This is a genomic window from Nonomuraea sp. B208 (assembly GCF_057536035.1).
On the sequence record NZ_BAAJOU010000010.1, the window covers coordinates 784162 to 839458 of the forward strand.

54 protein-coding genes and 2 tRNA genes (1 of these 56 cut by a window edge) are annotated in these 55297 nt (G+C 72.0%); 38 read left to right on the forward strand and 18 right to left on the reverse strand.

The annotated features are described in order from the left end of the window. From AC27IY_RS08980 to AC27IY_RS09005, 6 genes are all read left to right on the forward strand, one after another. Positions 1–306 carry the 3' portion of a hypothetical protein gene (locus AC27IY_RS08980; RefSeq protein ID WP_344218693.1) on the forward strand. Its footprint begins 57 nt before the window's first position, so only the last 306 of its 363 coding nucleotides appear in the window; its start codon lies beyond the left edge, outside the window; the stop codon is at positions 304–306. Further along, positions 303–680 (forward strand): hypothetical protein, encoded by a 378-nt coding sequence (locus AC27IY_RS08985; RefSeq protein WP_364463621.1) that lies wholly within the window; start codon positions 303–305, stop codon positions 678–680. The genes AC27IY_RS08980 and AC27IY_RS08985 overlap by 4 nt, the downstream gene beginning before the upstream one ends. 39 nt (positions 681–719) lie before the next feature. Further along, the gene (locus AC27IY_RS08990) at positions 720–1361 is read left to right on the forward strand and encodes an SRPBCC family protein (RefSeq protein ID WP_423452934.1); all 642 of its coding nucleotides are present in this window, start codon (positions 720–722) and stop codon (positions 1359–1361) included. Positions 1362–1531: 170 nt separating this feature from the next. Continuing rightward, a complete protein-coding gene (locus AC27IY_RS08995) occupies positions 1532–2746 on the forward strand; it encodes a CynX/NimT family MFS transporter (RefSeq protein ID WP_344218699.1) in 1215 nt (404 codons plus the stop codon). A 7-nt stretch (positions 2747–2753) separates the two neighbouring features. Beyond that, on the forward strand, positions 2754–3578 hold the full coding sequence (locus AC27IY_RS09000) for an alanyl-tRNA editing protein (protein ID WP_423452938.1): 825 nt from the start codon (positions 2754–2756) through the stop codon (positions 3576–3578). A 51-nt stretch (positions 3579–3629) separates the two neighbouring features. Next, positions 3630–3702, forward strand: a tRNA-Ala gene (locus AC27IY_RS09005). A gap of 44 nt (positions 3703–3746) precedes the next feature. Here AC27IY_RS09005 and AC27IY_RS09010 read toward each other — a convergent pair. From AC27IY_RS09010 to AC27IY_RS09020, 3 genes are all read right to left on the reverse strand, one after another. Next, on the reverse strand, positions 3747–4463 hold the full coding sequence (locus AC27IY_RS09010) for an endonuclease III domain-containing protein (RefSeq protein ID WP_487177645.1): 717 nt from the start codon (positions 4461–4463) through the stop codon (positions 3747–3749). A 67-nt stretch (positions 4464–4530) separates the two neighbouring features. Continuing rightward, positions 4531–4731, reverse strand: coding sequence for a DUF4236 domain-containing protein (locus AC27IY_RS09015; RefSeq protein ID WP_329592107.1), 201 nt, complete (start codon positions 4729–4731; stop codon positions 4531–4533). 50 nt (positions 4732–4781) lie between these two features. Continuing rightward, a complete protein-coding gene (locus AC27IY_RS09020; RefSeq protein WP_329592109.1) occupies positions 4782–4985 on the reverse strand; it encodes a DUF4236 domain-containing protein in 204 nt (67 codons plus the stop codon). 83 nt (positions 4986–5068) lie between these two features. On the opposite strand from AC27IY_RS09020, the gene AC27IY_RS09025 reads away from it, so the two are divergent. Then, a complete protein-coding gene (locus AC27IY_RS09025) occupies positions 5069–5827 on the forward strand; it encodes a metallophosphoesterase (protein WP_487177646.1) in 759 nt (252 codons plus the stop codon). Here the strand turns inward: AC27IY_RS09025 and AC27IY_RS09030 are convergent. After that, complete coding sequence (locus tag AC27IY_RS09030; RefSeq protein WP_487177647.1) at positions 5814–9212, reverse strand: alpha-L-arabinofuranosidase C-terminal domain-containing protein; 3399 nt, start codon at positions 9210–9212, stop codon at positions 5814–5816. The genes AC27IY_RS09025 and AC27IY_RS09030 overlap by 14 nt on opposite strands. 232 nt (positions 9213–9444) lie before the next feature. Between AC27IY_RS09030 and AC27IY_RS09035 the strand changes: the two genes are divergently transcribed. The 12 genes from AC27IY_RS09035 (at position 9445) to araA (ending at position 24131) form a co-directional block, all read left to right on the forward strand. Next, positions 9445–10437, forward strand: coding sequence for a LacI family DNA-binding transcriptional regulator (locus tag AC27IY_RS09035; RefSeq protein ID WP_344218709.1), 993 nt, complete (start codon positions 9445–9447; stop codon positions 10435–10437). A gap of 74 nt (positions 10438–10511) precedes the next feature. After that, positions 10512–11501, forward strand: a complete 990-nt coding sequence (locus tag AC27IY_RS09040) for an ABC transporter substrate-binding protein (RefSeq protein WP_423452948.1) — start codon at positions 10512–10514, stop codon at positions 11499–11501. Between the two features lie 55 nt (positions 11502–11556). Continuing rightward, positions 11557–13068, forward strand: coding sequence for a sugar ABC transporter ATP-binding protein (locus AC27IY_RS09045; protein ID WP_364463646.1), 1512 nt, complete (start codon positions 11557–11559; stop codon positions 13066–13068). Next, entirely contained in the window at positions 13065–14090 is a 1026-nt protein-coding gene (locus tag AC27IY_RS09050) for an ABC transporter permease (protein WP_423478086.1), read from the forward strand. The genes AC27IY_RS09045 and AC27IY_RS09050 overlap by 4 nt, the downstream gene beginning before the upstream one ends. Next, positions 14087–15070 (forward strand): galactofuranose ABC transporter, permease protein YjfF, encoded by a 984-nt coding sequence (yjfF, locus tag AC27IY_RS09055; RefSeq protein WP_487177649.1) that lies wholly within the window; start codon positions 14087–14089, stop codon positions 15068–15070. The genes AC27IY_RS09050 and yjfF overlap by 4 nt, the downstream gene beginning before the upstream one ends. A gap of 207 nt (positions 15071–15277) precedes the next feature. Continuing rightward, a complete protein-coding gene (gene chvE / locus AC27IY_RS09060; RefSeq protein ID WP_329592124.1) occupies positions 15278–16393 on the forward strand; it encodes a multiple monosaccharide ABC transporter substrate-binding protein in 1116 nt (371 codons plus the stop codon). A gap of 60 nt (positions 16394–16453) precedes the next feature. After that, positions 16454–17992, forward strand: coding sequence for a multiple monosaccharide ABC transporter ATP-binding protein (gene mmsA / locus AC27IY_RS09065; RefSeq protein WP_344218718.1), 1539 nt, complete (start codon positions 16454–16456; stop codon positions 17990–17992). Continuing rightward, positions 17989–19263: a multiple monosaccharide ABC transporter permease gene (mmsB, locus tag AC27IY_RS09070; protein WP_423452955.1), complete on the forward strand. Its 1275-nt coding sequence runs from the start codon at positions 17989–17991 to the stop codon at positions 19261–19263. The genes mmsA and mmsB overlap by 4 nt, the downstream gene beginning before the upstream one ends. A 58-nt stretch (positions 19264–19321) precedes the next feature. Then, positions 19322–20356 carry a LacI family DNA-binding transcriptional regulator gene (locus AC27IY_RS09075; protein ID WP_364463660.1) on the forward strand — a complete coding sequence of 345 codons (1035 nt, stop codon included), beginning with the start codon at positions 19322–19324 and terminating at the stop codon, positions 20354–20356. A 54-nt stretch (positions 20357–20410) separates the two neighbouring features. Beyond that, complete coding sequence (gene araB / locus AC27IY_RS09080) at positions 20411–22027, forward strand: ribulokinase (RefSeq protein ID WP_371252458.1); 1617 nt, start codon at positions 20411–20413, stop codon at positions 22025–22027. Continuing rightward, positions 22024–22677: an L-ribulose-5-phosphate 4-epimerase gene (locus tag AC27IY_RS09085; protein ID WP_364463666.1), complete on the forward strand. Its 654-nt coding sequence runs from the start codon at positions 22024–22026 to the stop codon at positions 22675–22677. The genes araB and AC27IY_RS09085 overlap by 4 nt, the downstream gene beginning before the upstream one ends. Beyond that, the gene (araA, locus tag AC27IY_RS09090) at positions 22674–24131 is read left to right on the forward strand and encodes an L-arabinose isomerase (protein WP_364463669.1); all 1458 of its coding nucleotides are present in this window, start codon (positions 22674–22676) and stop codon (positions 24129–24131) included. The genes AC27IY_RS09085 and araA overlap by 4 nt, the downstream gene beginning before the upstream one ends. Here araA and AC27IY_RS09095 read toward each other — a convergent pair. Then, the gene (locus AC27IY_RS09095; RefSeq protein ID WP_344218730.1) at positions 24128–24472 is read right to left on the reverse strand and encodes a PLD nuclease N-terminal domain-containing protein; all 345 of its coding nucleotides are present in this window, start codon (positions 24470–24472) and stop codon (positions 24128–24130) included. The two genes, araA and AC27IY_RS09095, sit on opposite strands and share 4 nt — an antisense overlap. A gap of 80 nt (positions 24473–24552) precedes the next feature. Here AC27IY_RS09095 and AC27IY_RS09100 point away from each other — a divergent pair, with 80 nt between their 5' ends. The 4 genes from AC27IY_RS09100 to AC27IY_RS09115 all read left to right on the forward strand — a co-directional run bounded on the left by AC27IY_RS09100 (position 24553) and on the right by AC27IY_RS09115 (position 28684). Further along, positions 24553–25767, forward strand: coding sequence for an FAD-binding protein (locus AC27IY_RS09100; RefSeq protein WP_423478087.1), 1215 nt, complete (start codon positions 24553–24555; stop codon positions 25765–25767). A gap of 111 nt (positions 25768–25878) precedes the next feature. Further along, positions 25879–26661 (forward strand): LLM class flavin-dependent oxidoreductase, encoded by a 783-nt coding sequence (locus AC27IY_RS09105; RefSeq protein ID WP_487177650.1) that lies wholly within the window; start codon positions 25879–25881, stop codon positions 26659–26661. A gap of 36 nt (positions 26662–26697) precedes the next feature. Beyond that, on the forward strand, positions 26698–27090 hold the full coding sequence (locus AC27IY_RS09110) for a DUF3224 domain-containing protein (protein ID WP_487177651.1): 393 nt from the start codon (positions 26698–26700) through the stop codon (positions 27088–27090). A 70-nt stretch (positions 27091–27160) separates the two neighbouring features. Next, on the forward strand, positions 27161–28684 hold the full coding sequence (locus tag AC27IY_RS09115; RefSeq protein ID WP_487177652.1) for an acyl-CoA carboxylase subunit beta: 1524 nt from the start codon (positions 27161–27163) through the stop codon (positions 28682–28684). A 5-nt stretch (positions 28685–28689) separates the two neighbouring features. Here AC27IY_RS09115 and AC27IY_RS09120 read toward each other — a convergent pair whose 3' ends face one another. The 4 genes from AC27IY_RS09120 to AC27IY_RS09135 all read right to left on the reverse strand — a co-directional run bounded on the left by AC27IY_RS09120 (position 28690) and on the right by AC27IY_RS09135 (position 33072). Next, a complete protein-coding gene (locus AC27IY_RS09120) occupies positions 28690–30216 on the reverse strand; it encodes a hypothetical protein (protein ID WP_487177653.1) in 1527 nt (508 codons plus the stop codon). 342 nt (positions 30217–30558) lie between these two features. Continuing rightward, positions 30559–30631, reverse strand: a tRNA-Ala gene (locus AC27IY_RS09125). Positions 30632–30679: 48 nt separating this feature from the next. Then, positions 30680–31525, reverse strand: coding sequence for an alpha/beta fold hydrolase (locus AC27IY_RS09130; protein ID WP_487177654.1), 846 nt, complete (start codon positions 31523–31525; stop codon positions 30680–30682). Between the two features lie 77 nt (positions 31526–31602). Then, positions 31603–33072 (reverse strand): vWA domain-containing protein, encoded by a 1470-nt coding sequence (locus AC27IY_RS09135; RefSeq protein ID WP_487177655.1) that lies wholly within the window; start codon positions 33070–33072, stop codon positions 31603–31605. A gap of 135 nt (positions 33073–33207) precedes the next feature. Here AC27IY_RS09135 and AC27IY_RS09140 point away from each other — a divergent pair, with 135 nt between their 5' ends. After that, on the forward strand, positions 33208–34983 hold the full coding sequence (locus AC27IY_RS09140) for an asparagine synthase-related protein (protein WP_423478095.1): 1776 nt from the start codon (positions 33208–33210) through the stop codon (positions 34981–34983). Here the strand turns inward: AC27IY_RS09140 and AC27IY_RS09145 are convergent. From AC27IY_RS09145 to AC27IY_RS09155, 3 genes are read right to left on the reverse strand one after another with little or no spacing between them, the layout of a single operon-like run. Next, positions 34952–35500, reverse strand: a complete 549-nt coding sequence (locus AC27IY_RS09145; RefSeq protein WP_344218747.1) for a TIGR03086 family metal-binding protein — start codon at positions 35498–35500, stop codon at positions 34952–34954. The genes AC27IY_RS09140 and AC27IY_RS09145 overlap by 32 nt on opposite strands. After that, entirely contained in the window at positions 35497–36009 is a 513-nt protein-coding gene (locus tag AC27IY_RS09150; RefSeq protein WP_449957609.1) for an isoprenylcysteine carboxyl methyltransferase family protein, read from the reverse strand. The genes AC27IY_RS09145 and AC27IY_RS09150 overlap by 4 nt, the downstream gene beginning before the upstream one ends. Next, entirely contained in the window at positions 36006–37025 is a 1020-nt protein-coding gene (locus AC27IY_RS09155) for a type III polyketide synthase (protein WP_423452975.1), read from the reverse strand. Before AC27IY_RS09155 ends, AC27IY_RS09150 begins: the two co-directional genes overlap by 4 nt. 42 nt (positions 37026–37067) lie before the next feature. On the opposite strand from AC27IY_RS09155, the gene ftrA reads away from it, so the two are divergent. Next, positions 37068–38093 (forward strand): transcriptional regulator FtrA, encoded by a 1026-nt coding sequence (gene ftrA / locus AC27IY_RS09160; RefSeq protein ID WP_449957607.1) that lies wholly within the window; start codon positions 37068–37070, stop codon positions 38091–38093. Here ftrA and AC27IY_RS09165 read toward each other — a convergent pair. Beyond that, on the reverse strand, positions 38048–38695 hold the full coding sequence (locus tag AC27IY_RS09165) for a TetR/AcrR family transcriptional regulator (protein WP_371252426.1): 648 nt from the start codon (positions 38693–38695) through the stop codon (positions 38048–38050). The two genes, ftrA and AC27IY_RS09165, sit on opposite strands and share 46 nt — an antisense overlap. A 22-nt stretch (positions 38696–38717) precedes the next feature. Between AC27IY_RS09165 and AC27IY_RS09170 the strand changes: the two genes are divergently transcribed. The 4 genes from AC27IY_RS09170 (at position 38718) to AC27IY_RS09185 (ending at position 41308) form a co-directional block, all read left to right on the forward strand. Next, positions 38718–40052, forward strand: coding sequence for an MFS transporter (locus AC27IY_RS09170; RefSeq protein ID WP_449957604.1), 1335 nt, complete (start codon positions 38718–38720; stop codon positions 40050–40052). After that, positions 40049–40480: a hemerythrin domain-containing protein gene (locus AC27IY_RS09175; RefSeq protein WP_423452982.1), complete on the forward strand. Its 432-nt coding sequence runs from the start codon at positions 40049–40051 to the stop codon at positions 40478–40480. The genes AC27IY_RS09170 and AC27IY_RS09175 overlap by 4 nt, the downstream gene beginning before the upstream one ends. 39 nt (positions 40481–40519) lie before the next feature. Next, complete coding sequence (locus tag AC27IY_RS09180) at positions 40520–40780, forward strand: hypothetical protein (protein ID WP_329592168.1); 261 nt, start codon at positions 40520–40522, stop codon at positions 40778–40780. A 102-nt stretch (positions 40781–40882) separates the two neighbouring features. Beyond that, positions 40883–41308, forward strand: a complete 426-nt coding sequence (locus AC27IY_RS09185) for a VOC family protein (RefSeq protein WP_344218763.1) — start codon at positions 40883–40885, stop codon at positions 41306–41308. Between the two features lie 15 nt (positions 41309–41323). Here the strand turns inward: AC27IY_RS09185 and AC27IY_RS09190 are convergent, their stop codons facing one another. Both AC27IY_RS09190 and AC27IY_RS09195 read right to left on the reverse strand, forming a co-directional pair. Then, the gene (locus AC27IY_RS09190) at positions 41324–42151 is read right to left on the reverse strand and encodes an SAM-dependent methyltransferase (protein WP_423452985.1); all 828 of its coding nucleotides are present in this window, start codon (positions 42149–42151) and stop codon (positions 41324–41326) included. 37 nt (positions 42152–42188) lie between these two features. Beyond that, positions 42189–43142 (reverse strand): GlxA family transcriptional regulator, encoded by a 954-nt coding sequence (locus tag AC27IY_RS09195; RefSeq protein WP_487177656.1) that lies wholly within the window; start codon positions 43140–43142, stop codon positions 42189–42191. A gap of 71 nt (positions 43143–43213) precedes the next feature. On the opposite strand from AC27IY_RS09195, the gene AC27IY_RS09200 reads away from it, so the two are divergent. Together AC27IY_RS09200 and AC27IY_RS09205 are read left to right on the forward strand one after the other, a co-directional pair. Continuing rightward, on the forward strand, positions 43214–44500 hold the full coding sequence (locus tag AC27IY_RS09200) for an MFS transporter (protein WP_487177657.1): 1287 nt from the start codon (positions 43214–43216) through the stop codon (positions 44498–44500). After that, the gene (locus tag AC27IY_RS09205; protein ID WP_344218771.1) at positions 44497–45156 is read left to right on the forward strand and encodes a peptidyl-tRNA hydrolase; all 660 of its coding nucleotides are present in this window, start codon (positions 44497–44499) and stop codon (positions 45154–45156) included. The genes AC27IY_RS09200 and AC27IY_RS09205 overlap by 4 nt, the downstream gene beginning before the upstream one ends. On the opposite strand, the gene AC27IY_RS09210 is transcribed toward AC27IY_RS09205, so the two are convergent. After that, positions 45146–46129, reverse strand: a complete 984-nt coding sequence (locus tag AC27IY_RS09210) for a DUF3616 domain-containing protein (protein WP_423478101.1) — start codon at positions 46127–46129, stop codon at positions 45146–45148. The genes AC27IY_RS09205 and AC27IY_RS09210 overlap by 11 nt on opposite strands. Positions 46130–46230: 101 nt before the next feature. Here AC27IY_RS09210 and AC27IY_RS09215 point away from each other — a divergent pair, with 101 nt between their 5' ends. From AC27IY_RS09215 to AC27IY_RS09240, 6 genes are all read left to right on the forward strand, one after another. Continuing rightward, positions 46231–47118, forward strand: a complete 888-nt coding sequence (locus AC27IY_RS09215) for a hypothetical protein (protein ID WP_487177658.1) — start codon at positions 46231–46233, stop codon at positions 47116–47118. 37 nt (positions 47119–47155) lie between these two features. Beyond that, positions 47156–49078, forward strand: a complete 1923-nt coding sequence (ftsH, locus tag AC27IY_RS09220; RefSeq protein WP_344218777.1) for an ATP-dependent zinc metalloprotease FtsH — start codon at positions 47156–47158, stop codon at positions 49076–49078. Between the two features lie 97 nt (positions 49079–49175). Next, a complete protein-coding gene (locus AC27IY_RS09225; RefSeq protein WP_423452995.1) occupies positions 49176–49763 on the forward strand; it encodes a DUF937 domain-containing protein in 588 nt (195 codons plus the stop codon). 26 nt (positions 49764–49789) lie between these two features. Then, a complete protein-coding gene (locus AC27IY_RS09230) occupies positions 49790–50371 on the forward strand; it encodes a Maf family protein (protein ID WP_364463742.1) in 582 nt (193 codons plus the stop codon). Between the two features lie 10 nt (positions 50372–50381). Beyond that, positions 50382–51143 (forward strand): EI24 domain-containing protein, encoded by a 762-nt coding sequence (locus tag AC27IY_RS09235; RefSeq protein ID WP_423452998.1) that lies wholly within the window; start codon positions 50382–50384, stop codon positions 51141–51143. 149 nt (positions 51144–51292) lie between these two features. Continuing rightward, complete coding sequence (locus tag AC27IY_RS09240; RefSeq protein ID WP_487177659.1) at positions 51293–52414, forward strand: DUF4192 domain-containing protein; 1122 nt, start codon at positions 51293–51295, stop codon at positions 52412–52414. Between the two features lie 231 nt (positions 52415–52645). On the opposite strand, the gene AC27IY_RS09245 is transcribed toward AC27IY_RS09240, so the two are convergent. Next, positions 52646–52990 carry a hypothetical protein gene (locus AC27IY_RS09245; RefSeq protein WP_329592196.1) on the reverse strand — a complete coding sequence of 115 codons (345 nt, stop codon included), beginning with the start codon at positions 52988–52990 and terminating at the stop codon, positions 52646–52648. Positions 52991–53152: 162 nt separating this feature from the next. On the opposite strand from AC27IY_RS09245, the gene AC27IY_RS09250 reads away from it, so the two are divergent. Then, on the forward strand, positions 53153–53746 hold the full coding sequence (locus AC27IY_RS09250; RefSeq protein WP_487177660.1) for a magnetosome magnetite crystal formation protein family: 594 nt from the start codon (positions 53153–53155) through the stop codon (positions 53744–53746). 206 nt (positions 53747–53952) lie between these two features. Here AC27IY_RS09250 and AC27IY_RS09255 read toward each other — a convergent pair whose 3' ends face one another. Then, positions 53953–54720 carry a septal ring lytic transglycosylase RlpA family protein gene (locus AC27IY_RS09255; protein WP_487177661.1) on the reverse strand — a complete coding sequence of 256 codons (768 nt, stop codon included), beginning with the start codon at positions 54718–54720 and terminating at the stop codon, positions 53953–53955. Positions 54721–55297 lie beyond the last annotated feature (577 nt).

A 55297-nucleotide genomic window follows, 5' to 3' on the forward strand; every position in this document is an offset into this window, starting at 1 on the left:
AGCCTGATCACCGCGATCCGCGACCGGCCCATGGGCATGGTGCTGCTGATCGGCTTCGGCGTGCTGGAGGTCGCCGTGCTGGTGCAGGTCGGCTTCGTGATCGCGGCGCTGGCCGGGGGAGCGGAGACGCCTGAGCCGGCGACGCTGTGGGGCTACCTCATCGGCGAGGTCGTCATCCCGCCCGCGGGGGTGTTCCTGGCGCTGGCCGAACGGTCCCGGTGGGGGACCGCGATCCTGGTCGTGGCCGGGTTCGCGATCGCGGTCATGAACGCCCGGCTCGGGCAGATCTGGCAGGGCGTGGCATGAGCTCCATCAGCAGCGGGCCGGGGCGGGCGCTGATCGCCGTCTACGGGCTGTTCTCGCTGGCCGCCGGCGCGCGGGCGGCGGTGCAGATCGCCACCAAATTTGGGGAGGCGCCGCTCGCCTACAGCCTGTCGGCGTTCGCGGCGGCCGTCTACATCCTGCTCACGGTCGCGCTCTGGCGCGGCGCGCGGCGGCTCGCGCTGGCCGCGCTCCTGGTCGAGCTGGCCGGGGTGCTGATCATCGGCACCGCCAGCGTCCTCGACCCCGCGGCCTTCCCCGACGAGACCGTGTGGTCCGTCTACGGCAAGGGCTATCTCTTCATCCCGCTCGTGCTCCCGCTCGTCGGGCTCTACTGGCTGCGCCGGCAACGGCATTGAGGCGTTAACGTCGGGCCCGGCCGGGAAGTGGCTGAACCCATGAGTACGATCGAGCACTCCGTAGACGTCGAGGTCCCCATCCGGGTGGCCTACAACCAGTGGACGCAGTTCGAGAGCTTCCCCGAGTTCATGGAAGGGGTGGAGTCGGTCAAACAGGTGACCGACACCCGTACGCATTGGGTGGCGGAGATCGCCGGGGTCCGGCGTGAGTTCGACGCCGACATCACCGAGCAGCACCCGGACGAGCGGGTCGCCTGGCGCAGCGTCGACAAGCCGAACCAGGCGGGCGTCGTCACCTTCCACCGCATCGACGACGGCCGCACGCGCGTCACGCTCCAGATGGAGTACGACCCCGAGGGCTTCGTCGAGACCGCCGGCGACTGGCTGCAGCTGGTCCGCCTGCGGGTCAACGGCGACCTCAAGCGCTTCAAACAGTTCATCGAGTCGCGCGGCGCGGAGACGGGCGGCTGGCGCGGCGACGTGCCCGGCCCGCACCAGCACGACGGCGTCGCACCGCGTACGCACGAGCACGGCTCCACGTACGGCGGCGCGCAGCAGGTGCCGCCCGGCACGATCGGCGGCACCGACCCGTCCATGCCGGGCGGCGACACGACGCTGCCGGCCCCCGGCGCCTTCCCTCCGCGTGACGAGCCCCCGCAGGGCCCCCGGCCGGTCCTGTAGGACTCCTCGACCGGTCCTGCAGGACACCCTCGACCCGAACGGCGGCCGCCCGAGTGGCGGCCGCTGTCGTGTGTCCGGGGACCGGCGCGTGGGGCGGAATAAACGCACATTTCGGTCCTGTTAAGGTGGTGATTCGTCCCATGACTTGATGAATGGAGGACTTGTCCAGCATGAGCGTTCTGGCGTCAGAGCCCAGAGGCAGGACGACCACCCCCCTCGCCTGGCTCCTCGTGCTGGGAATCGTCCTCGCCGCACTCAACCTGCGGACCGCCGTCACCAGCGTCGGCCCGCTCCTCGACCAGCTCGCGGGCGCGCTCGGCATGACGAGCGTCGGCACCGGCCTGCTCACCACCCTCCCGGTGCTGGCCTTCGCCGGCGTCGGCGCCGTCACCCCGACGCTCGCCCGGCGGGTCGGCGAGCACCGGCTGCTCCTGCTGGCCCTGGTCACGCTGGGCGTGGGAATGCTGGTCAGGTCGCTGGTCGGCTCGGCCCCCGTGTTCCTGCTGAGCAGCGCGGTCGCGCTGTCCGGCGGCGCCGTGGGCAACGTGCTGATCCCGACGCTGATCAAGCGGCACTTCCCGGCGCGCACCGGGATCATGACCACCGTCTACACCACGGCCCTGGCGGCGGGCACGATGCTGGCCGCCGCCGCGACCGTGCCGATCGAGCGCGCGTCGGGGAACTGGCACGTCGCGCTCGGCGTGTGGGCCGCCCTGGCCGCCGTGGCCGCCATTCCGTGGCTTGCGCTGTTGCGCAGTGAGCCGGAGCGGGACACGGGAGGCAGGGACGCGGGGATCCGGCGGCTGCTGGGCAGCCGGCTGGCCTGGATGATCGCGATTTACTTCGGCACCCAGTCGATGATCGCGTACATCATGTTCGGCTGGCTCGCCACCATCCTCACCGACGGCGGCTACAGCACCTCTGAGGCCGGAGTGCTCCTCGGCGTGTTCACCGCGCTGAACATCCCGGTGTCGGTCGTCGTGCCCATGATCGCCGCGCGGTTCCGCGACCAGCGGCCGATGGTGGTCGGGCTCGTCGCCTTCTACGCGGTCGGTTTCGGGGGTCTCTGGGCGGGGCCGGCCTCGTGGGCGCCGCTCTGGGTGACGCTGATCGCCGTCGGCATGGGGTCGTTCCCGCTGGCGCTGGTGATGCTGGGGCTGCGCACCCGTACGCCGGAGGTGACCGCCGCGCTGTCGGCCTTCGGCCAGAGCGCCGGCTATCTCATCGCGGGCGGCGGGCCGCTGCTGGTCGGCGTGCTGCGGGAGGCGTCGGGGGGCTGGGCGCTGCCGTACACGCTGATCTTCGTGGTGCTGGCCGTCCAGCTCGTCGCCGGCCTGTACGCCGGCCGCGAGCGGCACCTGGAGGACGAGCGGGCGCTGGGATGATGGACGGGTGAACTCGACTCTCGTCACCTTCCCCAGCGGCCGGACCTCGGGCCGCTCCGAGCTCGTCGGGGTCGTGCCGGTGGGGGACCGGCACGGCCTCGTCGTCGCCGAGACGCCCTTCCACCCCCTCGACCACACCTGGCCCGACCAGCCCGCCGACCGCGGGACGGTCGGCGGGACGCCGGTCATCGACTGCGTGACAGGGGCCCAGTCGGCGACCGGCGAGACCTTCCTGGGGGCGGACATCCCGGTGCGGCGCGGGGACGAGGGCTGGCGGTGGCTCGTCGTCCACGTGACCGGCGAGGCGCCGCCGCCCGTGGGGACCGAGGTCGAGCTGGAGGTGGACGCCGCCCACCGCGCGGCGCTCTCGGCCGGCCACACCGCCTGCCACCTCGCCGCGCTCGCGCTCAACGCGGCCCTCGCCGGCCACTGGCGCAAGGAGGCGAGGCTCGACCGGCTCGGCCACCCCGACTTCGACCAGACCGCGATCACCTCGTCGCGCATCGTCGAGGGCGGCAGCGTCGACGTCTACCGCCTCGGCAAGTCGCTGCGGAAGAAGGGCTTCTCCGCCGAGGGGCTCGACTTCGACGCGGTCGCCGGCGAGGTGAACGACCGGCTCAAGACCTGGGTCGCCGCCGACGCCCCCGTCCGGATCGACGTCCCGGGCCCCGAGCTGACCGCCCGCCGCACCTGGCGCTGCGAGCTGCCCGAGGGCGAGGCGGCCATCCCGTGCGGCGGCACCCACGTCGCCCGCACCGGCGAGCTGGGCCGGGTCCAGGTCTCGCTCACCCTCGACGAGGCCACCCTGACCATGCACACCACCTGCGGCTAGAGCTTCCGGGGCGCGGGCGCTCCGGAAGTCCTATACACTTGGTGATCGCAAGGGGCTATAGCGCAGTTGGTAGCGCGCCTCCATGGCATGGAGGAGGTCTGGGGTTCGAATCCCCATAGCTCCACCCCTCTTGGCGAGTCACGGATGTGGCTTGCACGGCTCCACCCTTCACCCCGCCCGGCGACCACGAGGCCGTGCTGCGGTGGCGTCCGGTGGCGCACTTCTTCGATGTGCCGGGTCGCTGCCGTACGCGCACACCTCGCGCAGCACGCACTCCTCGCACCGGGGCCGGCGTGCCTGGCAGACCGTGCGCCCGTGCCTGATCAGCGCGATGTGCAGCTCGTGCCGGACCTCCGGCGGCACCATGGGCCGCAGGAGGCGGTGGGCCTCCGCGGCGGAGGTGCCCAGCGGGATCCAGCCGAGCCGGGTGGTGACGCGGTGCACGTGCGTGTCCACGGGGAACGCCGCCCGCCCCATGGAGAACATCAGCACGCAGGCCGCGGTCTTCGGGCCGACGCCCGGCAGCGAGGTCAGGTACGACTCAGCCGCCTCGTCGTCGAGCCCGTCCAGCCGGTCCAGGGTGATCGCGCCCTCCCGGTCCTCGATCGCGGCCAGGATCTCCTGGATGCGGCGGGCCTTGCGCTCGGCGATGCCGCCGCAGCGGATGGCGTCGGCGATCTCCTCCGGCGGCGCGTCCGCCACCTGCTCCCACGCGGGGAACCTGTCCTTGAGGCGGGCGAAGGCGCGGCCGGAGTTGACGTCGGAGGTCGCCTGCGACAGGACCGTCGCCACGACCTGGTCCACGAGGGGCAGTGCCGGGCCCGGCGCGAACGCCTCCCGCCCGGCCCGCAGCCGCCGCAGCACCTCCATCACCCGATCGGTCACCCTTCCCCCCTCCGTGGACATGGGAACGGACCGGAGGGGGCCCTCCGGTCCGTCCTATGGCGAACGGTCAGCGACCGTTGGTGGTCTTGCGCCAGTGAAAGCCGCCGGGCAGATTGACCGACAGCGTACGACGCCCGTCGGCTCTCCGCGTCACCCGGAACAGCCGGTTGCCCCAGCTGTGGCCGACCCCGCCGCGGGACAGGTTCAGCCGTAAGGGGCCCACCTTGATCGACTTACGGTAGCTCCAGCCCATCTCGAACTCCTCCATCGAATTCGCGAGGGCACTCCACTACCCAGGAAAAGCGCGTTGTATCGAATTCAGTAATGTCCGCGGTATTTCCGGCCGCCGAACGTCTTGCCGACGTGGAAGCCGCCGGGCAGGCGCACCGACACGTGCCGTCGGCCGTCGGGGGTCGCGGTCACGTGGAAGCGCCGGTTGCCGTAGCTGTGGCTGATGCCGTGCCGCGAGAGGTTGATCCGGAAAGGTCCTACTTTGATGGATTTCCTGTAGTGCCAGCCCAAGGCCCCTCCTTCGCTGTTCGTCCGGTTCAACGGGCGGCGGGTGAGCGGAGTTCCGCCGGCGTCCCCGGCGTACGGTGGGGGGCGTGATTGTGATCGCGCACCTGAGTGACATCCACATCGGCGCCACCCCCGAGAGCGTCGCCCGCGCGCGGGCCGTCATGCGTCACCTCGACGCGCTCCCGGCCGACCTCGACGCCGTGCTGGTGACCGGCGACATCGCCGACCACGGCACCGCTGACGAGTACGAGCAGGCCCGCAAGCTGCTCACCTCCCGCCACACCGTGCTGATCGGGCCAGGCAACCACGACGTGCGCGAGGAGTTCCGCCGCGTCCTGCTCGGCGACCCGAACCCCAACCCCGGCCCCGGCCCGGTCAACCAGGCCCTGCGCACCCCGCGCGCGATCTACGCGATGTGCGACTCCTCCATCCCCGGCCAGAACCCCGGCCACCTGGAGGAGGAGACCCTGGACTGGCTGGAGGGCGTGCTGGCCGGCAGCGACCGCCCGGTGTTCGTGGCCTTCCACCACCCGCCGGTGCAGCTGCACGCGCCGCTGCTCGACGACATCATGCTGCGCCCCAGCCCACGCCTGGAGGAACTGGTCGGCCACCCCAACGTGGCGGCCGTCCTGGTCGGCCACGCGCACACGGCCGCCGCCACCACGTTCGCCGGCCGGCCGCTCCTCGTCGCGCCCGGCGTGGTCTCCACCCTGACGCTGCCCTGGGAGGGCGGCACCACGTGGGAGACCTGTCTCGACTACGTCCTGCCCCCGTCGCTCGCCTTCCACGTGCTCGACGACGAGGGCAGGATCACCACCCACTACCGCGCGGTCATCGCTCCGTGAGCTCGATGAACGTCACCGAGTGGGCGGGGAAGTCGTAGCCGAAGGAGGCGGACAGGCCGTTCTCCCGCCACTCCTCGGCCGCGACGCGCTCGGGCTCGGCGAGGGTGTTGACGTCGGACGGCGACCCGGTGAGCGAGGTGACCACGGCGGCCGGCCGGAACCGGGCGCCGCCGAGGTCCACCGCCGTGCGGACCGCGCTGTCCTGGGCGTTGACGACCTTGAGCGTGACCCGGTCGCTGGCCCTGGACACCACCTGGTACAGCGGCTCGACCTGGGCGCTGTCCACGAAGTCGTGCACCTTGCGCCCGTCCAGCCAGGTCGTGATCCGCCTGCCGTCCACCTGCACCTTGAGGCGGTGGTCGCGGCCGGTCTCCACGGTGTCCGCCGAGGTGACGAGCGCCGACTTGCCGCCGTCGACGGCCTTCTCGATCGCGGTCTGGGTGTTGTTCCAGCCGCCGACGTTCCACCAGTAGAAGTTTCCGGTGTCCCGCACGCCGAACATCACCAGGAAGCCCTCGTCGCCGCCGGTCTTGCGGGCGGTCACCTCGACCGTGTAGTTCGACCAGCCGGCCGACCCGGCGGTGGAGCGGGCGTCCTCGACCAGGGCGCTCTGCATGTAGGCCCCGTCCTCTGCCGTCCAGGTGCCGGGGCCGGGCGTCCAGCCGGGCGCGCCCGCCGAGAAGTCCTCCGCGAGCAGGACGCTCCCGTCGGAGGCGGTCACCTTCACGTCGTCGTAGCGGACCTGGGTGCGCCAGGAGCCGAGCCCGACCGCGCCCCTGATGTCCTCGACCGGCCTGGCCTCGCCCGTGAAGGAGCTCGGCAGCACCCGGTCGCCGACGTGGCGGGAGAACAGCCGCTGCACGTGGTAGCTGGGGGAGCCGTACGCCTGGTCGTTGTCGAACCAGATGAGGTCGGGCGTCCAGTCCACGTAGTCGACGTTGGCCAGCAGCGGCGCGTACGACGCCAGCTCGATCACGTCGGAGTTGCGCTCGACGCCGGTCAGGAACGACGCCTCGGCGAGGGCGTTGGAGAAGGCGTTGCCGCGCGAGGCGTACTCGCCGACGAACACCTTGGGCCCGCTGCGGTCATAGGTGTCGTAGCGGTGGTTGTTGGCGAGGAACCAGTCGGGGTTGTTGTAGTAGTGCTCGTCCACGAGGTCGGCCTTCTGGTCGCGGGCGAACTGCCACATCCGGTCGAACCAGGCCCCCTGGGAGGTCTGCCCGGAGTTGCTGATGATTTTGATCTTCGGGTACTTCGCCCGGACGGCGTCGGCGAACTTCGGATAGTTCGTGAAGAACTCCGGATAGATCTCCTCGTTGCCGAGCCCGATGTACTCCAGCCCGAACGGCTTCGGATGCCCCATCTCGGCGCGCTTCTTCCCCCAGGTGGAGGTGACCGGGCCGTTGGCGTACTCGATGAGGTCCAGCGTGTCCTGCACCCAGCGGGCCAGCTTGGCCTCGTCGGTGAGCGGCCGGTTCTCGCCGCAGCCGTTGACGCCCACCGACAGCACCGGCAGGGCCTCGGCCCCGATGTCCTCGGCGAACTGGAAGTACTCGTGGTAGCCGATGCCGTACGACTGGTTGTAGCCCCAGAAGTTGAAGTTCGCAGGCCGCTCCTCGACCGGGCCGATCGTCTCCTTCCACTGGTAGATCCGCCGCCGGTCCTGGTTGAGTGAGTACGGGTCGTAGGTCCCGACGTTGGTCACGCAGCCGCCGGGGAAGCGCAGGAAGCGCGGCTTCAGATCGGCGATCAGCTTGGCCAGGTCGGCCCGCATGCCGTGCCCCTTGTACGTCTCCCGCGGGAACAGCGAGACCATGTCGAGGTCGGTGCGCCCTTCGGGGGCCTGGATCACCAGCCGGCCGGCGTCGGTGGTCGCCGAGGCGGTGAACGAGGCCCGGTACTTCGTCCAGCCGCCCGCCTTGACCCGCACCGAGGCCCTGCCGAGCACGGCCGTGCCGGCCTCGGCGGTCACCGTCAGCGTGGCGGCCGAGTCGCGCCGCGCCCACAGCGACAGGTCGTAGCGCTCGCCGGCCTTGAGCGCCAGGCCCCGGTTGAAGCCCGCGTTGAGGACGCCGGCGGTGCCGCCGCCGGTCACCTCCAGCCGCAGGTAGTTGCGGTTGTTCGGGTTGAGCGGCTGCTCGCCGGAGACCGTCAGGGCGGCGGTGGCGCCGCGCTCGGCCTTGCTCCAGGCGGTCAGCCCGGTGTAGGAGGGCTCGTCGGTGGAGTTGAACTCGAACGAGCGGTTCTGCACCAGCTCGGCGTAGAGCCCGCCGTCGGCCGCGTGGTTGATGTCCTCGTAGAAGACGCCGTAGAGGTTGGGGGAGACCTTCGTGCCGGCGGCCCTGGTGTCCGCGGTGAGCTTGCCGGTCGTGTAGCCCTCGACGCGGAACTTGGCCGCCTGGCTCCCCATGACCAGCCGGCCGCCGGTCACGGCCGCGGCGCGGTCGCCGGAGGTGAGCGTGACCTTGCCGCCGCCCGCGTCCTTGAGCAGGAAGACCGAGCCGGTCCCGGCCAGGCTCACCCGGTCGGCGGCCCGCAGGAACCGGCCGGTGGCGACGTCCTTGAGCAGCACCCCGTCCCCGCTCGGGACGGCGGTGAGCGCGAGGCCGGTCCGCGGCGGCCGGGCCGAGGCCGTGATCGCGCCGGAGCGGTCGGCCGCCAGGTACGGCAGTGCCGCCGCCCGCAACGTGAACGGCCCGTCCGGCACCACGGGCCCGCCCTCGGCCGCCTTGATCGCGATGTAGTCGAAGTCGACCCGCATCGAGGCGCCGTTCTGCGCGGAGAGCCCGAACAGCCCGAGCTGGCGCACCTCCAGCCTGGCCGTCATGCGGGACGCCTGCACCCAGGCCGTGCCGTCCCAGTACGAGGAGGTGAACTCGTCCCCGTGGCGCGCCAGCTTCAGCGTCTCGGCCGTCGATCCCGGCCGGGCCGCGAACGCCGAGGTGAAGGCGGCCCCCACCTCGGTCGCGGTCTCGATCACCGGTCCGCCGGCGAAGCCGACGTGGGCGAGCCCGGCCCGCACGTAGTTGTCCCAGTCCTGCCAGGCCAGCAGGCCCGCGCTCTGGTAGTCGAGGGCGACGGGCGCGCTCAGCCTGGTCACCACCTCGAAGTCGCCGTCGGGGACGTCGACGAGGAAGAGGTTGCGCGCGTTGTTGGTGCCCTGGTGGGTGTCACCGGTCAGGGTGTCGAGGTGCAGCGCCCCGCCGGACAGGCTCCAGCGGGACTCGTCCGGGGACAGGACGGTCCAGTCCTGTCCGAGGGAGTCGCCGTCGAACGGGTCGACGACCGCGCCTTCGGGCACGGGGTCCGCGAGCGCCGCCGCCGCGGGAGGCGGCGCGGCCAACAGGGCGGCCATCAGCAGGGCCGACAGGGCGATGCGCATCATGAGTCGGGGGGCCTCCTCAAGATCGTGTTAGCGCTAACAATGAGTGAGCGTTAACATCGGCGATCCGCGCCACCGTAAAGACCGGCCACCCAGCACGTCAAGAGCGAGTTTGCGTAACCCGACCGTAATCCGGGGACCTCTTGACGAGACCGGTTGTTAACGTTCACAGTCGGGGCCAAGCCAGGGAAGGAGCATGGCAGTGGGATCCCGCCTGGGGCGTCGCTTACCGGTCATGGCCGATGTGGCCAGGGAGGCCGGCGTGTCGCACCAGACCGTGTCCCGCGTGCTGAACGATCACCCGAACGTGCGCAGCGAGACCCGCGCCCGGGTGCTCCAGGCGATCGACAAGCTCGGCTACCGCCGTAACCTCGTCGCCCGCGCCCTGGTGACCAAGCGGTCGCGGACGCTCGGCGTGGTCAGCTTCGACACCACGTTGTACGGCCCGGCCAGCACGGTGTACGGCATCGAGCAGGCGGCCAGGTCGGCCGGCTACTTCGTCAGCATCGTCAGCCTCAAGTCCATCGATTCCGGAGGCGTCCGTGACGCCCTCGACTACCTGGCCGACCAGGGCGTGGACGGGGTCGTGGTGGTCGCGCCGCAGCGCTCGGCCGCCCGGGCCCTCGCCGACCTGCCGCTCGCCATCCCCACCGTCGCCGTCGAGGGCGGCCAGGCGGGGGAGGTGTCGGTGGTCAGCGTGGACCAGGTCGCGGGGGGCAGGCTCGCCACCGAGCATCTGCTCTCCCTGGGACACGAGACGGTCTGGCACGTCAGCGGACCGTCGGACTGGCTGGAGGCCGAAGGGCGCGTGGCCGGGTGGCGGGCCGCGCTGGAGCAGGCGGGCCGCGAGGCCCCGCAACCGCTCGCCGGGGACTGGAGCCCGCGCTCGGGATACGAGGCGGGCCGCAGCCTGGCGCGCATGACGGACGTGACCGCGGTCTTCGTCGCCAACGACCAGATGGCGCTCGGAGTGCTGCGGGCGTTCACCGAGCAGGGGGTGAGCGTGCCCGGCCAGGTGAGCGTCGTCGGCTTCGACGACATCCCCGAGTCGGCGTACTTCTCGCCGCCGCTCACGACCATCAGACAGGATTTCGACGCGGTCGGCAGGCACAGCATCGAGGTGCTCGTGCGGCGACTGGAGGACGGCCTCCAGGAGCGGGAGCGCCTTGTGGTGCCGCCGGCGTTCGTCCGCAGGGCCAGTACGGCCCAGCCCCCGGAAGGTCGCTAGCGGCCGTGCGCGATGACGGCGGTCCCTGGCCCCAGCAGGGGTGTTAGCGTTCACATCAGAAGGGAAACCCCCCAGTGTTCAAGAGGATCTCGGCCCTGGTCCTCGCCGGGCTCACCGTGCTGTCGGTGGCGTCCTGCGGCGGCGGCGACGGCACCACCAGCGCCGGCACCAGCGGTGGCGGCGACGACACGATCACCATGGGCTTCGCCCAGGTCGGCGCGGAGAGCGGCTGGCGGACCGCGAACACCAAGTCCGTCCAGGAGTCGGCGAAGAGCGCGGGCATCACGCTGAAGTTCTCCGACGCCCAGCAGAAGCAGGAGAACCAGATCAAGGCCATCCGCTCCTACATCCAGCAGAAGGTGGACGTCATCGCCTTCTCGCCGGTGGTGGAGTCCGGCTGGGACCCGGTGCTCAACGAGGCCAAGAACGCCAAGATCCCGGTCATCCTGACCGACCGCGCCGTGGACTCCAAGGACACCTCCCTCTACAAGACCTTCCTCGGCTCGGACTTCGTGGAGGAGGGCAAGAAGGCCGGCCAGTGGCTGGTGGAGCAGTACAAGGACAGCCAGGACACCGTGAACATCGTCGAGCTCCAGGGCACCACCGGCTCGGCCCCGGCCAACGACCGCAAGGCCGGCTTCCAGGAGGTCATCGGCGCCGAGCCCAAGTTCAAGATCATCGCCTCGCAGACCGGCGACTTCACCCGCGCCAAGGGCAAGGAGGTCATGGAGGCCTTCCTGAAGTCCAACCCCGACATCGACGTGCTCTACGCCCACAACGACGACATGGGTCTCGGCGCCATCGAGGCCATCGAGGGCGCGGGCAAGGTCCCGGGCAAGGACATCAAGATCATCACGGTCGACGCGGTCAAGGACGGCATGCAGGCGCTCGCCGACGGCAAGATCAACTTCATCGTCGAGTGCTCCCCGCTGCTCGGCCCGCAGCTCATGGACCTGGCCAAGAAGGTCGTCAAGGGCGAGCAGGTGCCGGCCCGCGTGGTGACCGAGGAGACCACGTTCACCCAGGAGCAGGCCAAGCAGGCCCTGCCCTCCCGCCAGTACTGATCGCAAGGACGCCGGGCCGGCGACCCCGCCGGCCCGGTCTTCACCTGGAGGCTCCATGGCAGTACCCGCGCCGGTCCTGACGATGAGCGGGATCGGCAAACAGTTCCCGGGGGTGAAGGCCCTCGACGACGTGGACCTGCGGCTGCTCCCCGGCGAGGTGCACGCGCTCATGGGCGAGAACGGCGCGGGCAAGTCCACTCTCATCAAGGTGCTCACGGGCGTGCACCCCGCCGACGCGGGCACCATCGTGCTGGCCGGCCGGACCGTCACCTTCGGCAGCCCGCTGGAGGCGCAGCAGGCCGGGATCAGCACGGTCTACCAGGAGGTCAACCTCTGCCCCAACCTCTCGGTGGCCGAGAACATCCTGCTCGGCCGCGAGCCGCGCCGCCGGGGGCGCATCCACTGGAAGCGCATGCGCGCCCGCGCCGCCGAGCTGCTCGCCCGGCTCGACGTCCGGCTCGACGTCTCGGCGCCGCTGTCGGTCTACTCGCTGGCCGTCCAGCAGATGGTGGCCATCGCGCGGGCCGTGGACATCGACGCCCGCGTGCTCATCCTCGACGAGCCGACCTCCAGCCTCGACGCCGACGAGGTCCAGCAACTCTTCCGGGTGATGCGGCGGCTCAAGGAGGAGGGGATCGCGATCCTCTTCGTCTCCCACTTCCTCGACCAGATCTACGAGATCTCCGACCGCATGACGATCCTGCGCAACGGCCGGCTGGTCGGCGAGTACCCGACCAGCGAGCTCAGCCAGGTCCAGCTCGTGTCCAAGATGATCGGCCAGGAACTGGCCGCGCTGGAACGCCTGCACGGCGAGGCCAAGACCTTCGACCGCCCCCTGGTCGAGGCGCGCGGGCTCGGCCGGCCCGGGGCGATCGAGCCGTTCAGCCTGACCATCCACGAGGGCGAGGTCGTCGGCCTCGCCGGGCTGCTCGGCTCGGGCCGCACCGAGGTCGCCCGGCTGCTGTTCGGGGCCGACCACGCGGGCTCCGGCGAGCTCGCGATCGGCGGCGCGACCACGTCGCTGCGCACCCCGCGCGCGGCCATGACGCACCGCATCGCGTTCTGCTCGGAGAACCGCAAGGAGGACGGGCTCGTCCCGGACCTCACCGTCCGCGAGAACATCGTGCTGGCGCTCCAGGCCACCCGCGGCTGGACCCGTCCGGTGCCCCGTGAGACGCAGGACGACCTGGTCGGCAAGTACGTCAAGGCGCTGCGCATCAGCCCGCCCAACCCCGAGATCCCGGTGCGCAACCTGAGCGGCGGCAACCAGCAGAAGGTGGTGCTGGCCCGCTGGCTCATCCTCGAACCCCGGCTGCTCATCCTCGACGAGCCCACCCGCGGCATCGACGTCGGGGCCAAGACCGAGATCCAGCGGCTGGTGGCCGAGCTGTCGGACGGCGGCATGGCGGTGCTGTTCATCTCCGCCGAGCTGGAGGAGGTGCTGCGGCTCAGCCACAAGGTCGAGGTGCTGCGCGACCGCCGCCTGGTGGCCGAGCTGCCCAACGACGAGACCTTGACCACCGACGTGCTGCTGGAGACGATCGCCAGCGGAGGGCGAGTGTCATGAGACGCCTGCTGTGGCCTGCGGTGGTCCTCGTGCTGCTGCTGGCGCTCAACATCTTCTACACGCCGAGCTTCTTCTCCGTCCAGGTCAGGGACGGTCACCTGTACGGCAGCCTGATCGACATCCTGCGCTTCGGCGCGCCGTTGATCCTGGTCTCGATCGGCATGACCCTGGTCATCGCCACCGGCGGCATCGACCTGTCGGTGGGCTCGGTGGTGGCGATCTCCGGGGCGCTCGCCTGCCTCCAGATCAGCGAGGACGCCGGGGTGACCACGGCGGTGGCCGCGGCGCTCGGGCTGTGCCTGGTGCTGGGGGCCTGGAACGGGTTCCTGGTGGCCGCGGTCGGCATCCAGCCGATCATCGCCACGCTGATCCTCATGGTGGCCGGGCGGGGCCTCGCGCAGCTCATCACCGACGGGCAGATCATCACGGTCAACGACCCGGCGTACAAGGTGATCGGCGGCGGCTACTGGCTGACCGTGCCGTTCGGCATCCTCGTGGTGATCGCCGTGCTGGCGATCACCGCGTTCCTGACCCGGCGGCTCGCGCTCGGCATGCTCATCGAGGCGGTGGGCGGGAACGCCGAGGCCAGCCGGCTGGCCGGCATCCGCTCGCGCGGGATCGTCATCATGGTCTACGCCTTCGCGGCTCTGTGCGCGGGCGTGGCCGGGCTGATGATCAGCTCGAACGTCTCCAGCGCCGACGGCAACAACGCCGGCCTGTGGATCGAGCTCGACGCGATCCTCGCCGTGGTGATCGGCGGGACCTCGCTGGCGGGCGGCCGGTTCTCGCTGTCCGGCACGGTGCTGGGCGCGCTGATCATCCAGACGCTGACCACGACGATCTACTCGATCGGCGTGCCGCCGGAGACCACGCTGCTGTTCAAGGCGCTGGTCGTGACGGCCGTCTGCCTCATCCAGTCCCCGTCCTTCCGCGCCAAGGCGTTCCGCCGCCGCGGCCGGACGGCGCCCGCGGAACCGACCCCGGAGGAGAGAGTCTTGGCAGGCCGAGGAGGCACGGCGTGACCGCGCTGACGTTCGGGCGGGCCTCCGTCCCGGTGAAGTACCTGCCGGTCCTGGTGACCGGGTGCCTGTTCGTGGCGATGTTCGTGGCGGGCGGGATCCGCTACGAGGGGTTCGCCAGCGGGCAGGTCGTGCTCAACGTCTTCATCGACAACGCCTTTCTGCTGGTCGTGGCGGTGGGGATGACGTTCGTGATCCTGACCGGCGGCATCGACCTGTCGGTGGGCTCGGTGGTGGCGCTGTCGACGATGATCGCGGCGAGCCTGATGGAGGGGCCGGGGTGGCCGCCGTACGTGGTGGTGCCGCTGGTGCTGCTCATCGGGTCGGGGCTCGGGCTGGTGATGGGCTGGATCATCCAGTCGTTCGACATCCAGCCGTTCATCGTGACGCTGGCGGGGATGTTCCTGGCCCGCGGGCTCTGCTACACGATCGGGACGGACTCGATCCCGATCAGGGACGCCACGTTCACGGCGTTCGCGCAGACCAGGATCGACCTGTTCGCCGATCTGTGGATCTCGCCGAGCGTGGTCATCGCGCTGGTCGTGGTGGTGGTGGCGGCGTACGTGCTGCACTACACGCGCTTCGGCCGGTCGGTCTACGCGACGGGCGGCAACGAGCAGTCGGCGCTGCTCATGGGGCTGCCGGTGGCCCGTACGAAGATCACGGTGTACACGGTCAGCGGGTTCTGCTCGGCGCTCGGCGGCGTGCTGCTGTCGTTCTACATGCTCTCGGGCTACGGCCTGCACGCGGTGGGCATGGAGCTCGACGCGATCGCGGCCGTGGTGATCGGCGGCACGCTGCTCACCGGCGGCACCGGGTTCCTGCTCGGCACCGTGCTCGGGGTGCTGGTGCTCGGGCTGATCCAGACGATCATCAGCTTCGAGGGCACCCTGAACTCCTGGTGGACCAAGATCTTTATCGGACTGTTGCTCTTCGTGTTCATCCTCCTGCAACGCCCGTTCTCCGGGCGGTCCAGGCGCTGAACTGGGAGAACACGCGCTTGGGTGTTACCTGAATGTTTCCGGCAGGTGATGCCCGAGCGTTGACATAGTCTTTGTTAGCGATAACAATCGGCGGAAACGAACGCGAAGTTTGTTCTGCTTCGTCACGTTCTCACGCGACGAATTGATCTTCTACACCGGCGGCCGCCGCGTCCAGCGCTGCCGCGACCCCCATCGCAAGGAGATGACATGAGGTTGGGACGGATCGGGGGCGTGGTCTCTGCCATCGCTCTCGCCGCGACCATGACGGCCTGTGGCTCCAGCCAGAAGACGGTCGACGCCGAGGCCTCCGCGTCCTCCGCCGCCGGCGGCGCCGGGGCGCTGATCGGCGTGACGATGCCGACCAAGTCGTCGGAGCGCTGGATCCACGACGGCGACAACGTCAAGTCGGCGCTGGAGAAGCTGGGCTACAAGGTCGACCTCCAGTACGCGGAGAACGACATCCCCACCCAGGCCAACCAGATCGAGAACCAGATCACCAAGGGCGCCAAGCTCCTGATCATCGCCTCGATCGACGGCACCGCGATCACCTCGCAGCTCCAGCAGGCCGCTGACAACAAGATCCCGGTCATCGCCTACGACCGGCTGATCCGCAACAGCCCCAACGTGGACTACTACGCCACCTTCGACAACTTCAAGGTCGGCGTGCAGCAGGCCACCTCGCTGCTCAAGGGCCTCGGCGTCGAGGACGGCAAGAAGGGCCCGTTCAACGTCGAGCTGTTCGGCGGCTCCCCCGACGACAACAACGCCACGTTCTTCTGGAACGGCGCCATGTCGGTGCTCCAGCCGAAGATCGACGACGGCACCATCGTCGTGAAGAGCAAGCAGACCGACTTCAAGCAGGCCGCCATCCTGCGCTGGGACCCGGCGACGGCCCAGAAGCGCATGGAGGACATCCTCACCAGCACCTACGGCAGCGCCAAGGTCGACGGCGTGCTCTCGCCGTACGACGGTCTGTCCATCGGCATCCTGTCGGCGCTCAAGAGCTCCGGCTACGGCACCAGCGGCCAGCCCTACCCGATCGTGACCGGCCAGGACGCCGAGCTCGCCTCGGTCAAGTCCATCATCGCCGACGAGCAGTACTCCACGATCTTCAAGGACACCCGCAAGCTCGCCGAGCAGACGGTGAAGATGGCCGACGCCGTGCTGAAGGGCGGCCAGCCCGAGGTCAACAACACCAAGGACTACGACAACGGCAACAAGGTCGTCCCGTCGTACCTGCTCGACCCGGTGATCGTCGACAAGTCCAACTACAAGGAGATCATCGTCGGCGGCAACTACTACACCGAGGACCAGCTCCAGTAAGGGCCCTGCCCCCGGGGACCGCGCGTCCCCGGGGGCTTCCCTGAGCTGAGCGAGGGGCATATGACCGAGCACATCTTGCGGATGGTCGGGATCACCAAGACCTTCCCCGGCGTCAAGGCGCTCCAGGACGTCAACCTGTCCGTCCGGCGGGGCGAGATCCACGCCATCTGCGGCGAGAACGGCGCCGGCAAGTCGACGCTGATGAAGGTGCTGTCCGGGGTCTACCCGCACGGCACGTACGAGGGCGAGATCGTCTTCGAGGGCGAGCGGGTCGAGTTCGGCGGCATCCGCGACAGCGAGCACGCCGGCATCGTCATCATCCACCAGGAGCTGGCACTCAGCCCGCAGCTGTCGATCGCGGAGAACATCTTCCTCGGCAACGAGCGCGCCAAGCGCGGGATCATCGACTGGAACCGCACCAACTACGAGGCCGCCGCGCTGATGAAGCGGGTCGGCCTGCGCGAGAACCCGACCACGCCGATCTACGACATCGGCGTGGGCAAGCAGCAGCTCGTGGAGATCGCCAAGGCGCTGTCGAAGGAGGTCAAGCTCCTCATCCTCGACGAGCCGACCGCGGCGCTCAACGACGACGACTCCGCGCACCTGCTGGACCTGCTGCGCGGCCTGCGGGAGGAGGGCATCACCTGTGTGATCATCTCCCACAAGCTCAACGAGGTCACCGCGATCGCCGACTCCGTCACGATCATCCGCGACGGCCGCACGATCGAGACGCTCGACATGGCGACCGACGACGTGACCGAGGACCGCATCATCTCGGGCATGGTCGGCCGCGCGCTGGACAACCGCTTCCCGCCGCACGAGCCGTCGATCGGCGAGGAGGTGCTGCGCATCGAGGACTGGACCGTCCACAGCCCGAGCCAGCCCGGCCGCAAGGTCGTCGACGGCGCCGGGCTCACCGTGCGCCGCGGCGAGATCGTGGGCCTGGCCGGGCTCATGGGCGCCGGTCGCACCGAGCTGGCGATGAGCGTCTTCGGGCGGACCTACGGGGTCAACATCTCCGGCAGGATCTTCAAGGACGGCAAGCCGGTCGTGATCCGCAACGTCCAGGACGCGATCAGGCACGGCATCGCGTACGCGACCGAGGACCGCAAGCGGTACGGCCTCAACCTCATCGACGACATCAAGCGCAACATCAGCGCGGCCGGGCTCAAGGGCCTGGCCAGGCGCGGCTGGGTCAACGAGAACGAGGAGTACAAGGTCGCCGAGGGCTTCCACAAGAGCATGAACATCAAGGCGCCCACCGTGAACAGCGTGGTCGGGAAGCTGAGCGGTGGAAACCAGCAGAAGGTCGTGCTCTCCAAGTGGATCCTCACCGAGCCGGACGTGCTGATCCTCGACGAGCCCACCCGCGGCATCGACGTCGGTGCCAAGTACGAGATCTACACGATCATCAACCGCCTCGCCGACCAGGGCAAGGCCGTGCTGGTGATCTCCAGTGAGTTGCCTGAGCTGCTCGGCCTGTGCGACCGCATCTACACGCTTTCCGAGGGTCGCATCACCGGGGAGGTGGCGCGCGAGGACGCCACCCAGGAACGGCTCATGTACCTCATGACCAAGGGACAGGAGAAGCTCTCATGAGCAGCATCACGCCCGCAGACGTGCCCGCCGGCACGGCTACCGGCGCGAAGGGCGTCGACGGGGAAGGGCCACGCCGGCCGGGCCGGGTGTCGCTCGGCGGGGTGTCGCTGAACCTGCGCTCCAGCGGCATCTACATCGCGTTCGCGCTCATCATCGTGCTGTTCTCGGTGCTCACCGACGGCGCGCTGCTGCAGCCGCAGAACATCTCGAACATCATCGTCCAGAACTCCTACGTCCTGATCCTCGCGATCGGGATGATCCTCGTCATCATCGCCGGGCACATCGACCTGTCGGTCGGCTCGGTGGTGGCCGTGACCGGAGCGCTGGCCGCCGTGCTCATGGTCAACATGGGCGTGGCATGGCCGCTGGCCCTGCTGATCACGCTGGTCGCGGGCGCGCTCATCGGCGCGTGGCAGGGCTACTGGATCGCCTACTTCGGCATCCCGGCGTTCATCGTGACGCTGGCCGGCATGCTGCTGTTCCGGGCGCTGACCCTCACGGTGCTGGGCAACCAGGGCATCGGCCCGTTCCCCGACCAGGTCCGCACCCTGGCCAACGGCTTCACCAACGGCTACCTCGGCAACATCGGCCTCGGCCCGCTCGGCGGCGCCGACCTGTTCAGCCTGCTGATCGGCCTGATCGCGATCGCCGGCATGGTGGTCTCCCAGCTCCGCACCCGCAACGCCCGCAAGGGCTACGGCCAGTCCGTCGAGCCGATGGCCCTGTTCGCGCTCAAGATGACGGCCGGCGCCGCGGTGATCCTCTTCCTGGTCGTGCAGCTCGCCAGGTTCAAGAACCTGCCGTGGGTGCTCGTGCTGCTCGCGGTGCTGGTGCTCGGCTACTCGATGCTGGCTGGCCGGACGGTCTTCGGCCGCCAGATCTACGCCATCGGCGGCAACCTCCAGGCGGCGGTCATGTCCGGCGTCAAGGTCAAGTCGGTCGTCTTCTGGATCTTCGTCAACATGGGCGTGCTGTCGGCGATCGCCGGCATCATCTTCGCCGGCCGGCTCAACCAGGCCGGTCCGACGGCGGGCAACAGCTTCGAGCTGGACGCCATCGCGGCGGCGTTCATCGGCGGCGCGGCCGTGCAGGGCGGCGTCGGCAAGGTGGCCGGCGCGATCACCGGCGGTCTGATCATGGCGGTCATCAACAACGGCATGTCGCTGATCGGCTCGCCCAGTGAGCGGGTCATGCTCGTCAAGGGCGCGGTGCTCCTGGCCGCGGTCGCGTTCGACGTCTGGACCAAGCGCCGGGCGGGCGGAACGCGCTGAGCACGACCCTGCCAGTGATCTTGACCGCGACCCCGAGCGCCAGCGAGAGGAGACGCCCGTGACGGCATCCAAGCGCCGTCTGCCGGTCATGGCCGACGTGGCCAAGGAGGCGGGCGTGTCGCACCAGACGGTGTCCCGGGTGCTCAACGACCATCCGAACGTCCGGGCCGACACCCGGGCGCGGGTGGAGGCGGCGATCACCCGGCTGGGCTACCGGCGCAACCTGGTCGCCCGCGCCCTGGTGACCAAGCGGTCGCGGACGCTCGGCGTGGTGAGCTTCGACACCACGCTGTACGGCCCGGCCAGCACGGTGTACGGCATCGAGCAGGCGGCGCGGACCGCGGGCTACTTCGTCAGCATCGTGAGCCTGAAGTCGATCGACGCGGCCAGCGTCCGCGACGCCATCGACTACCTGGCCGAGCAGGGCGTGGACGGGGTCGTGGTGGTCGCGCCGCAGCGCTCGGCCGCCCAGGCGCTGGAGAGCCTGCCGTCCGGGATGCCGGCGGTCGCGGTCGAGGGCGGCTCGCACCGGGACGACATCCCGGTGGTCTGCATCGACCAGGCCGAGGGCGCCAGGCTCGCCACCCGCCACCTGCTGGAGCTGGGCCACGAGACGGTCTGGCACGTCAGCGGCCCGTCCGACTGGCTGGAGACCGAGGGCCGGCTGGCGGGCTGGCGGACCGCTCTGGCGGAGGCGGGCCGGCCCGCGCCCGAGCCGCTGACCGGCGACTGGAGCCCGCGGGCCGGCTACGAGGCGGGGCGCAGCCTCGCCGCGATGGACGGCGTCACCGCGGTCTTCGCGGCCAACGACCAGATGGCGCTCGGGGTGCTGCGCGCCCTCAGCGAAGGGGGCGTGCGGGTGCCGGAGCAGATCAGCGTGGTGGGCTTCGACGACATCCCGGAGTCGGAGTTCTTCTCGCCGCCGTTGACCACGGTCAGGCAGGACTTCGACGTGGTGGGCCGGCACTGCATCGAGGTGCTGCTGCGGCAGGTCGAGGGCGGGCGCGGCGCGCGCGGGCGCCTGGTCGTGCCGCCCCGCCTGGTGGTGCGTTCCAGCACGGCCCCCGCACGCGGACGTTCTGCCGGTAGATGATGGGCATGCCACCGGAATTCCCCCCTGGAGAGCAATGTGAACGCTAACACTTATGTGGTAGGAGTCGACTTCGGCACGCTGTCCGGACGCGCGGTCGTCGTCCGGGTCAGCGACGGCGCGGAGCTCGGCAGCGCCGTCCACGAGTACGCCCACCGCGTCATCGAGCGGGAGCTGCCCGGCTCCGGTGTGCGGCTCGGCCCCGACTGGGCGCTGCAGGCGCCGCAGGACTGGCTGGAGGTGCTGAAGAGCGCGGTGCCCGCCGCGCTCGCCGCCGCCGGCGTGCCCGCCGAGCAGGTCGTCGGCATCGGCACCGACTTCACCGCCTGCACCGTGCTGCCGGCCACGGCCGACGGCACGCCGCTCTGCTTCGAGACCCCCGAGCTGCCGCACGCCTGGCCCAAGCTGTGGAAGCACCACGCCGCCCAGCCGCACGCCGACCGCATCAACGAGCTGGCCGCGCGCCGCGGCGAGAGCTGGCTGCCGCGCTACGGCGGCAAGATCTCCTCCGAGTGGGAGTTCGCCAAGGCGTTGCAGGTCCTGGAGGAGGCCCCCGACGTCTACGCGCGGGCCGAGCGCTGGATCGAGGCCGCCGACTGGATCATCTGGCAGCTCACCGGCGTCGAGAGCCGCAACATCTGCACCGCCGGCTACAAGGGCGTCTTCCAGGACGGCGCCTACCCGTCGAAGGAGTTCCTCGCCGAGCTCAACCCCGGCTTCGCCGGCTTCGTCGACAAGCTCGCCACCGGAAAGGTCGGCGCCGACGAGAACGGCGTCACGCTCGCCCCGCTCGGCGGCCTGGCCGGCCGGCTGAGCGCCGAGGCGGCCGGCTGGACCGGCCTGCCCGAGGGCATCGCGGTCGCCGTCGGCAACGTGGACGCGCACGTCACGGCCGCCGCCGCGGACGCCGTGCGTCCCGGCCAGATGGTCGCCATCATGGGCACCTCCACCTGTCACATCATGCCCAGCGACCGGCTCGCCGAGGTGCCCGGCATGTGCGGCGTCGTCCGCGACGGCATCGTCCCCGGCCTGTGGGGCTACGAGGCGGGACAGTCGGCGGTCGGCGACATCTTCGCCTGGTACGTCGACAGCTGCGGCCTCGGCCACGAGGAGCTGACCGCGCTCGCCGAGAAGCAGAAGGTCGGTGAGCACGGCCTGGTGGCGCTCGACTGGTTCGGCGGCAACCGCTCGGTGCTCGTGGACCACAACCTCTCCGGCGTCATCGTCGGCCAGACCCTGGCCACGCGGCCGGAGGACGTCTACCGCGCGCTCATCGAGTCCACCGCGTACGGCGCCCGCATGATCGTCGAGACGTTCGAGCGGGCCGGTGTGCCGGTCGAGGAGTTCGTCGTCGCCGGCGGGCTGCTGAAGAACCCCTTCCTCATGCAGATCTACGCCGACGTGCTGCGCCGGCCGCTGTCGGTGATCGGCTCCGACCAGGGGCCCGCGCTCGGCTCGGCCATCCACGCCGCGGTCGCCGCCGGTGCCTACCCGGGCATCGAGGAGGCGGCGGCGGCCATGGGCAAGCGGACCGAGGCGGCGTACACGCCGGACCCGGACCGCGCCGACGCCTACGACCGGCTCTACGCCGAGTACCGCAGGCTCCACGACTTCTTCGGAGACGGCCGCATGCTCCACACGCTGCGCGCCATCAGGAACGAGGCCCAGGCATGAACCCCCGCAAGATCGTCGCTGAATTGCACGCCGAGCTGGTCAGGTACGGCCTCGTCGTGTGGACGGCCGGCAACGTCTCCGGCCGTGTCCCCGGCGAGGACCTGTTCGTCATCAAGCCCTCCGGCGTCTCCTACGACGAGCTGACCCCGGAGAACATGGTGGTGTGCGACCTCGACGGCAACCTGGTCGAGGGTGAGCACGCCCCCTCCAGCGACACCGCCGCGCACGCCTACGTCTACCGCAACATGCCCGAGGTCGGCGGCGTCGTGCACACCCACTCGACGTACGCCTCGGCCTGGGCCGCCCGCGGCGAGGCGATCCCGTGCGTGCTCACCGCCATGGCCGACGAGTTCGGCGGCGAGATCCCCGTCGGCCCGTTCGCGCTGATCGGCGACGACTCGATCGGGCAGGGCATCGTCGAGACGCTCAAGGGGCACCGCTCCAAGGCGGTCCTCATGCAGAACCACGGCGTGTTCACCATCGGCAAGGACGCCAAGGCGGCGGTGAAGGCCGCCGTCATGTGCGAGGACGTGGCCCGTACCGTGCACGTGGCCCGGCAGCTCGGCGACCCCCTGCCCATCGCCCAGGACGACATCGACCGCCTGTACGACCGTTACCAGAACGTCTACGGACAGAGGAGCCCGCGTTGAAGATCTGGTTTCTGACCGGCAGCCAGGGGCTGTACGGCGAGGACACGCTCCGCCAGGTGGCCGAGCAGTCCCAGCGCATCGCCGAGCAGCTGCCCGTCCCGGTCGAGTGGAAGCCCGTGCTCACGGACGCCGCCGCGATCCGGCGCGTGATGCTGGAGGCCAACGCGGACGACTCGTGCGCCGGCGTGATCGCCTGGATGCACACCTTCTCCCCGGCCAAGATGTGGATCGCCGGGCTCGACGCGCTGCGCAAGCCGCTGCTGCACCTGCACACCCAGGCCAATGTCGAGCTCCCGTGGAGCACCATCGACATGGACTTCATGAACCTCAACCAGGCCGCGCACGGCGACCGCGAGTTCGGGTTCGTGCAGACCCGGCTCGGCGTGCCGCGCAAGACCGTGGCCGGGCACGTCAGCGACCCGGCCGTGGGCGGCCGCATCGAGGCGTGGGCGCGCGCCGCCACGGGCCTCGCCGAGGTGCGCCAGCTCAAGCTGGTGCGGTTCGGCGACAACATGCGCGACGTGGCCGTCACCGAGGGCGACAAGGTCGAGGCGCAGCTGCGCTTCGGCGTCTCGGTCAACACCTACGGCGTCAACGACCTGGTCGAGGCCGTGGACGCGGCCTCCGACGCGGACGTGGCCGCGCTGGTGAAGGAGTACGAGGAGCAGTACCGGGTGGTGCCCGAGCTGCTCGGCGACCGGAGCGAGTCGCTGCGCTACGCGGCCAGGATCGAGCTGGGCCTGCGCGGTTTCCTGGAGGCCGGCGGCTACCGGGCCTTCACCACGAACTTCGAGGACCTGGGCGGCCTGCGCCAGCTTCCCGGCCTGGCCGTGCAGCGCCTCATGGCCGACGGCTACGGCTTCGGCGGCGAGGGCGACTGGAAGACGTCGGTGCTGCTGCGGACGCTGAAGTCGATGTCCCCGTCGGGCGGCACGTCCTTCATGGAGGACTACACCTACGACCTCACGCCCGGCAACGAGCTGATCCTGGGCGCGCACATGCTGGAGGTCTGCCCGTCGATCGCCGCGGACACGCCGTCCTGCGAGATCCACCCGCTCGGCATCGGCGGCAGGGAGGACCCGGTGCGGCTGGTGTTCGACGCCGCTCCCGGCCCCGGCATCGTGGTCGGCCTGGCCGACATGGGCGACCGGTTCCGCCTGGTCGCCAACGAGATCGACGTCGTGGCGCCGCCGCAGCCGCTGCCGAAGCTGCCCGTGGCCCGCGCGGTGTGGCAGCCCCGCCCGAACCTGCGTACGTCCACCGAGTCGTGGCTCACCGCGGGCGCGCCGCACCACACGGTGCTCACCATGGCGGTCACCCGCGAGGAGCTGACGGACCTCGCCGAGATGCTGGGCGTGGAGCTGGTGTTCATCGACGCCGACACCACGACCGAGCGTTTCGCCAAGGAGCTGCGCTGGAACCAGGCGTACTACCGCCTGGCCCAGGGCTTCTAACCGTCCTCGGCGGGTCTCTTCGGGGCGTTCCTGCGCTGCTCCTCGGCGCGTTCGCGGCAGCGGCGCAGGAACTCCTCGTCGTCATCGGGGCTGGTGGCGGCGAAGCGGCCGGGGCGGTCGTACTCGGGGAAGGCGCTCGGCGGCGCCGGCGCCCGCCGCTCCGGGCGGCCGGCCAGCAGCCACACGAGCGAGCCGACGAGCGGCGCGAGGAACACGATCACCAGCCAGAGGATCTTGGGCAGGTTGCGGCAGAGCGGCTCCGGCGTGGTGATCACGTCGAACAGGCAGTAGAGCCACAACACGAGCGTGACCAGGCTTATGGCCTCGTACAGGTAAAGCACGGCGCACCTCCGTCAGCGGCCAGACGAAACTAGCGGCACCTGACCGGGCTGACAAGCGGTGGCTGTGGGAAGGTAAGGCCGTGACGCTGAGCAATTGGGCGGGAAACACCGCATTCCGGGCAAGTGACGTCCATCACCCCTCCTCGCTCGACGAACTGCGCCGGCTCGTCGCGGGCAGCGCCCGCGTAAGGGCGCTCGGGAGCGGGCACTCGTTCAACGACGTCGCCGACACCACGGGCGACCTCGTCGTCCTCGACCGGATGCCGGACGCCGTCGAGATCGACAGCGCCGCCGCCCGGGTCCGGGTGCCGGCGCGCACGACGTACGCGCGGCTCGCCCGGCAGCTCGACGCGCACGGCCTCGCGCTGGCCAACCTGGCCTCGCTGCCGCACATCTCCGTCGCCGGCTCGGTCGCGACCGGCACCCACGGCTCCGGCGACGCCATCCCGAGCCTCGCCGCCGCCGTCTCCTCGCTCGACCTCGTCACCGCCGACGGCTCGACCCTCACCCTCGCCCGCGGCGACGCCGACTTCCCCGGCGCGGTGGTGGCGCTGGGTGCGCTCGGCGTCGTCACCTCGCTCACCCTCGACGTGGTGCCCGCCTTCGAGGTACGCCAGTACGTCCGCGAGGGCCTGCCGGTCGAGGCGCTGGCCCACTTCGACGACATCATGGCCGCCGGCTACAGCGTCAGCCTCTTCACCGACTGGCGCGAGACCCGCGTCTGGCTCAAGCGCACCGGCGAGCCGGCCGACCTGCCCGCCGACTGGTACGGCACCCGCCCCGCCGACGGCCCCCGCCACCCGCTGCCCGGCATGCCCGCCGACCCCTGCACCACGCAGCTCGGCGTGCCCGGCCCCTGGCACGAGCGGCTGCCGCACTTCCGCGCCGACTTCGAGCCCAGCGGCGCGGGCGACGAGCTGCAGTCGGAGCTGATCCTGCCGCGCGAGCACGCGGTCGAGGCGCTGCGCGCGCTGTTCGCGATCGGCGAGCGCATCCGGCCGGTGCTGCACATCTCCGAGGTGCGCACCGTGGCCGCCGACGACCTCTGGCTCAGCCCCTTCCACGGGCGCGACAGCGTCGGCATCCACTTCACCTGGCTCAAGGACCCGGAGGGCGTACGGCCCGTGCTGGAGCTGGTGGAGGAGACGCTGGCGCCGTACGAGCCGCGGCCGCACTGGGGCAAGCTGTTCACCCGGTGGCCCTCCTGCCCGGAGCGGTTCCGGTCGCTGGCCGCGCGGCTGGACCCCAAGGGCAAGTTCGCCAACGACTTCACCGGCCGCCTGCTGGGGGAGTAGCCCTACCGCCCGGGGAGTAGCCCGCCGGGCGCGGGCTGCGTCCACGGGCGTAGCCGTTCACCGGTCGCGGGGACGATGTGCCGGGGCCGCCCGTAGGCGATCGTCAGAGGCATGAGCGATCACCCCTTCAGGTTCGGCGCGGTCGCCGGACGAGCCCCCGACTGGTCCGGCCTGGCCCGGCGGGCCGAGGACCTCGGCTACGCCACGCTGCTGGTGCCGGACACGCTCGGCACGTTCTCGCCGTTCAGCGCCGTCGCCGCGGCGGCCGCGGTCACCAGCCGGCTGCGGGTGGGGACGTACGTGCTGAGCGTCGCCAACCGCACGCCGCGCGCCGTCGCCTGGGAGACCGCGACGCTGCGGGAGCTGTCCGGCGGGCGCTTCGAGCTGGGCCTCGGCGCCGGCCGCCCGGACGCCGCGCACGACGCCGCCGAGCTGGGCCTGCCCTTCGGCCCGGCCGGCGCGCGGGTGCGCAGGCTCGCCGACACGATCGACGCGGTCGCCGCGGAGGCGAAGGACGTGCCGATCCTCGTCGCCGCCTCCGGCACCCGGCTGCTGCGGCTGGCCGCCGCCAGGGCGGACACGGTCGCGCTCGGCGTCCCGCCGCACGCCACGGAGGAGCAGGTGGCGGCCAAGCTCGACGAGCTGTACGAGCTGGCCGGCGACCGCTTCCACGACCTGGAGCTCGGCATGAACCTGGCCGCCGCCGGCGCCGAGCCGCCCGCCTGGCTCGGCCCCCTCGGCCCCGACGCCACCGGCGTGCTGCGCGGCACGCCTGCGCGGATGGCGGACGTGCTGCGCCGCCGCAGGGACCGGCTCGGGGTGTCGTACGTCACGGTCAACGCGGCCTGCCTGGAGGCGTTCGCCCCCGTCGTCGAACTCCTCGCCGGAACCTGACGGAACCTGACAGGTACGTCCGCCAGCATGGACGCCATGACCGCAAAGGGAACCTTCGACACCGCGAACTGGGACGCCAAGCAGCCCTACGAGGAGCGCGACGGTGTCACGCTCGGCCTCGTCACCATGACGAAGACCTTCCACGGCGACCTCACCGGCACCAGCCTCGTCACGCTGATGATCGCCACGACCCCCGTGGAGGACTCCCGCTCGTACGTGGCGCTGGAGCGCATCGAGGGCACTCTGCACGGCCGGTCGGGCAGCTTCGTCGTCCAGCACAACGCGGTCAGCGACCGGGGCGCGCACGCGCTGCGCGTGTCGGTGGTGCCGGACTCGGCGACCGGGGAGCTGACCGGCCTGCGCGGCGAGATGCAGATCGTCATCGGCCCGGACGGCGGCCACTCCTACACCTTCGACTACACCCTTTGATGGCGTTCCTGGGCGGCTCCCGGTAGTGTACCGACCGGCCGGTACGCCAACCGCCGGGAGGAGTCACGCCATGTGGGACCCCGAACTCGCCGAGCTGCGCCGGCGCAGGGAGCTGGCCGAGCGCATGGGAGGCGAGGAGCGCGTCGCCCGTCAGCACGCCACCGGCCGCCTCACCGTGCGCGAGCGGCTGGCCGCGCTGACCGACTCCTGGCAGGAGATCGGCGCGCTGACCGGCCGGACCGCCGGTGCGGACTTCACGCCGTCCAACGTCATCATCGGCCGGGCCCGCCTCGACGGCCGCAGGATCGTGGTGTCCGGCGACGACTTCACCGTACGCGGCGGGGCCGCCGACGCCGCCATCCACGACAAGCAGATCCTGGCCGAGCGCATGGCGGGCGAAATGCGCGTCCCGCTCGTCCGGCTCATCGACGGCACGGGCGGCGGCGGCAGCGTCAAGCAGTTAGAGGAGTTCGGGCGCACCTACGTCCCGTACAACCCGGGCTGGGACCAGGTGGTGGCCAACCTCGGCCGGATCCCGGTGATCTCCCTGACCCTCGGCCCGGTGGCCGGGCTCGGCGCGGCCCGCCTGGTCACCTCGCACGTCTCGATCATGGTGAAGGCGCTGTCCCAGGTCTTCATCGCCGGCCCCGCCGTGGTGGAGGCGGGGATGGGGGAGAGCGTGGGCAAGGAGGAGCTCGGCGGCTGGCGGGTCGCCGCCGCGGCCGGCACCGTGGACCTGGTCGCGGGCACCGAGGAGGAGGCGTTCGCGCTCACCCGGCGGGTGCTGTCGTACCTGCCGCAGAACGCCTGGCAGCCGCCCCCGGTCACGCCGTCCGCCGACGCGCCCGACCGGACCGCTCCCGAGCTGCGCGAGCTCGTGCCGCGCGAGCGCCGCCGCCCCTACGACACGCGCCGGGCGCTCGACCTGGTCTTCGACACCGGCAGCGTCCTGGAGCTGGGCCGCCGCTTCGCCCCCTCCGTGATCACCGCTCTGGCGCGCCTGGACGGCCGTCCCGTGGCGGTCCTCGCCTCCGATCCCCGCGTCTACGGCGGCGGCATGACCGCGCAGGGCTCCGACAAGCTGGCGCGCTTCGTCGACCTGGCCGAGACCTTCCACCTGCCGGTGGTGCACCTGGTGGACCAGCCGGGCTTCGTCATCGGCACGGCCGCCGAGCGGGCCGGCACGATCCGCCGCGGCGCCCGCGCGCTCGCCGCCGTCTACCAGGCGACGGTCCCGTGGGCCTCGGTGCTGGTCCGCCGCGTCTTCGGCGTCGCAGGGGCCGCCCACCGGCCGCACGACCGCTACACCTTCCGGGTGGCCTGGCCGTCCGGCGACTGGGGCTCGCTGCCGATCGAGGGCGGCCTGGAGGTCGCCTTCAAGCGCCTGCTCGCCGAGGCGGGCGAGGACGCGGCGGCGCTCAAGGCGGAGATCGCCGAGCGGCTGGAGGCGGTGCGCTCGCCGTTCCGTACGGCGGAGGCGTTCCTGGTCGAGGACATCATCGACCCCGCCGACACCCGCCCGCTGCTGACCGACTGGGTGAAGGACGCCTACGCCGCCCTCGAACCGGGCCCCCGCTCCACCACCCGTCCCTGAGCCGGTCAGCCGCGCGGGCGGTGCACGACCTTGTCGGTCGAGCGGCCGGGATAGACGACGAGCAGGTGCTCCTCGCGCGGCGCGTCGGGGTCGTCCTCGTCCCACGGCAGCGTGCGGGCGTGGACGCGCAGCCGGTAGTGGCCGGGACCGGCGACGGCCAGGTCGGGCAGCGGCCCGGCCGCCCCGCTGCCGCCGCCCTGAGGGTAGGCCGGCACGACCAGGCGGCCGCTGCGGCTGGTCAGGCCCACCTCGACCACCTGCTTCCAGCCGGTGAGCCGGAGCGGCGGGGCGCGGTCGAACGCCTTGACCGTCAGGCACATCGCGTTCTCCTCGGACGTCGCGATGACGGCGGTGCCGCCCACGGCGTCGATGAACCCGTCCTCGCCGGCGTCGAAGATGTCGGCGACGTCGTCGCCGTCGCCGTAGATGTTCCCGGGATCGCCCGCGCTGTCGTCGCCTTCGTCGAAGACGGCGTAGCCGCCGCCTTCCGACAGCATGTACGCGGCCGTGCCCTGCCGCCTGGCGCGCGCCCCGGGCCACGGGTCGGCGCACCGGGCGTTGGCCGCGCCCTTCCACGCGGCCTCCTGCCGGTCGAGCTCGGCCTGCCGGCGGCGGGCTTCGGCGTCCTGCCGGGCGACGATGCCGGGACACAGGTACTCCAGGGCCGTGGCCAGCTCGATGGCGTCGGCCGTGCCGCCCGTCCGCTCGTGCAGCTCCTGCCGTTCGCGGTCGCCGGTCAGCGCGCACGCCTCGAAGCCGTGGGCGAGGATGCGCTGGTCGGCCACGTCCTCGGGGAACATCGTGTCCGCCGCGAAGGTCGAGCCCCTGGCCAGGCAGAGGAACGACCGCCGCCGCTCCTCGGATCCGAGGCCGGCCGGGGGCCGGAGCCGGTCGCGGCAGCCCTCGTCCGCGGCCGTGTAGGTGAGCCGGGCGTCCCCCTCGGCGCCGACCGCGGCGATCGGCAGCCCGAGCAGGACGACGGCGGCGGCGAGCAGCCGCGGCCTCCGCCCGGTTCCTGGCGTCGGAACCTGCCGGCGGGGCGCGGCGAGCTCGTGTGCGGTGCGTGCCGCCCACACGACGATCAGCCCGTCGAGCGCGTGCGCCGCGAGCGACAGGCCGCCGAAGGCGTCCCGTCCGACCTGGAGCAGCGTGTGGACCTGCGGGACGAGGAGAGCGGTCCAGCCGATGGCGATCGTGACGGCGCTGAACCGCCCGTCGCGTCCCTGCCCGGCGAGGATCATCGCCTTGCAGCCGAGGGTCGCCATCACCACCAGGAGCGACGCCGTCAGCAGCGGGACCTCGGCGAACGGCCGCAGCGCCGCGCCCAGGACCCCGGTCAGGCCGAGCCCGAGTGCGACGATCCGGAACCGGGCCGACACCCCGCCCAGGGCCCGCACCAGCAGGACCACGGTGGCGGCCCACACGGCCCGGCTCGCGGCATACTCCGCGACGTCGGACACCTCGTCGAGGAGTTCCCAGAGCAGCAGGTCGCCGGCCACGTCCGTGTAGAGCAGGCGTCGCAGCCACACCACGTCACGCGGCGGCACCCCGGTGCGCGGCGAGGCCGGGCCGCGCAGGATCTGCCACAGCGCCCACGCGTTGAGCAGACCGATCGCCGCGGCCAGGAGCCGGACCCCGTCGTCCCGCGGCCAGATGACCGTCGTCGCGACGAAGGTGAACCACCGCCCGTCGTCGTACCAGGCGGCTACGGCGACGGCGGTCAGGTAGAGCGCGACGGCGACGGCGGCCGGGCGCCCGAAGCGGTAGCGGGCGACGGCGGCCCTGAGTAAGGCGATGACGCGGATGATCTTAACGCTCCCCGGGCGGGGGCGAACGGAACAAGGCCCGTCCGATCGGACGGGCCTTGTTTTCTGTGGAGCTATGGGGATTCGAACCCCAGACCTCCTCCATGCCATGGAGGCGCGCTACCAACTGCGCTATAGCCCCTTGCGGTGAGTACGAGTGTATCGGACTCACCGACCACCCCGGACCTGCCTACTCCAGCAGGGCCCGCAGGATCTGCTCGGCGTGCGTCCACAGCAGGGAGCCGCCCGCGCCCGGGATCAGGTGGCGGCGGGCGCCGCGGATCCGCCGGGACAGGGTGAAACCCTGGTCGGGGGAGTGGTGCAGGTCGAGGTCGCCGTACCAGAGGTCGACCGGGACGGGGACCTCCGCGAGCGGGAACGGCCAGGCGCTCATGGCGAGCACGCTGTCGCGGGCGTAGCCGGCCGGGCCCTGGGCGAAGGCCTCGGTCATGGCCTGGCGGTAGGCGCGGGCGAAGTCGGGCCGCTCGTAGATCTCCCGGTCCACGGCGGGACTGTTGGGGACGATCATGTCCCAGAGGGCGTCGGGAGTGAGGGAGGAGAAGAACTTCTCGGCGGCGGCCGGGTCGGCGGCGACCGTCTCGACCAGCTCGCGGAAGTGGCCGGGCAGCGCCTCGGTCATGGTGGCGACCTCGTCGGCGCCCGAGACGATCGCCACCCGGCGCACGCCCGGGACGAACGCGCAGGCCAGTGCGAACGGGGCGCCCTGCGAGAAGCCGACCACGCGCGGCTCGTCGAGGCCGAGGGCGGCGACGTCGGCGGCCCAGGAGGTCAGGGTGCGGCCGGGATCGGGGTCGGAGGAGCCGAGGCCGGGCCGGTCCAGGGAGATGAGGCGGACGCCGAGCTCGTCCACGACGTCCGCGCCGAAGCCGAGCCAGCGGCTCGTGCCCGCCCCCGGGCAGAGCACGACCGGCGTCCCGGTGGCCGGGCCCCATTCGGCGCGGGCCAGGCGGCGGCCGTCGGGCAGGACGCTCTCGGCGAGCCGGGCCGGTGGGGTGATCAGGTCGTGCCGTGTCATGCCTGATACCTTGCTCGGCCCGGCCGGCTCCTCGCAAATCGTTTTCCGCGCCCGGTCAGCCGACGGTCAGCCGATGGTCAGCCGACCGCACGGGCCTTGTCGATGAGGGTCGTCAGCTCGCTCACCATCGGGTCCTCCGCCAGGGAGGCGAGCCGGGTGGAGTGCTCGGCGAGGTCCGGCAGGTCCAGCCCGAACGCCTGCCGCTCCCGCAGGTACATGGCGAACGCCGCCACCAGCACGTCCACCTGGAGCCGTACCGGCGTGCCCTTGTCCCACACGCCCTTGGCCAGGTCGGCGGCCCGCAGCGACTTGCCGGCCTCCGACGCCTCGCGGGTGTCGGGGTCCTGCCAGCGGACCGTGGCCTGGGCGAGCTGCCCGCGCGCCCCCGGCTTGAGCTTGAGCGCGTAGAGGGCGGTCACCGCGTGGCCGGGGCCGATCTCGCCGCCGTCGCGGCTGTCGTCGCGGAACTCCTCGGTGGTCAGGGCTCGGTTCTCGTAGCCGATGAGCCGGTAGGTGTCGACGGCGGACGGGTTGAAGACCACCTGGGCCTTGGCGTCGCGGGCGCGCAGCTCGATGGTGGCCGTGAGCTGGGTGGTGAAGAGCTTGTCCGCGTCCTGCTGGGAGCTGACGTACACGGCCATGCCGTCGCCGTTGTCGGCGAGCTGCTCCATCAGGGTGTCGCCGTACTCGCGGCCGACGCCGACGGTGAGCAGCGTGACCTGGCGGGCCGCGTACTCCTTGGCCTGGGCGAGGATGCCCTGCCACGCGGTCTCGCCCTGGTTGGCGAGGCCGTCGGAGAGCAGGATGACCCGGTTGGTGGCGGCGGGGCGGAACGCCTTGGCCGCCTCCTGGTAGCCGGCGACCAGACCGCTCTCCAGGTTAGTGCCGCCCTCGACGTCGAGCCGGTCCACGGCGGCCGACAGCTCGGCGCGGGCGGTGAGCGGGGTCATCGAGGCCAGCACCTCGGCCTCGTCGCTGAAGGCCACGATCGACACCTGGTCGCCGGGCGCGAGCTGGTCGAGCAGCGTGCGCAGGGAGGATTTGACCAGGTCGAGGCGGCCGGGCTCGGCCATCGAGCCGGACACGTCGACCACGAAGGTGAGGTTGACCGGCCGGCGCGCGGCGGCCTCGGTGGCGCGGGTCTGCAGGCCCACCCGCAGCACGGCCTCGTCCCGGCGGCCGGGCAGCAGGGCGCCGTCCACGTGCACCGCGAACCCGTCGTCCGGCGGCTGCTCGTAGTCCTGGCGGAAGGCGTTGACCCACTCCTCGGGACGGATCCGGTCCGGCTCGGGCCAGCGGCCCTCCTGCAGGGCGCGGCGGGCGTAGCCGTACGAGGCGGTGTCCACGTCCAGCGCGAACGTGGAGATCTGAGCCGTGGCCGTCTCCTGCTCGTCCTTCGCCGACGACTCCGGCCGGGCGGGGCCCTGGGACGCGGCGGGCGCGTTGGCGCGCTCGGCGCTCCCCGTGCTGCCGCCGGAGCCGCCGCACCCGGCGAGCACGAGGACGGCGACCAGTCCGGAGCCGATCAATAACGGGCGGATTCTCATTCCTCAACCACCTCCGACCCCTTACGACGGCGGCTGACCGGTGGTTGGCCGGGGCGGTGACGTAAGCGAGCACAAACCGCGATCGATACGTGATCAGTTGTGACAATCGGTGCAAATGAGATAGACCTGGCTGGCATGCGCGTCTACCTCGGTATAGCCGCGAAGCACGGGGAGATCCCTCTTCCTGTCCTGGAGAAGGCCCGTAGCGTCATCGAGCTCGCCTTCCCCGTGCCCCCGGACGTCATCCGCGGCCGGGAATGGCACGGCAGGGGCGTCTCCCTGCTCGGCTGGACCAACGAGCCCGACGACCTCCGTCAGCCGCCGCTGCTGTCCGAGCACGGCGGCCGGGTCATCGGGCTGAACGGCCACCTGGCCGACCCCGCCGACGTCGCCCGGCTGCCCCGCGACCCCGGCGACCCGCTGGGCGGCTGCTTCTCCTCCTGGTACGCGCGCGACGGCGAGCTGGGCGCGAGCACGGCGATCAACCGGGTGTGCCCCGTCTTCCACGCCGAGACGCCCGACCTGTACCTCATCGGCAGCCGCGCCCTGCTCGTGCACCTGATGGCCCAGCCGGGCGACCGCGTCGAGCACGACGTCCTGGCGCTCCAGACGATGGTCAGGCAGGGGTTCTTCCTGTCGGACGAGACGCCGTACAAAGGGGTGTCGGCGCTGCGGCCCAGCACGCGCGTCGAGGTGCGCGACGGCCGGCGGGTGATCGTCGAGACCCCGCTGCCGCAGGCGGCGCCGCCCCCGGCGAGCCGCCGGGCCAAGCGGGCGGCCGTGGACGAGCTGGCCGACGCGCTGCTCGCCACCGTCGAGCCGCTGCGCTCCCTGGGCGAGCCGGTCAACCTGGCGCTGACCGGCGGGCGCGACACCCGCGTCCTGGCGGCGCTGCTGCACGCCGCGCGGGTGCCGTTCCGGGTGACGACGAACGGCCTCGACACCCACCCCGACGTGATCATCGCGCGGCGGATCGCCGCCGAGCTGAAGGTCGAGCACACGGTCATCGCGCCGCCGCAGACGGCCGCCAAGGACGCCGTGCTGGTGGAGCACCCGCTGGCCCGCGCCTGGGAGACGCTGCGCACGTGCGAGGGCATGACCTCGGCGTACGAGTCGATCGTGAGCTACCTGCCGTACTCCGGCAAGCCCACCATGTCCGGGCAGAGCGGCGAGACGCTGCGCGCGGGCAGCCTCAACCTCCTGCAGACCGACCTCGGCGACAAGGCCCTGCTGCGCCGGATCACCACGACCTTCTGCAAGGACGACAAGCTGTTCACGGCCGAGGCCAACGAGCACGCCCGCGAGCTGGCCCGCCCCTGGCAGGAGCGGCCCGACCGGCTGGAGGCGCTCGACCACATCTACATCTGGTACAAGGTCGGCCGATGGCAGGCCAGCGCGCGGGCCGGCGCATTGCGCCGGGGCGATCCGGTGCGGCCGTTCCTGGACAACCGGGTGGTGCGCGCGGCGCTCGCCCTCGACCAGCGCTGGCGGCTGTCGGAAGAGGTGATCTACCAGCTCGTCGTGCGCTTCGCGCCCCGCCTGCGTGACGTGCCGATCGAGGGCAAGCCGTGGCGCTTCGCGGAGGGCATGACCCGGCGCCTGCCGTGGACGCACGTCCCGCCGCCCGCCATGCCGACCGTGAAGACCGGCGGCGGCTGGAGCTGGCGGACCAGCCCCGGGCCCGCGCTCACGGACGTGCTGCGCCGGCAGGTGCTCGGCAGCCTCGACGCGCTCGCGCCCATCGTGAACCCCGACGAGGCGCGGGCCCTGTTCGCCGACCCGGTGGTCAAGAAGCCCGCGCTCGCCTGGCACCTCTACACCGTGAGCGCCCTGCTCACCGGGCTCTACCCCGGCAAGCAGCCCGAGGGGCTGGAGCCGATCACGGTCTCCAGGCCGGATCCCGGCCGATGAGGCCGAGGAACCGCTCCAGCGCGGGCGCGTCCGCCGGCACGGCGACCTCCTCGCCGAACGCGCCCCGCGCCCGGCCGATCGGCGCCATGTCCTTGGCGAAGGCGAGCAGCCTGGCCGCGGTCGCCTCCTCCACCTCGTAGCCGCGGCCGGTCGCCCGGGAGAGGTCCCAGCCGTGGGCGACCAGGTCGGTGAGCGCCATGTGGGCGAGGACGGTGCGCGGCAGCCCGCCCATGGCCTCGCTGACGCCCTCCCACGACTCCGGCTTGTCCCAGGCGATCAGCATGCGCTCGACCCGCTCGGGGAAGTCGCCGGTGTACTCCTTCGGAGGCAGGAACCCGCCGCCGCCCGCGACCGACTCGAACAGCGAGGCGCCCCACTCCAGGTGGTTGATCAGCCCCCGGACGTCGAACTCCTGGCACGGCGTGGGCCGGCCGAACTCCTCCTCGGGAATGCTGGTGACCAGGTCGGCGGTGCGCTGGGCGGCCCCGCGCAGCATCGGCAGCAACTCTTCTCTCATGAGCTACAGGATGCCAGCGCCCGGTCCTCCTCCGTGATCCGAATCGTGAGAAGAACCGCGTTGGCCGCCGTGAAGACCAGCGCGGTGAGCCAGGCGGTGTGGACGAGCGGCAGCGCCAACCCCTCCGCCACGACGGCCACGTAGTTGGGGTGCCGCACCCACCGGTACGGCCCGCCGCTCACCAGCGGCAGCCCCGGCACCACGACCACCCGCGTGTTCCACTGCCGCCCCAGCGTCCCGATGCACCACCAGCGCAGCGCCTGCGCGAGCAGCACCACGGCGAGCATCGGCCAGCCCAGCGCCGGCACGAACGGCCGCCCGAGCAGCCACACCTCGGCCGGCGCGGCCACCAGGAGCGCCACGTGCGCCGCCACGATCCAGGGGTAGTGGCGCCTGCCGTGCTCGACGCCGCCCCGCGCCCGCGCCCACGCCAGATTGCGCCGGGCCACGACCAGCTCGGCCAGCCGTTCCATGACGACCAGCCCGATCAGCACCAGGTAGGCGTTCACCAGTGCAGCAGGAGCAACTCGGCGGAGAAGCCCGGCCCCAGGGCCATCAGCACCGCGGGCGCCCCCGGCCGGCCGCGCGTCTCCTGCAGCACGTTGAGCACCGACACCGACGACAGGTTGCCGTGCCGGCGCAGCGAGCGCCAGGTCACCTCGACCGCCTTGGGCGGCAGGCCCAGCGTCTCCACGATCTTCTCGATGACCTTGGGGCCGCCGGGGTGGCAGATCCAGGTGCCCACCTGGTCGGGGGTCAGGCCGTAGTCGGCGAGGAAGGCCCGGATGTCGCCCGCCAGCACCTCCTCGACGAAGCCGGTCAGGTCGGCGTCCAGGACGAGGCGGAAGCCGTGGTCGCCGACCTCCCAGCCCATCAGGTGCTCGGTGCCGGGATACAGCCGGCTGCGGGTCGCCACGACCTCCGGCCCCCGTCCGCGCCCGGTCGCCACGACGGCTCCCGCGGCGTCGCCGAACAGGCCGCTCGCCACGAGGTTCGCGATCGAGGTGTCGTCCCGCTGGATGGTGAGCGAGCACAGCTCCAGGCACACCAGGACCGCGACGTGGTCCGGCCAGCCGCGCAGGTAGTCGTACAGGCGGGACAGGCCCGACGCCCCGGCCGCGCACCCCAGGCCGAAGACCGGCAGCCGCTTGACGTCCGGCCGCAGCCCCATGCGTTTGGCCAGCCGCGCGTCCAGCGAGGGCGTGGCCAGGCCCGTGGTCGAGCAGAACAACAGGTGGTCGACCCGCTTCGGCTCCACGCCCGCCTGGTCGAGCGCGGCCGTCAGCGCCCGCTCGGTCAGGTCGAGGCCGAGCTCCACGTACGCGTCGTTGGCCCGGCCGAAGGAGTCGAGCTTGGCGTAGTCCTCCAGCGGGAGCGCGAGACTGCGGCCCGTCACGCCGGTCGCCTCGTGGAAGCGCCGCAGGAGGTCCTCGTCGCAGTGGGTCAGACGGGCGAACGCCTCGGTGATCTCCGCCTGCTCGTAGCGGTGATCGGGGAGAACCGTCTGTACCGCCGTGATATGCATGCACTTCCTCTGCCGCTGGAGGAGCCCAGCTAACATGCGCTCATGCTCCTCCCCGACCCGGCCCGGCCGCACCGGGTCGCCGCGCTGGCCTTCGACGGGATGGCGCCGTTCGAGCTGGGCTGCGTGGTGGAGCTGTTCGGGCTGCCCCGGCCGGAGCTGGCCGAGCTCGGCGTGCCCTGGTACGACCTCAGGGTGTGCGCGGCGTCCCCGGAGCCGCTGCGGGTAGTGGGCGGCTTCACCATGAGCGCCGAGCACGGGCTCGACGTGCTGGCCGAGGCCGACACGGTGATCGTTCCCGGGGTGGCGGACGTGCGCGGGCCGGTGCCGGACCCGCTCGTGGCCGCGCTGCGCCGGGCGCACGGGCGCGGCGCGCGGATGGTGTCGATCTGCTCGGGCGCCTTCGCGCTGGCCGCCGCCGGGCTGCTCGACGGCCGCCCGGCCACCACCCACTGGAGGTACGCCGCCCTGCTCCAGGAGCGTTTCCCCGCCGTCCGGGTCAACCCGTCGGTCCTGTACGTGGACGACGGCGACGTGCTGACCAGCGCGGGCAGCGCCGCCGGGCTCGACCTGCTGATCCACCTCGTCCGCACCGACCACGGCCCGCGCGTCGCCAACACGGTCGCCCGCCGCCTGGTCGTGCCGCCGCACCGGGAGGGCGGGCAGGCCCAGTTCATCGAGGCGGCGGTCACGCCGGCCGGCGGCGACGACGCGGTGGCGCGGGCGATGGCGTGGGCGATGGAGCACCTGGCCGGGCCGATCACCGTGGCCGACCTGGCGCACGTGGCGACCATGTCGCAGCGCTCGTTCATCAGGCACTTCCACCGGCGGACCGGCACCAGCCCGCTGCGGTGGGTGATCGCGCAGCGGGTGGCGGCCAGCCTGCCGATGCTGGAGTCCACCGGGGTCCCGGTGGAGGAGATCGGGGCGGCGGTGGGGTTCGAGAGCGCGGTGACGTTCCGGCGTCACTTCACCAGGGCCATGCGGACGTCGCCGTCCGCCTACCGCAGGGCGTTCGCCGGAGGTCAGGGCAGCAGGCCCGCGACGAGCGCGCGCAGCCCCCGGTCGTAGGTGTCCCTCGCGGTGAGCTCCGCCCACCGCGGCCCCACCTCGGCCAGGCGCGGGAACGCGCCCGCGTCCAGCTCCGCGAACACCCGCTCCCGGTAGGTGCTCCCGCCCTCCGCCCGCCGCCCGGCCGCCGCCGCCCTGGCGCCGATCTCGCCGGCGGTGTAGTGCCAGATGATCCGGTACGCCGAGACCGCGTCCTCCATCGCCAGCCCCGCCGCCAGGGCCGCATCGATGATCTTCTCCGGGTACCAGAGCCCGCCGACGGACAGCAGGTCGTCGGCGCGCAGCACGTCCACGATCCACGGGCAGCCGGCCAGCGCCTCGCGCATCGCGGTGGCCACGGCGACGACGCGCTCGCGCGGCTCATCCGGCAGCTCCTCCTCGGCCGGGCGGGCGTGGCCCGTCGCGTAGTCGTCGAGGAGGAGCAGGAGGAGCTCCTCCTTGTCGCGTACGTGGTGGTAGAGGGCCATGGCCGTGCTGCCGACCTCGCGGGCGAGGCGGCGCATGGTCAGGCTCGCCACGCCGTCCTCCTCGATGACCCGGTGGGCGGCGGTCACGATGTCGGCCCTGGAGATCTTCGGCGGGCGGCCGGTGCGCGCTGGCATCCTGTCATGTTACTTTCTATACATGTATAAAAACTCCTTCGCGAGCCGGGCGGCCGTGGGGGCGCTCGCGTACGGCGTCGCCGTCGGCACGCTGCAGATGACCGTGGTCGTGCCGCTGCTGCCCCGGCTGGCGCGCGAGCTCGCCGCCTCGCCCGCCTCCGTCTCCTGGACGCTCACCGCCGGGCTCCTGTCCGGCGCGGTCGCCATCCCGGTGCTGTCCCGCCTCGGCGACCTGTACGGGCGGCGGATGATGTCCCTGGTCACCCTCGCGCTGCTGGTGGCCGGATCGGTGCTCAGCGCCGTGTCGGACACGCTCGCGCCCATGATCGCGGGACGCGTGCTGCAAGGGCTGGCCGCGCCGCTGCTCCCGCTCGCCATCGGCCTGGTCAGGCAGGCGCTGCCCGCCGAGCGGCTGCCGTCGGCCATCGGGGTGCTGAGCGCCACCATCGGCGTCGGCAGCGGCGGCGGCGTGATCGTCGCGGGACTGGTCGACGGGGACAGGCGGACCGTGTTCTGGCTGCTCGCCGGGCTGGCGGCGCTGGCATTCTTCCTGGTCGCGGCCACCGTGCGGGAGGGGCTGCGGACGCGGGGGCGGCCGGGGGAGCGGCTGGACCTCACCGGGGCGGTGCTCGTCTCGGGCTGGCTCGTCTGCCTCCTGCTCGCGCTCAGCAAGGGCGCCGAGTGGGGCTGGACGTCGCCGGTCACCCTGGCGCTGCTGGCCGCCGCCGTGGCGGTGGCGGCCTGCTGGGTGGCCGCCGCGCGCCGGGCGCCGTCCCCGCTGATCGAGATCCCGATGCTGCTGCACCGGAGCACCGTGGGGGCCACGGTGGCGTCGTTCCTGATCGGGTTCGCGCTGTTCGCCGCGATCACCACGGTGTCGGCGTACGCGCAGGGCACGCTCGGCGCGTCCGTGCTCCAGGTGGGGCTGTACCTGCTGCCGACGACGGTGCTGATGCTCGCGGTCTCCGTGCTGGCCGGCCCGCTGATGCGCCGCTTCGCCCCCGCCACGCTGGTCGCGGGCGGCTCGGCGCTGGTGACGCTCGCCGCCGCCTGGCTCGCCGTGCTGCGCGGCGGCGGACCGGGGCTGTACGCCGCCACGGCCGTGCTCGGCCTCGGCGTCGGACTCGGTTACGCGGCGCTCGGCACCATGGCCGTCCAGCACGTCGAACCCGCCAGGACCGCTGCGGCCGGAGGCGTCAACGCGCTGGTGAGGGTGCTCGGCAGCAGCCTGGCCGGAGCGGTGGGCGCGGTGGTCCTGGCCGCTGGCGGTCCCGGCTGGGCCTTCACCCTCGCCGCGGGGGCGGCGCTGGTCGCGGCTCTCTTCGCCGCCGTACACGGAAGGGTGCGCATCGCATGACCGGGGACCGGCGGCTCGTCGCCTGGGGTGACGAGCTGATCAAGCTGCACGACGGCTTCCGCCGCGATCTCGCCGCCCTGCGCGCCGGGCTGCGCGGGCCGGGCGGGGGCGAGTTGCGTACGCACTGCCTGGCGTTCTGCGACGCCCTGCACGCCCATCACGAGGGTGAGGACGCCACGTTGTTCCCGCACCTGGCCGCCGGGCATCCCGATCTGGCGGAGGTCCTGCGCCGGCTCGGCGCCGAGCACCGGGTGGTGGCCCGGCTCCTGGAGCGCGTCCGGCGGCTGCTGGACGAGGAAGGGGCGGGGGAGGGCGTCGCGGACGAGGTGGAGCGGCTGACCCGCGAGCTGGAGGCCCACCTGGACTACGAGGAGGAGCACCTGGTTCCCGTGCTCAACCGGATGACCGCGCTTCCTGACGGCGTCTGATCGCTGGCCATTTCGAACTGGCGTTCGTATAATGGAGGAATGGATCTCACGCCGAAGGACCTTCCCGAGCTCTGGCGGCCGCCGATCGTTCTTCGCGCCGGCGCGGCGCGCTATCTGCTCGCCTGGGGCGACGACGCCGCGGGCGAACGATGGGGTTTCCTGCTGTGGCCGCCGCGGGCGCGGCCGGCGGACGACGGCGTCGCGCACGAGGGGCAGGCGCGCTGGGTGCCCTGGGAGGACATCCGCCCGGTCACGGGCGAGGACTACAGCACCGTTCCGGTGGCGGACGCGTTGCTGTGAGGTGAGAAGAGGACACAACCTGGCCGCTTCGGCTGGCACGGTGGTCGTCGAGCGGGCCGCTTGCCTTGCCCGCTCGACGACCACCGTCCGCAAGGAGCGATCATGTCCGTCGACGCCGTGACCCACCTCAACTTCCGTGGTGACGCCCGCGAGGCGCTCGCCTTCTACCAGTCCGTGTTCGGCGGCGACGTGGTCGCCGTCACCTACAAGGACGCCGGGAACGTCCAGGACCCCGCCGAGGCCGACCAGGTCATGTGGGGCCAGGTGAGCGCGCCCAACGGGTTCCGCGTGATGGCCTACGACGTGCCGTCGGGCCAGCCGTGGGACCAGGGCCAGAACGCGTTCTTCCTCTCGCTGCGCGGCCAGGACGCCGACGAGGTGACCGCGTACTGGGAGAAGCTCGCCGTCGGGGCGAGCGTGCTGCGGCCGTTCGAGCCCGCCGCGTGGGCGACGCTCTACGGCATGCTGAAGGATCGCTTCGGCGTCACCTGGGTGGTGGACGTCGTCAGCCCGTACGTGCCGTCCTGACCCCCGCGGCGAAGGTCAGGCGGGGACGCGGCCGACGCCGGCCAGGATGCCGGACCGCACGTAGTCGTGCTCCCCGCCGGGCGCGCCGTCCGGCGTCCAGTCGGCGACCGGCACCACGCCGGGCCCGACCAGCTCCAGCCCGTCGAAGAAGGCGGCGATCTGGCCGTGGTCACGCCGCGCGAGGCCGCCGGAGGGCGTGTTCGCGTAGACCTGGCGCCCGGCCTGTACGGCGTCCTCGCCGGCGTCGCCCGCGTACAGGTGCGACAGCACGAGATGCCCGCCGGGCCGCAGCCGCTCCCGCACCCGCGCCGTGATGCGCCCGGCCTCGGCGTCGTCGGGGACGAAGTGCAGCACGGCGACCATGAGGACGGCGAACGGCTGCGACAGGTCCAGGTGCCCGGCCACGCGCGGGTCGTCGAAGATCGCGTCGGGGTCCTTGAGGTCGCCCCGCACGACGATGACGTCGGGGTCCGTGGCGAGCAGGGCGCGGGCGTGGGTGAGGACGATCGGGTCGTTGTCCACGTACACGACCCGCGAGCCCGGCCCGTGCCGCCGGGCGACCTGGTGGACGTTGTCCTGTGTGGGCAGCCCGGCGCCGATGTCCAGGAACTGGCGCACGCCCGCCTCGGCCAGCATGCGCACCGCCCGCCCGAGGAAGGCGCGGTTGGCGAGGGCGATCTCGCGGGCGTCGTTGCCGAGCCGCCGGCCGAGCTCGATCATCTGCTCGGCGGCCTCGCGGTCCACGGCGAAGTTGTCCCGGCCGCCGAGGTAGTAGTCGTACATGCGGGCGACGCTCGGCACGCTGGGGTCGATCCCGGCCGGCACGCGGTCCGTCTCGGTCATGTCCCGACTTTAGGTCCAAGCCGGACACGGCGGAAGATCACACCCGCCGGAACGTGTGCCGGTACGCCAGCGGCGCCACCCCCACCGCCGCGTGCAGGTGCTGGCGCAGCGAGACCGCCGTGCCGAACCCGGCCCGCCTGGCCACCTCCTCCACCCCGAGGTCGGTGGTCTCCAGCAGGTGCCGGGCGTGCTGCACCCGCTGGGCGGCCAGCCACCTGGCCGGGCTCACCCCGGTCTCCTCGCGGAAGCGCCGGGTGAAGGTGCGCACGCTCATCCTGGCGTGCCCGGCGAGGGCGTTGAGGTCGAGCGGGCGGTCGAGGTGGGCGAGCATCCACTCCCGGGTTTCGCCCAGGCCGCCGGCCGTCTCGTCCGGCAGCGGCCGCTCGACGTACTGGGCCTGGCCGCCGTCCCGCCACGGCGGCATCACGCACCGGCGGGCGGTGCGGTTGGCCACCTCGCTGCCGTGGTCACGCCTGATGACGTGCAGGCACAGGTCCATGCCGGCGGCCACGCCGGCCGAGGTCAGCACGTCGCCGTCGTCCACGAACAGCACGTCGGGGTCCAGCCTCACCTGCGGGAACAGCTCCGCGAACCGAGGCGCCTCCCGCCAGTGCGTGGTGGCCGGACGGCCGTCGAGGAGCCCGGCCGCGGCCAGCACGAACGCCCCCGTGCAGATCGACATCACCCGCGGCCGGTCGCGCAGGGCGGCGCGCAGCTCGGCCGACAGCGTGCCGTCCTTGAGCACCCGGCCCGCGTGGATGCCGGGCACGAGAACGGTGTCGGCCGTGTCGAGCACGTCGAGGTCGTGGTCGGGCTGGACGCTGTAGCCGGCCGAGCAGCGCACCGGCCGGCGGCCCTCGGAGCAGGTCACCACCTCGTACAGCTTCTCGCCGCCGGGGGTCTCCGCGGCCCAGAAGACCTGGCCGGGGATGCCGAAGTCGAGAGGGGCGAAGTGGTTGAGCGCGACCACGGCGATACGATGACGGCGCATGGCCGGATTCTTGCACATATTGGCTTTCCGGCCACTCGTCCCCGTACTGGCAGAACCCCCAGGATTGCCGCATGACCTCCAGCACCACCCCCGCCCGCGCCCCCGTCGCCGGGCCGGCCCGCCGCGGCCCGCACCGCGCCTGGTACGTCGCGGCCGTCGCCTTCGTGGCGATCCTGGGCGCGGCCGGGTTCCGCGCCACGCCCGGCGTGCTCATCACGCCGCTGCGCGCGGAGTTCGGCTGGTCCACCGGCACCGTATCGCTGGCGGTGTCGGTCAACCTGATCCTGTACGGCCTCACGGCACCCTTCGCCGCCGCGCTCATGGACCGGTTCGGCATGCGCCGCGTGGTCGCGCTGGCCCTGCTGCTGATCGCGGCGGGCAGCGGGCTGACCGTGTTCATGACCGCGAGCTGGCACCTCCTGCTGTTCTGGGGCATCTTCGTCGGGCTCGGGACGGGCTCGATGGCGCTGGTGTTCGCCGCGACCGTGGTGGACCGCTGGTTCGTCCGGCACCGGGGGCTGGTCACCGGCATCCTCACGGCGGCCGGGGCGACCGGGCAGCTCATCTTCCTGCCCGTCCTCGCCCAGCTCGCCGAGGGGCCCGGCTGGCGCTGGGCCTCGCTCGCGGTCGCCGGGTCGGCGCTGGCGGTGGTGCCGTTCGTGTGGTGGCTGCTGCGCGACCGCCCCGAGGACGTCGGCACGACGGCGCTCGGCGCCGAGCCCGGCCAGGAGCGCCCCGCCCCGGGCGGCGGCAACGCGGCGTTCCGCGCGCTCGCCGTGCTCGGCCGGGCGGCTCGTACGCGCCCGTTCTGGCTGCTCGCGGGCGGCTTCGCGATCTGCGGCGCGAGCACGAACGGCCTGGTCGGCACCCACTTCATCCCCGCCGCGCACGACCACGGCATGGCCGAGCCCGTCGCGGCCGGGCTGCTCGCCGTCATCGGGATCTTCGACATCGCCGGCACCGTCGCCTCGGGCTGGCTCAGCGACAGGATCGACCCGAAGGTGCTGCTCGGCCTCTACTACGGGCTGCGCGGGCTGTCGCTGATGGTGCTGCCCAGCCTGTTCGCGGCCACGACCGAGCCCAGCATGCTGATCTTCATCATCTTCTACGGCCTGGACTGGGTGGCCACCGTGCCGCCCACCGTGGCGCTGTGCCGCCGCGTCTACGGCGCGGACGGGGCCGTGGTGTTCGGCTGGGTGTTCGCCTCCCACCAGGTGGGGGCCGCGTTCGCCGCCGTCGCCGCCGGGCTCACCCGTGACCACCTCGGCGCCTACGACCTCGCCTGGTACGGGGCGGGCGCGCTCTGCCTCCTCGCCGCCGGCATGTCCCTGGCGATCAGGCATGCTAGGACCCGATGAACGAAGATTTGTACGTGCTGCCGCTGGTCGTCAGGATCGAGCGGGCCACGCCCCCCGAACGCACCGACGCGCTGGAGGCCGCCGCCATGGCGGTGCTCGGCCTGCTCGACGACCCGGGGGAGTGGTCCGCCGAGCTGGACGCGTGGCAGTCCACCGGGAAGATCCGCAAGGTCGTGCGCAGGGCGCGCGGCGCCGAGTGGCGGCGGGCCGTCGCGCTGCCGGGCCGCACGGTCGAGCACCGCACGGCCGAGGTCCGCGTCCATCCGCCGGTGCCGCTGGACGACTGGCCGCGCGACCTCGCCCGGCTGCAGGTCGGGGGCACCGAGCTGAGCGACGCCCACGAGCCGCCGCCCGCCGTCCCGCCGGTGCTGTGGGCCAACCCCGGCCTGGAGATGACCGCGGGCAAGGCCATGGCGCAGGCCGGGCACGCGGCCCAGCTCGCCTGGTGGGCCAGCGACGCCGCCGGGCGCGCGGCCTGGCGGGCCGCGGGGCTCGCCGTCTCGGTCCGCACCGCCCCGGCGCGGGACGACTTCGACGCCATGGTCGCGGCCGGGCTGCCGGTCGTCCGCGACGCCGGGTTCACCGAGATCGAGCCGGGCTCGTGCACGTTCGTCGCCGACGCGCCCTGGCTCCGGGGCCGGGTCGCTAGATCGTGAAGATGTCGGCCAGCACGCCGCCGGCCGCGGTGATCCGGGCCGGCGACGGGCTGTCGTAGACGACCATCAGCCGGCCGTCGGCCAGCCGCGCCAGTCCTTCAGGGTGGTCGCAGCCGGCCCCGTACGGCAGGTCCATGACGACCTCCAGCTCGCCCGCGGGCACCACGCCCGACCGCCGCCCCGGCCACCAGCGCCGCACGTGCACCGGGCCGTCGAGCGCCATGGACGGTCCGGTGAGCAGCAGCAGGCCCGCGCTGTCAGGGTCGCCGTCGGGGTCGCCGTCCGGGCACAGGTCCCGCACGCCGAGCCCGCCGAGGTCGAGGAAGTGCTTGCGGTACGGCTCGCGCAGCCGCAGCCGCCCCCGTCCCGTCTCCTCCAGCCGCAGCTCCAGCACCACCGCCCAGCCGCGCAGGACCGGGCCGCGCAGCCCGAGGTAGACCCGCTCGCCCACCACGGCGATGCCCTCGACGTCGAGGCCGTTGTCCTTGCCGGGAATCGACAGGAACGGCCCGAGATGCGGGTCGTCGCGCAGGTGCGCCGCGAGACCGCGCTCCCCGGACAGCACCGCCCCCGCGCCGGGCTCCTCGCCCTGCAGCGGCAGCCGGGCGAGGATGTAGCGGTTCTCCTCCCTGACCAGGGTGGCCAGGCGGGCGGCGGCCTTGGCCGGGTCCTTCGACTTGACCCGCTTGCGCTTCAGGCTGTGCGAGCCGACCACCCACAGGTGCCCGCCGGCCCGCGCCATGCCCTCGATGTCGGCCTCGTCGTCCGGGCCGGCGGGGAGGTCGATGTAGTCCGCCAGGCGGAACGTGCGCTGGTCGCCGAAATGGTCGCCGGTCCAGGCCAGGTGCTCGAAGGAGGCGGTCTCGTCGCCGGCCACCCAGAGGCCGTGGGGGCTCTGGCGGAGCGCCGAGAGGTTCGTATGGGTCTGGGACGCCCGCGAGGCGTGATCGAAGCGGAGCTCCACCTGTTGCACGACGCCATGATTGCACTTCGGTCGCATCACCTACGGAATGGCGGGATATGTCGTACGCTCCCGTCGTGCTCGATGGGGAAGATGAGATCAAGGGTTCCCGTGTGAGAACCGCGACCAAGGCCAGAACCCTTATTTCTCCGCCCAAACGCTCCCGCATCGGTGACATCCGCATGCGGGTGGTGTACCGGGGCCTCGCCGTGGCCGCCGCCGTCGCGGCGGCCGCCGTGGCGGTGGTCGTGGTGCTCCCGTCGGAGCCGGACGAGGTCGTCGCGGGGCCGGTAACCGCGCCGCCGGCCGCGCAGCCCTCGTCCGGCCCCTCCGCGCCGGCGTCCCCCTCGGCTTCGGCGTCGGTGTCGTCCTCGGCGTCGTCCTCGGCTTCCCCGTCGGAGACCGTGACCCCGGCCGCGCCCGCCGCCCAGGTCACGCCGACGCCCGGCACGTCCCTGGCCCCCGGCTACACCGCCATGGAGGCCCTGTACGCCGACCCCCGCGTCCCCAAGCTCACCGCGAAGGTCAAGCGCATGCGGCTCCCGGCCCCCTCCCGCCGGGTGACCAAGGATCGGCGGAGCGGCCTCGCCGTGCCGAAGCTGCCGAAGCCCTGGAAGACGTACGGGCCGGCGCCGTTCACCACCAGGCAGGTGCTGCCGCGGCCGCGCGGCGGCGCGGTGCGGGGCATGTTCGTCACCTGCCCGCTGCCGATCATGGAGCAGAAGTCGCCGCGCGACACCGCGCTGCTCGCCGCCCGCTGGACGCTCAACCACCACCCCAAGGGCGCGCGCATCACCTGGCTGGCCTCGCAGCCGGTCAAGCGCGGCTGGCTGCTCGTCTACCGCGTCTCGTACGGCAAGCGCTCCTCACGCGCGGCGGTGGTCGTGGTGGACGGGGGAATGTCCAAGCCGGGTTTGGCGTTCGTGACAGTGCCTGACGCGCAGCGCAAGCAGTGGAGCGACATCGCCCGCGTGGCCTCGGGGGTGCGTGTTCTAGGCTAGAAGGATCATGGTGGCGGCGATGTGGGGAGTAGACGCCGTGGAACGCTCTGGATCGCCGCAGGCACCAGGCAAGGGCAAGGGCAAGCCGCCCTGGCGCTCGGAGGGGCTGCCCGGCACGCCCGGCGGCCGACCCAAGATCAACTGGTGGCGGTTCGTCGTCACGCTGCTGGTCGTGTACGCGGGCTTCTTCGTCGTGTCGTCGTTCGTCGACAACGAATCCGTAGAGACCATCTCCTACACCGAGTTCACCGCCCAGGTCGACGCCAAGAACGTCAAGGACATCTCCGCCCAGGGCCTGTCGGTCGAGGGCGACCTGAGGAACGCGGCGAAGAACCCCGACGGCGGCGCCACGTACACCCGGTTCTCCACCGAGATCCCCGCCTTCGCCAACACCGACCAGCTCGACCAGCAGCTCCGCACCGGCCAGGTCGAGATCACCTCCAAGCCCCTCACCCGCGGCTTCTTCTCCAACCTGCTGCTGTCGCTGCTGCCCGTGCTGCTGCTGGCCGGCCTGTGGATCTGGATCATGCGGCGCGGCGCCAGCATGATGGGCGGCGGCGGGCTCGGCGGGCTCGGCAAGTCCAAGGCGGCCAAGCCGGTCGAGGCCGGGCAGGTGCGGGTCACCTTCGACGACGTCGCCGGCATCGACGAGGTCGAGAACGAGCTGGTCGAGATCGTTGACTACCTCAAGGACCCGGGCAAATACCGCAGGCTGGGCGCCAAGCTGCCCAAGGGCGTGCTGCTCGCCGGCCCGCCCGGCACCGGCAAGACGCTGCTGGCCAGGGCCGTCGCGGGCGAGGCCAAGGTCCCCTACTTCTCCGCCTCCGCCTCCGAGTTCATCGAGATGATCGTCGGCGTGGGCGCCTCGCGCGTACGGGACCTGTTCGAGGAGGCGCGCAAGGTGGCGCCGTCGATCGTGTTCATCGACGAGATCGACGCCATCGGCCGGGCCAGGGGCGGCGCGGGCGGCATCGGCGGCCACGACGAGCGCGAGCAGACGCTCAACCAGATCCTTACCGAGATGGACGGCTTCTCCGGGGCCGAGGGCGTCATCGTCATCGGCGCCACCAACCGTCCCGAGATCCTCGACCCGGCGCTGCTGCGCCCCGGCCGGTTCGACCGGACCGTGCAGGTGGGGCTGCCGGACGCCGCCGGGCGCACCGCGATCCTCGGCGTGCACACCCGTGGCGTCCCGCTGGACCCCGAGGTCAGCCTCGACCAGCTCGCCAAGACCACGCCCGGCATGACCGGCGCCGACCTGGCCAACCTCGTCAACGAGTCGGCGCTGCTCGCCGCCAAGCGCGGCAAGGAGAAGGTCACCAGGTCCGACTTCACCGACGCGCTGGAGAAGCTGCAGCTCGGCGCGGCCCGCAGCATCGTGATGCCGGAGGAGGAGCGCACCCGCACCGCCTTCCACGAGGCCGGTCACGCGCTGCTCGGCATGCTGCAGCCCGGCGCCGACCCGGTCAGGAAGATCTCGATCATCCCGCGCGGGCGCGCGCTCGGCGTGACGCTGTCCACCCCCGACACCGACCGCTACGCCTACGACGAGCAGTACCTCCGCGGCCGCATCACCGGCGCGCTCGGCGGCATGGCGGCCGAGCAGGTCGTCTTCGGCGTCATCACCACCGGCGCCGAGAACGACCTCGAACAGGTCACCATGATCGCCCGGGGCATGGTGGGCCGCTGGGGCATGTCGGAGAAGGTCGGCCCGCTCACCATCCTGCCCAACGACGGCTCGCAGCCGCAGGCCAGCGCCGCCACCCTCGCCACCGTCGACGAGGAGGCGCGGCGCATCGTGGAGCAGTGCTACGAGCGCGCGGTCCAGGTGCTCACCGACAACCGCGACAAGCTGGACGCGATCGTCGCGGCGCTGCTGGAGCACGAGACGCTGGACGAGGCCGACGCGTACGCCGCGGCCGGTCTGGCGGGCCAGCCGAAGGCCGACGTCACCTCCTGACTTTCCCGAGAATTAGCACAAAGCGGGCGTTGCTCCTCGGCGTCACGGGAACCTGTAGCGTCAGGAGCCTTCGAGCGCCGAGGATCGGAGGAGAGCCGTGACGCCGTACGACGAACTCCTCGACCAGCAGCTGCTCGAACAGCTCGGCCGGCCGGGCCTGGAGCAGACGGCCGCCATGCTCGGCACCGACGAGGACAAGGCCCGCGACGTCGTCCAGGCCGTCACCGGCGTCATCATCGGCGGCCTCGCCCGCAACGTGCAGTACCCCGACGGGGCCGACGCCCTGCGTGGCGCGCTGGAGGACCACGTCGACGCCGACCCCTTCGACGGCGACGTGGCCTCGCTCACCCGCGACGGCCACAGCATCCTCGGCCACGTGCTCGGCGGGCAGGGCACCGAGGCGGCCGCGACCGGGCTGGGGCGGCTGTTCGGCGTCGACACCGGCGCCATGATGAAGCTGCTGCCGCTGATCGCGCCCATGGTGATGTACCTGCTGGCCACCCGGGCGGACGGCCGCGACCTCGACGCGGACGCCCTGGTCGACGAGCTCGAACGCGAGCGCGCCGCCCTGCCCGACACCCGCCGCGAGCTCCTCGACGATCTGCTCGACCACATCTTCGGGCCGGGCCCGGGACGTCCAGGGATCTACGGCGGACTGCCCGGCACATCCCTTCCCGACTGGTGACCGGTGACGACCGGTAGGCTTGTCCGGTGATCGTTCTGGCCTCCGCCTCTCCCGCCCGCCTGGCCCTGCTGCGCCACGCCGGCCTCGACCCCAAGGTGATCGTCAGCGGGGTCGACGAGGACGCCTACTCCGCGCACAGCCCGGCCGCGCTCAGCCTCGTGCTCGCGAGGGCCAAGGCCGAAGCCGTCGCGGGCGGGCTCGACCAGGGCGTGGTCATCGGCTGCGACTCCATCCTGGAGCTCGACGGCCGCCCCTACGGCAAGCCGGCCTCCGAGGAGGAGGTCGTGGAGCGGTGGCGGCTCATGCGCGGCCGCACCGGCCGCCTCGTGACCGGCCACTGCGTCATCGACGTCGCCGCCGGCCGGCAGGTCGCCGAGGTGGCGACCACCGTGGTGCGCTTCGGGCAGCCGTCCGAGGAGGAGATCGCCGCCTACGCCGCCACCGGCGAACCGCTCGGTCTGGCCGGGGCGTTCAGCATCGAGGGGCGCGGCGGCTGGTTCGTCGAGGGCATCGAGGGCGACCACGGCAACGTGCTCGGCCTGTCGCTGCCGCTGCTGCGCGACCTGCTCGCCGAGCTCGGCTACGCGGTGACGGCGTTCTGGCGCTAGCCTGCCGGTCATGCGATCAATGCGTGACTTCTCGGCCGGTATCGGCTTCTTTCTCAAGGGGTTCGGCTGGGTGGCCAGGAACGGCCGGTGGTGGGGGTTCGGGCTGATCCCCGCGCTCATCGCGTTCGCTCTCTACGTGGTCGCGCTGATCTTCCTGGGCACGTACGCGTTCGAGCTGGCCGAGTTCCTGACCCCGTTCGCCGACTCCTGGAGCTGGCAGGGGGCCTTCCGCACCCTGGTCGGGATCGTGCTGTTCGCCGGCGGGCTGGCGCTGGCGGTGGTGACGTTCACCGCGGTCACGCTCGCCATCGGCGAGCCGTTCTACGAGCGGCTGTCGGCGGCGGCCGACCCGCTGGACAACGAGATCGAGCAGCCGTGGTGGCGCACCCTGCCGCGCTCGATCAGGGACAGCCTGGTGACGCTCTTCTATGTGCTGCTGTTCACCGTGCCGCTGTTCGCGCTGGGGTTCGTACCGGTGCTGGGGCAGACCGTGGTGCCGGTGCTGGGGGCGGCGGTGTCCGGCTTCTTCCTGACCGTCGAGCTCACGACGCTGGCGCTGGAGCGGCGGGGCGTGGCACGCAAGGAACGCTTCCGGCTGCTGCGCGCGAACCTGGGGGTGACGCTGGGGTTCGGGGTGGCGGTGTTCGTCCTGTTCCTGGTGCCGTTCGTGGCGGTGATCGCCATGCCCGCCGCCGTAGCCGGCGCCGCCCTCCTGGTCCGCCACCACATCGCCCCCACCGCTCTGGCCCCCCACCCACCGACCGCTCCCTGACCGGGGTCCGGTGTGGGTCCTGCGGTCCAGGGCGCCGCCACTTGTACGGTACGGGCGTTGTCCACAGGGCAGCACGTCGCCCGCACGCTTATCCCCAGAATCGCCTTCGGCTCATTCCGGGCCCGCGCTTCCGGGCACCCTAACGGTCCATGACGACCAACACCTCCCCGCCCCCGCCCCCCTTCACCTCTCCTTCGACCCCCGCTTCCCCCTCGCCCTTCCTCACCCTCACCAGCCCGTCGGACATCCTGGCCGCCGTCCCCTATCTCGTCGGCTTCCACCCCTCCGAGAGCCTGGTCGCGGTGGGCTTGGAGCACGGCAAGGCCGTGATGGTGGTCCGCTGGGACCTCCCCATGCCCCCGGGCACCCTCGACGCCCTGGAGACCATGTTCAAGCGGGAAAAGGTGACCGAGATGGTCGCCATCGGCTACGGCCCCGGGGAGTCCGTCACCCCCGCCGTGGACGAGGCCAGACGGGTGGCGGCCCGGGCCGGCGTCCGCGTAGGGGAGGCACTGCGCGCCCACGCCGGCCGCTACTGGTCCTACGTCTGCACCCTCCCGTCCTGCTGCCCCGCCCAGGGCACCCCGTACGACCCCGGAAGCAGCCGCATCGCCGCCGAGGCCACCGTGCGCGGCCTGGTCGCCCTCCCCGATCGCGAAACCCTCGAACGCACCCTCGCCCCGGTCACCGGCCCGGTCAGGCTGGCGATGCGTCGCGCCACGTCCGACGCGGCGGGCGAGGTCAAGGCCGCGCTGGCGGCGGCCACCAACCTCGACGCCTTCACCCGAGGCTTCGTGGCGGAGGGCCTGGCCCGCGTACGCAAAGCCCTGGCGACCCACGAGGAGGGCGGGCGGCTCACCGACCTGCAGGCCGCCAGGCTGGGCCTCGACCTCGCGCTCGTACGGATCCGCGACGAGGCCTGGACACTCATGCAGGACTCCCATGTCGCGCTGTGGAAAGACCTGACCCGCCGCCTGGAGCCGCGCTTCGCACCACCGGCCGCGTCCCTGCTGGCGATGGCGGCCTGGCGGTCGGGCGACAGCATCCTGGCCACCGTCGCCCTCGAACGCGCCCTGGCGATCGACCCGGGCTACTCGATGGCCAACCTGCTCATGCACGCGGTCCAGAACCTGCTCTCACCCGCGATCCTGCGCGACCGCATGCCGACCCCCGCCGAGCTCGACACCGCCATGGGCGCCGCCCACGCGGGCTGGCTCCTGCCCTTGTCGGGCCTCCTGCTGGACGACGAAACACCCATCCCAGGAGACTGAGCCCTCTCCGCTCCAGCGACGAGCGGCGGCCGGGTGACGAGCGGCGGCTCAGTGACGAAGGGCGGCGAAGAACAAGCGGGGAAACACCCGAGCCCACGCCGAAAAACACACCTCACACAAGGGCCGCCGATCCCCGCCCGTGCCGCCCTCATGAGATCCCGAATCCTTTGAATCAGCCGACGCCCGAGCACGCGGCCGACTGCCGACCGAAACCACACCGACTGACCGAGACTAGAGCGAGCCTTCTTCGCGGCGGCGGCGTTCGTTGAATGCCCTCATGCGGGGCGGATATCCAGTGAGCTGGACGTCGTACACCGGCAGCGCCAGATTACGGGCGACCTTGTGAATCACCGCGGGAGCCCCGACCCGGCGCCTGGTCCACTCGCCGTCGTCGGCGACGGCCACGGCGGTCGTGTCGGTGGCGAACGTCTCCGGCTCGACGTAGAACTCGACGCCGCGCCGGGAACGGGCGAATGCGATCAGCGCCTCGATGTCGGCGTCTGTCGCCTCACGGTCGAACTTCGCGACCTTCGGGCCGCGCCATCGACGAAGGCCATACCGGTCTCGCCATCTCATAGGTCCTTTTTATATCGTCTGGCGCTTTCGCGCGTAGGAGAAAAAGATCTTTTCAGGGGGTGATCTCGGGGACAGCTCGGGGTTTCTCCTGATGCCCGCCGCCCGTCCGGTGACGCAGTATGGAAAGACACCACGGATCAGTGAAGGAGAGGCATGGCGACTATGGCTGGGGTACCGACAACCCCCGGGCCGGGACAGGTGCCGCCAGCTCACCTGCGCGTCACCAACCAGGACCGCGAGCATGTGGTCGAGCACGTCAAGGCGGCGTACGCGGAGGGCCGGTTCGACAAGCTCGAATTCGACGACCGGCTTGAGCGGGCGATGACGGCACGCACCCACGGCGACCTGATGCCCATCATGACCGAGCTGTACGGCACACAGGCGGTGCCACGGCTCGCTCCGCGACCTGCTCCCGCCTACCCGACGCGGCCGGCGGGGGCCGTGGAGAGCAACGAACGTCTCGGCGCCGCGGCCGGCCACCTGCTCCTGGCGCTGGGCTTCCCGATCGTCGGCCCGCTGATCCTGCTGCTCGCCGCAGGCAAGACGTCGCCGTACATCCGGCGGCACGCCGTGGAATCGCTCAACTTCGGGCTGACGGTGGTCGGGGCGTCGATCCTGCTCCCGTTCACGATCATCGGTGTGGTGCTGCTGCCCGTGATCTGGGTGGGGGCGTTCGTCCTCTCGATCGTCGCCGGCGTCAACGCCCTTACCGAGGGCAACTACCGCTACCCGCTGACGGTCCGCCTGGTCAAATAGCCGAAGCTCCGCAGACTCACGCCGCTGAGGCCGGGCCGGCAGGTCACGCGCCGATCCGGGCGCGTGCTCATACGACCTGCGGGGGCGGTCGTAGGTGCCCCGCGCGGGCGCGCTGCTTCGCCGGCCGTCCTCGTGAGGGCCCTTGCGACTCGCACGAAATGGGGGGCGCGCGCGGGGCGGGGGCTCGCTGCGGCAATCAACGGGGGTTAGCGGGCCAGGACCTGGTACTTCACGCGCATCACGCCGGCGTTCGTGCTGCCGATGGCGGAGAAGGCGGCGGCCGACAGGTCGAGGCAACGCCCGCCGACGTACGGGCCGCGGTCGTTGATGCGAACGGTGACCGACCTGCCGTTGTTCGGGTTGATCACCCGGACCTTGCTGCCCAGGGGGAGAGTCTTGTGTGCGGCCGTCATGGCGGACGGGTTGAAGCGCTCGCCGCTGGCGGTCATCTGGGGCTCGTCGTAGTAGGAGGCGCCACAGGAGCCGGAGGAGAGGACCTTCGCCTTGGGCTTCTTGGCGACGGGCTTGGCCGACTTGGGGGCGGCGGGCCCTGAGGTCTTGCCGCTGGACGCGCTCGGGGCCGCAGTGGCGGGCGAGGCACCCGCTGCCTCCGCGCCCTGCGACCCCGTACCGTCCCGCCTCGTTGCCTGCGGGGTGGGGGTTCGGGGGGACGTGGCCTGCGGGTGAGAGGTGGCGGCGGTCGTGGGGTTCGGGTTCGCGGCGGCCGGCGGCTTCGGAGTCGGGGAGAAGGGCTTCGGGCTCGACTGGCGGCCCGCCTCGTTCGGGGTCTTCGCCACGGCTGTGCCGGTCTCGGCGAGGGGCTTGGCGGCGGTGGCGGTGCGCTTGGCGGAGTCGTCGTTGGCGACTGCCGCGTACGCGGAGGCCGAGGCGGTGGCGATGACGGCGGCACCCGCTGCGACGGCGGTCCAGCGGCGCCTGCCGGTGAGGAACGGCTTGTGGGAATGCTGGCCCAAGATAAACCACGGTCCTGGCTAGGGGATAGGGAAGGGAAAGACCGGGCCGGGCGGGGGTGGAGGCGTACGGCGGCCGTTTCCGTCGGCGCGGCGGGGGATGCCGCGCGGTGAGGACGAACATACGGGACAAACAGCTAGTAAAGACAACTTAATGCGGAATCTAGTGACATATCTCACTTTGGTATCAAGATCGCATTAAAGGTCAACTTCGCGCTATTGATCTCCGAATCCCGCAGAAATGTCGATCAGTGCGGCTTGATCGCACAAGAGGGGCTTGATCAGGGCGAACGGAGGCGCTGTGCCCCGGAGGTAAAGGGCCGATAGGCAAAGCTCCGGGCTGAGTTGCGGGCATACGGGAAAAGCCGCAAGGCGAGGAAAAGACCCTCGAAGTGCTCGTCCGTTGGGCACGGGAGCCAGGAACCACCCGCAGGAACCACCTGCAGGTTCGGGACTCCCAGTAACCCCCGCCGCCGGGACCGGGTGTCAGGAGGGCGTGGATGCTGGGGCGGCCCTTCCGTGGATGCGCCGCTGCCCCTGGCATCCCTCGCTCACAAGCCACTCCTGGCGGCTGAAGCCG

Coding starts and splice junctions, on each gene's coding strand:
- AC27IY_RS09185 (WP_344218763.1), top strand. CDS start 40,883: ATGTCCGTCGACGCCGTGACCCACCTCAACTTCCGTGGTGACGCCCGC.
- AC27IY_RS09115 (WP_487177652.1), top strand. CDS start 27,161: ATGTGGGACCCCGAACTCGCCGAGCTGCGCCGGCGCAGGGAGCTGGCC.
- AC27IY_RS09235 (WP_423452998.1), top strand. CDS start 50,382: ATGCGATCAATGCGTGACTTCTCGGCCGGTATCGGCTTCTTTCTCAAG.
- AC27IY_RS09155 (WP_423452975.1), bottom strand. CDS start 37,025: ATGCATATCACGGCGGTACAGACGGTTCTCCCCGATCACCGCTACGAG.
- AC27IY_RS09175 (WP_423452982.1), top strand. CDS start 40,049: ATGACCGGGGACCGGCGGCTCGTCGCCTGGGGTGACGAGCTGATCAAG.
- AC27IY_RS09085 (WP_364463666.1), top strand. CDS start 22,024: ATGAACCCCCGCAAGATCGTCGCTGAATTGCACGCCGAGCTGGTCAGG.
- AC27IY_RS08995 (WP_344218699.1), top strand. CDS start 1,532: ATGAGCGTTCTGGCGTCAGAGCCCAGAGGCAGGACGACCACCCCCCTC.
- AC27IY_RS09195 (WP_487177656.1), bottom strand. CDS start 43,142: ATGCGCCGTCATCGTATCGCCGTGGTCGCGCTCAACCACTTCGCCCCT.
- AC27IY_RS09245 (WP_329592196.1), bottom strand. CDS start 52,990: ATGAGATGGCGAGACCGGTATGGCCTTCGTCGATGGCGCGGCCCGAAG.
- AC27IY_RS08985 (WP_364463621.1), top strand. CDS start 303: ATGAGCTCCATCAGCAGCGGGCCGGGGCGGGCGCTGATCGCCGTCTAC.
- AC27IY_RS09030 (WP_487177647.1), bottom strand. CDS start 9,212: ATGATGCGCATCGCCCTGTCGGCCCTGCTGATGGCCGCCCTGTTGGCC.
- AC27IY_RS09140 (WP_423478095.1), top strand. CDS start 33,208: ATGCGCGTCTACCTCGGTATAGCCGCGAAGCACGGGGAGATCCCTCTT.
- AC27IY_RS09190 (WP_423452985.1), bottom strand. CDS start 42,151: ATGACCGAGACGGACCGCGTGCCGGCCGGGATCGACCCCAGCGTGCCG.
- ftrA (WP_449957607.1), top strand. CDS start 37,068: ATGCTCCTCCCCGACCCGGCCCGGCCGCACCGGGTCGCCGCGCTGGCC.
- AC27IY_RS09165 (WP_371252426.1), bottom strand. CDS start 38,695: ATGCCAGCGCGCACCGGCCGCCCGCCGAAGATCTCCAGGGCCGACATC.
- AC27IY_RS09205 (WP_344218771.1), top strand. CDS start 44,497: ATGAACGAAGATTTGTACGTGCTGCCGCTGGTCGTCAGGATCGAGCGG.
- AC27IY_RS09050 (WP_423478086.1), top strand. CDS start 13,065: ATGAGACGCCTGCTGTGGCCTGCGGTGGTCCTCGTGCTGCTGCTGGCG.
- AC27IY_RS09240 (WP_487177659.1), top strand. CDS start 51,293: ATGACGACCAACACCTCCCCGCCCCCGCCCCCCTTCACCTCTCCTTCG.
- AC27IY_RS09145 (WP_344218747.1), bottom strand. CDS start 35,500: ATGAGAGAAGAGTTGCTGCCGATGCTGCGCGGGGCCGCCCAGCGCACC.
- AC27IY_RS09045 (WP_364463646.1), top strand. CDS start 11,557: ATGGCAGTACCCGCGCCGGTCCTGACGATGAGCGGGATCGGCAAACAG.
- AC27IY_RS09130 (WP_487177654.1), bottom strand. CDS start 31,525: ATGACACGGCACGACCTGATCACCCCACCGGCCCGGCTCGCCGAGAGC.
- AC27IY_RS09180 (WP_329592168.1), top strand. CDS start 40,520: ATGGATCTCACGCCGAAGGACCTTCCCGAGCTCTGGCGGCCGCCGATC.
- AC27IY_RS09200 (WP_487177657.1), top strand. CDS start 43,214: ATGACCTCCAGCACCACCCCCGCCCGCGCCCCCGTCGCCGGGCCGGCC.
- AC27IY_RS09135 (WP_487177655.1), bottom strand. CDS start 33,072: ATGAGAATCCGCCCGTTATTGATCGGCTCCGGACTGGTCGCCGTCCTC.
- AC27IY_RS09015 (WP_329592107.1), bottom strand. CDS start 4,731: ATGGAGGAGTTCGAGATGGGCTGGAGCTACCGTAAGTCGATCAAGGTG.
- chvE (WP_329592124.1), top strand. CDS start 15,278: ATGAGGTTGGGACGGATCGGGGGCGTGGTCTCTGCCATCGCTCTCGCC.
- AC27IY_RS09250 (WP_487177660.1), top strand. CDS start 53,153: ATGGCTGGGGTACCGACAACCCCCGGGCCGGGACAGGTGCCGCCAGCT.
- AC27IY_RS09170 (WP_449957604.1), top strand. CDS start 38,718: ATGTATAAAAACTCCTTCGCGAGCCGGGCGGCCGTGGGGGCGCTCGCG.
- AC27IY_RS09110 (WP_487177651.1), top strand. CDS start 26,698: ATGACCGCAAAGGGAACCTTCGACACCGCGAACTGGGACGCCAAGCAG.
- AC27IY_RS09035 (WP_344218709.1), top strand. CDS start 9,445: ATGGCCGATGTGGCCAGGGAGGCCGGCGTGTCGCACCAGACCGTGTCC.
- mmsA (WP_344218718.1), top strand. CDS start 16,454: ATGACCGAGCACATCTTGCGGATGGTCGGGATCACCAAGACCTTCCCC.
- mmsB (WP_423452955.1), top strand. CDS start 17,989: ATGAGCAGCATCACGCCCGCAGACGTGCCCGCCGGCACGGCTACCGGC.
- AC27IY_RS08990 (WP_423452934.1), top strand. CDS start 720: ATGAGTACGATCGAGCACTCCGTAGACGTCGAGGTCCCCATCCGGGTG.
- AC27IY_RS09105 (WP_487177650.1), top strand. CDS start 25,879: ATGAGCGATCACCCCTTCAGGTTCGGCGCGGTCGCCGGACGAGCCCCC.